The sequence below is a fragment of the Paraburkholderia silviterrae genome (genome assembly GCF_004353915.1).
Classification (GTDB): Bacteria; Pseudomonadota; Gammaproteobacteria; order Burkholderiales; family Burkholderiaceae; genus Paraburkholderia; species Paraburkholderia silviterrae.
In genome coordinates this window covers 208,168-264,308 of the sequence record NZ_SMRP01000009.1, presented here as the reverse complement: position 1 = coordinate 264,308, position 56,141 = coordinate 208,168, and the positions used below count along the sequence as shown (strand labels likewise).

General features: G+C 64.6%; 53 protein-coding genes (1 of these 53 running past the window's edge). 32 read left to right on the top strand and 21 right to left on the bottom strand.

Annotated features, from left to right (window positions below):
- Positions 1-956 carry the 3' portion of an aminotransferase-like domain-containing protein gene (locus EYW47_RS19855; protein WP_133196535.1) on the top strand. The gene continues 238 nt to the left of window position 1, outside the view, so only the last 956 of its 1,194 coding nucleotides appear in the window; its start codon lies off the left edge, out of view; the stop codon is at positions 954-956.
- A gap of 79 nt (positions 957-1,035) precedes the next feature.
- Here EYW47_RS19855 and EYW47_RS19850 read toward each other — a convergent pair whose 3' ends face one another.
- Entirely contained in the window at positions 1,036-1,725 is a 690-nt protein-coding gene (locus EYW47_RS19850; protein ID WP_133196534.1) for an NBR1-Ig-like domain-containing protein, read from the bottom strand.
- Between the two features lie 375 nt (positions 1,726-2,100).
- On the opposite strand from EYW47_RS19850, the gene EYW47_RS19845 reads away from it, so the two are divergent.
- On the top strand, positions 2,101-2,730 hold the full coding sequence (locus tag EYW47_RS19845) for a LysE/ArgO family amino acid transporter (protein ID WP_133196533.1): 630 nt from the start codon (positions 2,101-2,103) through the stop codon (positions 2,728-2,730).
- 249 nt (positions 2,731-2,979) lie between these two features.
- On the opposite strand, the gene EYW47_RS19840 is transcribed toward EYW47_RS19845, so the two are convergent.
- Entirely contained in the window at positions 2,980-3,582 is a 603-nt protein-coding gene (locus tag EYW47_RS19840; RefSeq protein WP_205710111.1) for a TetR/AcrR family transcriptional regulator, read from the bottom strand.
- A gap of 137 nt (positions 3,583-3,719) precedes the next feature.
- Between EYW47_RS19840 and EYW47_RS19835 the strand changes: the two genes are divergently transcribed.
- Positions 3,720-5,183, top strand: a complete 1,464-nt coding sequence (locus EYW47_RS19835; protein ID WP_133196532.1) for a phytoene desaturase family protein — start codon at positions 3,720-3,722, stop codon at positions 5,181-5,183.
- 125 nt (positions 5,184-5,308) lie between these two features.
- Here EYW47_RS19835 and EYW47_RS19830 read toward each other — a convergent pair whose 3' ends face one another.
- The 4 genes from EYW47_RS19830 to EYW47_RS19815 are packed head-to-tail and all read right to left on the bottom strand — an operon-like array spanning position 5,309 to position 8,052.
- On the bottom strand, positions 5,309-5,773 hold the full coding sequence (locus EYW47_RS19830) for a nucleoside deaminase (RefSeq protein ID WP_133196531.1): 465 nt from the start codon (positions 5,771-5,773) through the stop codon (positions 5,309-5,311).
- A 29-nt stretch (positions 5,774-5,802) separates the two neighbouring features.
- Positions 5,803-6,138 (bottom strand): hydroxyisourate hydrolase, encoded by a 336-nt coding sequence (gene uraH, locus EYW47_RS19825; RefSeq protein ID WP_133196530.1) that lies wholly within the window; start codon positions 6,136-6,138, stop codon positions 5,803-5,805.
- 48 nt (positions 6,139-6,186) lie between these two features.
- Entirely contained in the window at positions 6,187-6,708 is a 522-nt protein-coding gene (gene uraH / locus EYW47_RS19820; protein WP_133196529.1) for a hydroxyisourate hydrolase, read from the bottom strand.
- 3 nt (positions 6,709-6,711) lie between these two features.
- Positions 6,712-8,052, bottom strand: a complete 1,341-nt coding sequence (locus tag EYW47_RS19815) for an MFS transporter (protein ID WP_133196528.1) — start codon at positions 8,050-8,052, stop codon at positions 6,712-6,714.
- A 381-nt stretch (positions 8,053-8,433) separates the two neighbouring features.
- On the opposite strand from EYW47_RS19815, the gene EYW47_RS19810 reads away from it, so the two are divergent.
- Together EYW47_RS19810 and uraD are read left to right on the top strand one after the other, a co-directional pair.
- Positions 8,434-9,372: a LysR substrate-binding domain-containing protein gene (locus tag EYW47_RS19810; RefSeq protein WP_133196527.1), complete on the top strand. Its 939-nt coding sequence runs from the start codon at positions 8,434-8,436 to the stop codon at positions 9,370-9,372.
- A 137-nt stretch (positions 9,373-9,509) separates the two neighbouring features.
- Positions 9,510-10,037, top strand: a complete 528-nt coding sequence (gene uraD / locus EYW47_RS19805) for a 2-oxo-4-hydroxy-4-carboxy-5-ureidoimidazoline decarboxylase (protein WP_133196526.1) — start codon at positions 9,510-9,512, stop codon at positions 10,035-10,037.
- Between the two features lie 211 nt (positions 10,038-10,248).
- Here the strand turns inward: uraD and EYW47_RS19800 are convergent, their stop codons facing one another.
- Positions 10,249-10,611 carry a hypothetical protein gene (locus tag EYW47_RS19800; RefSeq protein WP_133196525.1) on the bottom strand — a complete coding sequence of 121 codons (363 nt, stop codon included), beginning with the start codon at positions 10,609-10,611 and terminating at the stop codon, positions 10,249-10,251.
- 171 nt (positions 10,612-10,782) lie between these two features.
- Here EYW47_RS19800 and EYW47_RS19795 point away from each other — a divergent pair, with 171 nt between their 5' ends.
- The 3 genes from EYW47_RS19795 to EYW47_RS19785 all read left to right on the top strand — a co-directional run bounded on the left by EYW47_RS19795 (position 10,783) and on the right by EYW47_RS19785 (position 12,442).
- On the top strand, positions 10,783-10,971 hold the full coding sequence (locus EYW47_RS19795; protein WP_133196524.1) for a ribbon-helix-helix protein, CopG family: 189 nt from the start codon (positions 10,783-10,785) through the stop codon (positions 10,969-10,971).
- Positions 10,972-11,104: 133 nt separating this feature from the next.
- Entirely contained in the window at positions 11,105-11,449 is a 345-nt protein-coding gene (locus tag EYW47_RS19790; protein ID WP_133196523.1) for a zinc ribbon domain-containing protein YjdM, read from the top strand.
- A 63-nt stretch (positions 11,450-11,512) separates the two neighbouring features.
- Complete coding sequence (locus EYW47_RS19785) at positions 11,513-12,442, top strand: MBL fold metallo-hydrolase (protein WP_133196522.1); 930 nt, start codon at positions 11,513-11,515, stop codon at positions 12,440-12,442.
- A 170-nt stretch (positions 12,443-12,612) separates the two neighbouring features.
- Here EYW47_RS19785 and EYW47_RS19780 read toward each other — a convergent pair whose 3' ends face one another.
- The gene (locus tag EYW47_RS19780; protein WP_240763812.1) at positions 12,613-13,257 is read right to left on the bottom strand and encodes a GntR family transcriptional regulator; all 645 of its coding nucleotides are present in this window, start codon (positions 13,255-13,257) and stop codon (positions 12,613-12,615) included.
- Positions 13,258-13,585: 328 nt separating this feature from the next.
- On the opposite strand from EYW47_RS19780, the gene hydA reads away from it, so the two are divergent.
- The 3 genes from hydA (at position 13,586) to EYW47_RS41370 (ending at position 17,045) form a co-directional block, all read left to right on the top strand.
- Positions 13,586-15,010 carry a dihydropyrimidinase gene (gene hydA / locus EYW47_RS19775; RefSeq protein WP_240763806.1) on the top strand — a complete coding sequence of 475 codons (1,425 nt, stop codon included), beginning with the start codon at positions 13,586-13,588 and terminating at the stop codon, positions 15,008-15,010.
- 116 nt (positions 15,011-15,126) lie between these two features.
- On the top strand, positions 15,127-16,602 hold the full coding sequence (locus tag EYW47_RS19770; RefSeq protein WP_205710110.1) for an NCS1 family nucleobase:cation symporter-1: 1,476 nt from the start codon (positions 15,127-15,129) through the stop codon (positions 16,600-16,602).
- Positions 16,603-16,613: 11 nt separating this feature from the next.
- The gene (locus tag EYW47_RS41370) at positions 16,614-17,045 is read left to right on the top strand and encodes a hypothetical protein (RefSeq protein ID WP_205710109.1); all 432 of its coding nucleotides are present in this window, start codon (positions 16,614-16,616) and stop codon (positions 17,043-17,045) included.
- 21 nt (positions 17,046-17,066) lie between these two features.
- Here EYW47_RS41370 and EYW47_RS19760 read toward each other — a convergent pair whose 3' ends face one another.
- Positions 17,067-17,807 (bottom strand): ArsR/SmtB family transcription factor, encoded by a 741-nt coding sequence (locus EYW47_RS19760; protein WP_133196519.1) that lies wholly within the window; start codon positions 17,805-17,807, stop codon positions 17,067-17,069.
- A 142-nt stretch (positions 17,808-17,949) separates the two neighbouring features.
- Between EYW47_RS19760 and EYW47_RS19755 the strand changes: the two genes are divergently transcribed.
- Positions 17,950-19,419, top strand: coding sequence for an MFS transporter (locus tag EYW47_RS19755; protein ID WP_240763805.1), 1,470 nt, complete (start codon positions 17,950-17,952; stop codon positions 19,417-19,419).
- Between the two features lie 12 nt (positions 19,420-19,431).
- On the opposite strand, the gene EYW47_RS19750 is transcribed toward EYW47_RS19755, so the two are convergent.
- Positions 19,432-20,115 (bottom strand): Crp/Fnr family transcriptional regulator, encoded by a 684-nt coding sequence (locus tag EYW47_RS19750; RefSeq protein WP_133196518.1) that lies wholly within the window; start codon positions 20,113-20,115, stop codon positions 19,432-19,434.
- A gap of 154 nt (positions 20,116-20,269) precedes the next feature.
- Between EYW47_RS19750 and EYW47_RS19745 the strand changes: the two genes are divergently transcribed.
- From EYW47_RS19745 to EYW47_RS19735, 3 genes are read left to right on the top strand one after another with little or no spacing between them, the layout of a single operon-like run.
- Positions 20,270-21,172 (top strand): sterol desaturase family protein, encoded by a 903-nt coding sequence (locus tag EYW47_RS19745; RefSeq protein WP_133196517.1) that lies wholly within the window; start codon positions 20,270-20,272, stop codon positions 21,170-21,172.
- 58 nt (positions 21,173-21,230) lie between these two features.
- Positions 21,231-21,926, top strand: a complete 696-nt coding sequence (locus tag EYW47_RS19740; RefSeq protein WP_133196516.1) for an SDR family NAD(P)-dependent oxidoreductase — start codon at positions 21,231-21,233, stop codon at positions 21,924-21,926.
- 39 nt (positions 21,927-21,965) lie between these two features.
- Positions 21,966-23,084, top strand: a complete 1,119-nt coding sequence (locus tag EYW47_RS19735; RefSeq protein WP_133196515.1) for a porin — start codon at positions 21,966-21,968, stop codon at positions 23,082-23,084.
- 69 nt (positions 23,085-23,153) lie between these two features.
- Here the strand turns inward: EYW47_RS19735 and EYW47_RS42460 are convergent, their stop codons facing one another.
- The 3 genes from EYW47_RS42460 to EYW47_RS40940 all read right to left on the bottom strand — a co-directional run bounded on the left by EYW47_RS42460 (position 23,154) and on the right by EYW47_RS40940 (position 24,961).
- Positions 23,154-23,288, bottom strand: a complete 135-nt coding sequence (locus EYW47_RS42460) for a hypothetical protein (RefSeq protein WP_276322954.1) — start codon at positions 23,286-23,288, stop codon at positions 23,154-23,156.
- A 144-nt stretch (positions 23,289-23,432) separates the two neighbouring features.
- Positions 23,433-23,699 (bottom strand): hypothetical protein, encoded by a 267-nt coding sequence (locus tag EYW47_RS19730; protein WP_133196514.1) that lies wholly within the window; start codon positions 23,697-23,699, stop codon positions 23,433-23,435.
- Between the two features lie 1,097 nt (positions 23,700-24,796).
- Complete coding sequence (locus EYW47_RS40940) at positions 24,797-24,961, bottom strand: hypothetical protein (protein ID WP_165976619.1); 165 nt, start codon at positions 24,959-24,961, stop codon at positions 24,797-24,799.
- Between the two features lie 28 nt (positions 24,962-24,989).
- Between EYW47_RS40940 and EYW47_RS19725 the strand changes: the two genes are divergently transcribed.
- Positions 24,990-25,361 (top strand): hypothetical protein, encoded by a 372-nt coding sequence (locus EYW47_RS19725; protein ID WP_133196513.1) that lies wholly within the window; start codon positions 24,990-24,992, stop codon positions 25,359-25,361.
- Between the two features lie 346 nt (positions 25,362-25,707).
- Positions 25,708-26,877, top strand: coding sequence for a GGDEF domain-containing protein (locus EYW47_RS19720; RefSeq protein WP_133196512.1), 1,170 nt, complete (start codon positions 25,708-25,710; stop codon positions 26,875-26,877).
- Between the two features lie 34 nt (positions 26,878-26,911).
- On the opposite strand, the gene EYW47_RS19715 is transcribed toward EYW47_RS19720, so the two are convergent.
- On the bottom strand, positions 26,912-27,676 hold the full coding sequence (locus tag EYW47_RS19715; protein WP_133196590.1) for an ROK family protein: 765 nt from the start codon (positions 27,674-27,676) through the stop codon (positions 26,912-26,914).
- A 171-nt stretch (positions 27,677-27,847) separates the two neighbouring features.
- The gene (gene zwf, locus EYW47_RS19710) at positions 27,848-29,449 is read right to left on the bottom strand and encodes a glucose-6-phosphate dehydrogenase (RefSeq protein ID WP_133196511.1); all 1,602 of its coding nucleotides are present in this window, start codon (positions 29,447-29,449) and stop codon (positions 27,848-27,850) included.
- A 153-nt stretch (positions 29,450-29,602) separates the two neighbouring features.
- On the opposite strand from zwf, the gene EYW47_RS19705 reads away from it, so the two are divergent.
- From EYW47_RS19705 to EYW47_RS19695, 3 genes are all read left to right on the top strand, one after another.
- Positions 29,603-30,325, top strand: coding sequence for a haloacid dehalogenase type II (locus EYW47_RS19705; RefSeq protein ID WP_133196510.1), 723 nt, complete (start codon positions 29,603-29,605; stop codon positions 30,323-30,325).
- Positions 30,326-30,467: 142 nt separating this feature from the next.
- A complete protein-coding gene (locus EYW47_RS19700; RefSeq protein ID WP_133196509.1) occupies positions 30,468-31,256 on the top strand; it encodes a COG4705 family protein in 789 nt (262 codons plus the stop codon).
- A 50-nt stretch (positions 31,257-31,306) separates the two neighbouring features.
- Positions 31,307-31,963: a dienelactone hydrolase family protein gene (locus tag EYW47_RS19695; RefSeq protein ID WP_133196508.1), complete on the top strand. Its 657-nt coding sequence runs from the start codon at positions 31,307-31,309 to the stop codon at positions 31,961-31,963.
- Positions 31,964-32,042: 79 nt separating this feature from the next.
- Here EYW47_RS19695 and EYW47_RS19690 read toward each other — a convergent pair whose 3' ends face one another.
- Positions 32,043-32,984, bottom strand: a complete 942-nt coding sequence (locus tag EYW47_RS19690; protein WP_133196507.1) for a LysR family transcriptional regulator — start codon at positions 32,982-32,984, stop codon at positions 32,043-32,045.
- Positions 32,985-33,335: 351 nt separating this feature from the next.
- Here EYW47_RS19690 and tauA point away from each other — a divergent pair, with 351 nt between their 5' ends.
- Genes tauA through EYW47_RS19675 form a run of 3 tightly spaced genes read left to right on the top strand, consistent with a single transcriptional unit; the run spans position 33,336 to position 36,173 of the window.
- Entirely contained in the window at positions 33,336-34,394 is a 1,059-nt protein-coding gene (gene tauA, locus EYW47_RS19685) for a taurine ABC transporter substrate-binding protein (protein WP_133196506.1), read from the top strand.
- Positions 34,395-34,444: 50 nt separating this feature from the next.
- Entirely contained in the window at positions 34,445-35,260 is an 816-nt protein-coding gene (locus EYW47_RS19680) for a taurine ABC transporter ATP-binding protein (RefSeq protein ID WP_028222630.1), read from the top strand.
- The gene (locus EYW47_RS19675) at positions 35,253-36,173 is read left to right on the top strand and encodes an ABC transporter permease subunit (RefSeq protein ID WP_133196505.1); all 921 of its coding nucleotides are present in this window, start codon (positions 35,253-35,255) and stop codon (positions 36,171-36,173) included. The genes EYW47_RS19680 and EYW47_RS19675 overlap by 8 nt, the downstream gene beginning before the upstream one ends.
- Before the next feature lie 98 nt (positions 36,174-36,271).
- Here EYW47_RS19675 and EYW47_RS19670 read toward each other — a convergent pair whose 3' ends face one another.
- On the bottom strand, positions 36,272-37,036 hold the full coding sequence (locus EYW47_RS19670) for an IclR family transcriptional regulator (RefSeq protein WP_028222822.1): 765 nt from the start codon (positions 37,034-37,036) through the stop codon (positions 36,272-36,274).
- Positions 37,037-37,276: 240 nt separating this feature from the next.
- Here EYW47_RS19670 and sauS point away from each other — a divergent pair, with 240 nt between their 5' ends.
- The 3 genes from sauS (at position 37,277) to EYW47_RS19655 (ending at position 41,881) form a co-directional block, all read left to right on the top strand.
- A complete protein-coding gene (gene sauS, locus EYW47_RS19665; RefSeq protein ID WP_133196503.1) occupies positions 37,277-38,755 on the top strand; it encodes an acylating sulfoacetaldehyde dehydrogenase in 1,479 nt (492 codons plus the stop codon).
- Positions 38,752-40,422, top strand: a complete 1,671-nt coding sequence (locus EYW47_RS19660) for an AMP-binding protein (protein ID WP_133196502.1) — start codon at positions 38,752-38,754, stop codon at positions 40,420-40,422. Before sauS ends, EYW47_RS19660 begins: the two co-directional genes overlap by 4 nt.
- Before the next feature lie 76 nt (positions 40,423-40,498).
- A complete protein-coding gene (locus EYW47_RS19655; RefSeq protein ID WP_133196501.1) occupies positions 40,499-41,881 on the top strand; it encodes an MFS transporter in 1,383 nt (460 codons plus the stop codon).
- Between the two features lie 28 nt (positions 41,882-41,909).
- Here the strand turns inward: EYW47_RS19655 and EYW47_RS19650 are convergent, their stop codons facing one another.
- Complete coding sequence (locus tag EYW47_RS19650; protein WP_133196500.1) at positions 41,910-42,827, bottom strand: NAD(P)-dependent oxidoreductase; 918 nt, start codon at positions 42,825-42,827, stop codon at positions 41,910-41,912.
- A gap of 252 nt (positions 42,828-43,079) precedes the next feature.
- On the opposite strand from EYW47_RS19650, the gene EYW47_RS19645 reads away from it, so the two are divergent.
- The 4 genes from EYW47_RS19645 (at position 43,080) to EYW47_RS19630 (ending at position 47,563) form a co-directional block, all read left to right on the top strand.
- Complete coding sequence (locus EYW47_RS19645) at positions 43,080-43,280, top strand: DUF3311 domain-containing protein (protein ID WP_133196499.1); 201 nt, start codon at positions 43,080-43,082, stop codon at positions 43,278-43,280.
- A 122-nt stretch (positions 43,281-43,402) separates the two neighbouring features.
- Positions 43,403-44,812, top strand: a complete 1,410-nt coding sequence (locus EYW47_RS19640; protein WP_133196498.1) for a sodium:solute symporter family protein — start codon at positions 43,403-43,405, stop codon at positions 44,810-44,812.
- Between the two features lie 16 nt (positions 44,813-44,828).
- Entirely contained in the window at positions 44,829-46,541 is a 1,713-nt protein-coding gene (locus EYW47_RS19635; RefSeq protein ID WP_133196497.1) for an amidohydrolase, read from the top strand.
- Positions 46,538-47,563, top strand: a complete 1,026-nt coding sequence (locus EYW47_RS19630; protein WP_133196496.1) for a CobW family GTP-binding protein — start codon at positions 46,538-46,540, stop codon at positions 47,561-47,563. Before EYW47_RS19635 ends, EYW47_RS19630 begins: the two co-directional genes overlap by 4 nt.
- A gap of 81 nt (positions 47,564-47,644) precedes the next feature.
- Here the strand turns inward: EYW47_RS19630 and EYW47_RS19625 are convergent, their stop codons facing one another.
- From EYW47_RS19625 to EYW47_RS19615, 3 genes are all read right to left on the bottom strand, one after another.
- Positions 47,645-48,964, bottom strand: a complete 1,320-nt coding sequence (locus EYW47_RS19625) for an MFS transporter (protein WP_205710108.1) — start codon at positions 48,962-48,964, stop codon at positions 47,645-47,647.
- Between the two features lie 81 nt (positions 48,965-49,045).
- A complete protein-coding gene (locus EYW47_RS19620) occupies positions 49,046-50,683 on the bottom strand; it encodes a GMC family oxidoreductase (RefSeq protein WP_133196495.1) in 1,638 nt (545 codons plus the stop codon).
- 280 nt (positions 50,684-50,963) lie between these two features.
- Positions 50,964-51,779, bottom strand: a complete 816-nt coding sequence (locus EYW47_RS19615) for an IclR family transcriptional regulator (RefSeq protein WP_133196494.1) — start codon at positions 51,777-51,779, stop codon at positions 50,964-50,966.
- A 577-nt stretch (positions 51,780-52,356) separates the two neighbouring features.
- Here EYW47_RS19615 and EYW47_RS19610 point away from each other — a divergent pair.
- Positions 52,357-53,772: an NAD(P)/FAD-dependent oxidoreductase gene (locus EYW47_RS19610; protein WP_133196493.1), complete on the top strand. Its 1,416-nt coding sequence runs from the start codon at positions 52,357-52,359 to the stop codon at positions 53,770-53,772.
- A 279-nt stretch (positions 53,773-54,051) separates the two neighbouring features.
- Complete coding sequence (locus EYW47_RS19605) at positions 54,052-55,527, top strand: amino acid permease (RefSeq protein WP_240763803.1); 1,476 nt, start codon at positions 54,052-54,054, stop codon at positions 55,525-55,527.
- Positions 55,528-56,141 lie beyond the last annotated feature (614 nt).

Here is a 56,141-nt window from a genome sequence, read left to right as displayed (position 1 = left end):
TGGAGCGGCGCGGCGCATCGTGCGAAGCCGACGAGGTCGTGGCAACCACGGGCTCGCAGCAGGGGCTCGATTTGCTGCTGCGCGTGCTCGTCGAGCCCGGCGACGTCGTGCTCACCGAGGAACCGGCCTACCCGGCGACGTTGCAGGCGTTCAGATTGCAGCGCGCGCGCATCGTGGCCGTTCCCACCGACGCGCATGGGATTCGGGTGGACGAGCTGGCCGCGTTGCTGGAATCGGGTGCGTGCGGCAGGCCGAAATTGTTATACACGGTGCCGACCTTTGCCAATCCCACCGGCGCGACGTTGGCCGCCGAACGTCGTCGCGCGCTGCTCGCGCTGGCGGTCAAGTACCGTTTCGTGGTGATCGAAGACGACCCCTATGGTGACTTGCGTTTTGCCGGCGCGCCGCTGCGTTCGCTGCTCGCAGAGGCGGAGCAGGTCGACGGCGCGCGCAACTGGGTCGTGCATTTCGCGAGCCTTTCGAAGATCGTGGCGCCCGGACTGCGCGTGGGCTGGATGGTCGGCCCGCGCGAAATCATGAGACGCTGCGTGATCGCCAAGCAGACGGTCGATCTTTGCAGCTCGCCGTGGACCCAGGCGGTAGCGGCCGAATACCTCGCGGCCGGCGCGCTCGAGCAGCATCTGCCGAAAATCACGGCGGCTTATGGCGTGAAATGCCGCGAGCTGTGCTCGGCGTTGCGTGAGCAGTTGGGGGCAGCTATCGAATTTCAGCAGCCCGAGGGTGGCATGTTCGTGTGGGCCCGGCTACCGGGAATCGACGCATCGGACTTGCTGGCGCGGGCGATCGAGCAGAAGGTCATTTTCGTGCCTGGCAAGGCGTTTTACGCCGATGCGGCGGATGGTGCCGCGTTGCGGCTCTCGTTCGCCGCCCCTGACGTGGAAGCGATCAGGGAAGGCGCGCGTCGAATGAAGCAGGCCTATGACGCGGTGCGCTAAGCGCAGTAACGCAAGTGTCGATCTGGCCGACCCTCACGGCGGCAAGTGGGTATCCATGCAACGCGGGAGGCGATATCAACTATCGCGCCATGACGGTGACTACTACATGCAGGATGAATGAAGGTCCATAACACGGACGTCCCTCGCTATCTTCAATCCGCCAGATCGAAGCGACCGTGCAGCTTTCCCTGGGTGCCGCGAAATCGACACAGAGGCGGACGGGCTGTCCCGGTTGCGTATCCGGAATCGCGATTTCCCGATGCAAGCTCGACAGATATGCGTCGAGCACGATCTCGAGTTCGGCTTTGTGCGGGACGCGCCGCGCCATAACATACTCGCCGTCAACGCGTACCAAACGCCGACCGGACCAGAGGCGCACGCCTAAATTCTGAATTTCCCACACCTTCTGAAACACTTCGCCGGGCAAGACAACTGCATGGTCGGGTGTTGTGACATCGGCATTGAATACTGCGACATCTTCCGGGTCGCGCACGCCCGTTGCCCGATTCGTAGGTGCCACTGGCGCGCCTGTCGCTGGCGCTCCGCCGAGATCAGCGTAGTACCGGAACAGCAACAGCGGCGACACTTCAATGGCCTTGGCTAGTTTCACCAGCGTCCGTACTGACGGATCTTGAGCCGCTCCGCCTGCAAGACCATACAGATAAGTTCTTGACAAGCCGGCTTCCCTGGCGATGGCCGTCATCGACTTGCCCAGTTCGCGGCCCCGCCGTGCAATCAAGGCACGCAGTGTTTCTTTCTTCAGTCGCACTTGGTTCCCTTGCGCAATGACATGCGGCTACATCGATTGTTCGCCAAAAAAGACACTCTGATTGCCACGATAAACCAGGACGTTCCCAGAATACAACCCGAGGGGCGACCCATCCGGCCAAGGGGTGTTGATTGAGAGCATGTTCGAAGCATTTCGCGGAATGCGAGCGCTTTTGCTACTGGCATGCGCATGTGTCCAATCGTCAATCACGCGCATTCAGTAAGGATAGCTATCTGAATGGCGCTATGGCGTAAGAACATGAGATCGGCAGTCTCGCTCAGAGCATTATTGATTGTGTTTGTGAACGATCACCACACCGGCTTCGGCAACAAGCCCATAGCCCCCCAACCGGAGAAAGCTTGACGTGAGGGCGCAATGAACGGTTCGCTGCCGTCGCTGTTTCTTGAAGGTTTCCTGTTGGGCATCGCTCTGTTCTCTGCGCCCGGCCCCAAGGACATTCTGGTTATCCGCCAGGGTGTCAGTGGTGGTGCAGTATGGGGTGTCGTCGCGATTTGCGTCGTTGCCGACGCCAGTCTTATCATCATTGGGACTGCCGGTGTCGCCAGGCTATTGCGCGACCACCCCCGGATTGTGTCCATGATTTCGTTTGCTGGAGCAGCTTATCTCGTCTGGTTTGGTGGGCAGCGCCTTTGGGCATGCATCAGGAATGAGTCCATGCCCGACATGAGCCGCAGAGCCAATACCCGACATAGCCCCCTACGTAAGGCCGCCGTTCTAAGCTTTGCCAATCCCTATGCGTGGATGGATACGGTAGTCCTCATCGGTTCGATAGCGGCAACCAAGCCGAACGGACAGAGATCGTCATTTTTGATTGGCTCGATTGTCGCCTCATGTCTCTGGTTCATGCTTCTTGCCGCCGGTAGTCGCAAACTATCTGGCCTGTTCAAATACCCTGGTGCGTGGCGTTGGCTTGACGCTGCAATCGCACTACTGATGGCGTACCTGACTGTTGGGTTGATAGAGGACGCTGCCCGGCTGTTTTAGCACGCATTGCCGGTGCGATTTATTCGTGTGTCAAGCGAAAAAGGTGTTGGCATGCGGTTGCCCACGAATCGACGAACTCGTTCGCGCGCGACCTGAAGGTCATCGGGGCTGGCCTCGAGCAATTCCGGCCGGTACTTCGCCGTGCGCAACAGGCTCCCAGGGAAGGCGTTGTCGTCGCGGACGCGAGTTCGCGGGTACGTTCCAGCTATCTCAGCATGATTGACACCGTCGCGGCCTTAAGCGCGCCGGTTAGTGCTTCGGCACAGTGGCGCCTGCCATGAAGAATTTCAGCGTCCGCGCAAGCTCGGCACGCAAACTTGCCGAGTCATCATCGAGCCAGCGGAGCACTGCACCGAGATAGAGGAAATGCAGGTGGCTAGCCAGCAGGAGCGCGGCGATATCGTTGCGGACTTCGCCTTCTTCCTGCGCCTGTGCGATCCATTGCGCGTAGAGCGGCAACATGTCGGAGTCGCTCTGCCCAGGCTGTCCTTTCCCGATGGCCTGGAAGCGGTAGCGAATGTATGGCGCGGCAAAGTCGCGGTGCGACTCCCACCATTGCGCCGAGGCACCCAGGATCGCGGCAAGCCGCGTCTGCAGGGTGCGACGCGCCATCGCCTTGTGCAGCAACGGCCCGAGATCGCTGGCCAGTTTGCCGTGCAAAGCGTGCACGAGTGCCGCCTCTTTCACCGGGAAATGGTTGTACAAGGTGCCACGTGCGACACCCGCTTTAGCTGCAATCTGCTCCATGGTGACGGCCTCGTAGCCAAACTGGCAGAACAGCGCCAGCGCCACCGCGCTGAGGTGTTCGCGGGTGCGAGCGCGCTTGCCATGGGTGTGGGTGGGTGTGGACATGCCGGACTCGATATTGGACAATGACCATAATTGGACATTGTCCAATTATGGCGGGACAAGGATACCACGGCGCGGCGATTGTCGCCCGCCGGCGGTGCGTGTGCTCCCGCATTCGCAATGCTTGCACGAGGTTACCCATGTCCCGCAACGCTGCTCCCGTCATTGTGATTGGCGCCGGCCTGTCTGGCCTTTCTTCAGCCCTGGCGCTGGCCCGTGCTGGCCGCGAAGTGATGGTGCTGGAGGCGGCGGACCAACCCGGCGGCTGCTGTTCCACCGCGCAAGTGGACGGCTATACGTTTAACAACGGCGCCGTCTACGTGGCCGTGCCATCACTGCTTCGCCGGACGTTCGAGCAGCTCGGGCTGGACTTCGACGCGGAGGTGCCGCTGGTGCCTATCGATCATCCGCACGAGACGCATCTCGACGATGACACGGTGGTGCATCTGGGCGCACTCGAAACGGCGCGGGTGGAGGGGTTTCAGGCCTCATCCCGCACCGCGCTGTTGCGTGACGGTCTGCGCAAGCTGCAGGCGGACTGGCAACCTGTCTATCGTCGCCTGCTTGATGACGTGTTGCCGTTCGAGCCGTCATTGCCGCGAACGCTGGCGCGACTCTGGCGTTATCTGCCGAAGCTGGCCGGCCGGGCGGATAGCCTGATCGCCAGCTATTTTCGGGACCCCTCCTTGCAGGCGGCAGTGGCGTCTATCCTGCTCTACACCGGCACCGCGCCAGCGCGCCTGCCGTCCTCCCAGCTAATCGGTCTGCTGGCCCTGCTGGAGGAAGGCTTCTACTTGCCAAAAACCGGCATGGGCGCAATCACCGCCGCACCACTGCGCGCGCTTCAGGTACTCGGTGTGCCCGTGCGCTGCGGCTGCAAAGTCGAGCGGATCGAGGTGGGTGGCGATGGTGTGACAGGTGTGGCGCTGGCAGGTGGCGAATACTTGTCGGCGCGCGACGTCGTCGCCACCTGTTCCGGTTTCAGCGTGGTCAATCATTTGTTGCCGGCGACCGCCGTGCCGCGATCATTGCAGCGCACCGCGCGCAAGGCACCGCTGTCGCACCGGGCCGTTGCCGTGCAGCTGGGGGGCCGCTTCGACGAGGGGTCCCGATCCTTCATCGTCAATCACGTTCCTGCCATGAGCCGGCAAGGTGAGATGCATCAGGTCGGGGCCGCTACGCCTCGCTGGTTGTCCTGGACATCGCCGAGCCAGGTGTTGACGAGCTTGGCGCCAGCGGGCAGGGCGGTCATTGAGCTGTATGCGCCGGTGTCCGGAGTAGAACACGCCGAACAGTGGACGTCGGCCATGACAGAGCGTGCGCTCGAAGGGCATCTGGCCGCGTTACGCAAGCATCTGCCGGCCATGGGCGTCGAGACGATGAGAACCATTGATCCCCCCACCTTCGCGCGCGAGTGGCATCTATACGAAGGCGCGCTCTACGGCATCGCACCGGGCGCGAGTCCCAATGCTTACTTTCCGCATCGGACTGCACTCCCGGGCTTGCATCTCGCGGGCCAGACGACGTTTCCGGGTTTTGGCGTACCCACTGCGATGCTGTCGGGGCTACAGGCCGCAGCAAGCCTGTTGGCAGCGGACCACTAGTTCCCTGTTCGGGCTCTACGAGCTTGGTTGGCCTGCATCGCAGGCCTTCATTGAGTATCGCTGGCACGGTATGCCCGCACGCCTCGATCAAACTAAGCCGCGCGGATTGCCGACCGCCGCTTCGGTTATTCCTGTACCGCTTGCCACGCCTCGTACAGATCTTGCCCTTCGTCGCGTGCGCGGTGGTAGACGAGCGGCATCTCGCGTTGCTCTAGCGGGCGGGCGATCTCCACATAGCCGCGTTCCGCGGAGAGATCGTAGGGCTCGCCATCCTCGTTCGAGTAGGCGTAGTAGACCTTGCCGACGCCGGCCAGATACATGGCCGACAAACACATCGAGCACGGATAGCCGCTCGCGTAGACGACCGCGCCGCTCAGGTCGGTGCTGCCCTGGGCCTTGCTTGCGGCGCGCACCGCCTGCATTTCCGCGTGAGCGCTGGGGTCGCAAGTGGCGTCGACTTCATTGACCGAGCGGGCCAGCACCTTGCCGTCCTTGACGAGCACGGCGCCGAAAGGCCAGGTCTTGCGCTCGCGCACGTTCTCCATGGCGAGACGGATCGAGTCAACCAGATAGTTTTCGGTATTGGACATAGGGCGTCTCCATTCAGATGGGTTGGGGGTCAGCTGCCGCGGTACGTCGAGAAGCACCACGGCGAGCAGAGCAGCGGCACGTGATAGTGCTGCAAGGGATCGAATACGGTGAAGCGCACCGGCACGACATCTGCGAGCGCGGCCTCATCCTTGAAATGCGCGCCAATCGCGAAGCGCAGTTCGAACTGTCCTGCTTTCGCCGCGCTGGAGGGCAGCATCGGCGCATCGGTGCGGCCGTCAAGATTGCTGAGCGTGCGGTTCAGCAGCTTGGGCGGATTCACGCTCAGGTCGTAGAGCTCGATGGGCACGCCGGCGATGGGCTTGCCTGTCGTGAGGTCGAGAACATGGGTGCTGATGCCAGCCATTCGCTTGGCTCCGTTTTGAGTTGATGAGTTCGTGCCGGTGCTTGCCGGTCAGCTGCCGCGGTAGTACGTGTAATTCCACGGCCCGAACTGCACGGGCAGATGCAGCCGCTGCGCCGTGCTGGCGATACGGAAGCGAATGGGGACCTGGGTCAGGAACGGGGAAGACGGGAGCGGTGCTCCCTTCATGCGGTAATAGTCATCGACATGAAGGAGCAACTGGTAACTGCCCGTCTGGTAACTGTCGCCGATCAGCAGCGGCTCGTCGGCGCGACCGTTCTGGTTAATGACGACTTGCCTGACCCGCACAGGAACATCGTTCTCCAGCCGCGAAAAATCCACATGCAGGCCCGTGGCGGGCGTGCCGTGATACGTATCGAGGATGTGTATCGTCAGGCGCGGGCTGACGCCGTGCTGCGAAATGGGGTCGGCGGATTGCGCCGGCTGCTGCGCCGCGCTGTCCGGCGTTGCCGGTGCGCTGGCAAGCGCCTCGCGGGAGAGCAGCATGCCGCCGGCCATGGTCATCGAGGCGAGGACGAACTGCCGGCGCCCGGGTTTGCTGAGGTCGTTCATCAGTTAGCACTCCTTGGAGCGGCGAGCGTGTACGATAAAGACGATCACGAGTGCGGCGGCCACGAGCTCAATGGCGGCAACGAGGTAGAGGCCGGGCGAGAGGCTGCCCGTGGCGCTCTTGACGAGGCCCAGCACATAAGGCGCACCAAAGCCGGCCAGGTTCGACACCGAGTTGATCAAGGCCACGCCGATAGCCGCGGCGCTGCCGGCCAGGTACAGGTTCGGCAACTGCCAGAAGACCGGGATGGCGCTCATCGTGCCGGCCAGCGCGACCACCATGGCGGCGATCGTGAAGGCGGGCGCCATGCTGGAGAAGCCCAGCATGGCCGCCATGGCCGCCATCGCCAACGCGCCGCACGCCGCGGGCACGGCGAAGTGCCAGCGCACCTCCTTGTTGCGGTCGGAGCGCGCGCCATTGAGGATCATCCCGGCCGCGCCGAACACGTAGGCGAACGCTGCGATCCAGCCGATCACGAAGGTCGAGCCGAAGCCCGCATCGCGAATGATGGTCGGGATCCAGAACGTGAGGGCGGAATTCGCGCACAGCAGGCAGAAGAAGATGGCGATCAGCAGCCACACTTTCGGATTGCGGAACAGCGTGCGCCAGTCATGTCCGCGCTCGCCGAGCGCACGCTTGTCCTGCTCGAGAATGTTCTGGACGACCTGCTTTTCGGAGACCGTGAGCCAGCGGGCCTGATCGGGCCGGTCGGTCATGTAGAAGAAGGCGACGACGCCGGCCAGGATCGAAGGAATGCCCTCGATCACGAACAGCCATTGCCAGCCATGATGGCCGCCCATGCCGTCCATTGAGGTCATGATGCTGCCCGCGAGCGGGCCGCCGAGCACGCCCGCGATGGCGGACGCGGACATGAAGGTGCCGAAGGCCCGCGCGCGCCGGCTGCTCGGATACCAGTAGGTCCGGTACAGGATGATCCCGGGATAGAAGCCCGCTTCGAACGCACCGAGCAGAAAGCGCAGCAGATAGAATTGTGTCGGGGTGCGAATGAATGACTGGAGGATGCAGATGATGCCCCAGCCAATCGTGATGCGCATGATGGTTTTCTTCGCGCCAATCTTTTGCAGCAGGGCGTTCGACGGCACCTCGAAGAAAAAGTAGCCGAGGAAGAATATGCCGGCCCCGAGTCCGTAGACCGCCTCGCTGAATTTCAGGGTATCGAGCATCTGCAGCTTGGCAAAGCCGATATTGACCCGGTCGAGCCACGCGAGCACCCAGAGAATGCAAAGGAACGGCAGAAGGCGCCAGGAGACCTTGCGGTAGACGGCATCTTCTATCGAAGCATCGGCGCCGGAATAGACCGACGCATTCTGCTCAGTGACGGACATGAGTGTCTCCTGAAAGAGATCGACCTTTCAAAGCCGCAGATGCAACCGCCTCACTCACGTGGCGGTCAGCCTGAATCGACTTCTGCACCGGCGATTCGCGGGGCCGTGTATTTGTAGTGAGCTGTGACCATATCGCAGGGGTATGGGGGCGGGTAGCGCGGAGGTGTTATAGGCTCTATATCAAACTGAAAGGTGGCCGGCGCGACGCGGTTCGCGGGGCTATCCAGCGAGGATGGGCAACGCGGGCGGTGGTCATCCAACCTCGAATTCCGAAAGCGCCCAATGAATGCCGTCGTGCGCGATTCATTGCGCATCGGGAACCGTTGACGGCGGGCGGCGATCGTTGGCAAAGTGGAATCGGATAATCAACAGGAAGTCACCATGCGCAATGACGATCCGCTGGACACGTATCTGCTGCGTGTCTTGTGCACCCTCGTCGAGGAAAGAAGCGTGTCGCGCACCGCCATTCGAATGAACCAGTCGCAGCCTGCGCTCAGCACGGCGCTCAAGCGCTTGAGAAAGCTGTTCGGCGACCCGTTGCTCACACGGGAAAAGAACGAGATGGTGCCGACCGAGCGGGCGCTGCAACTGGTTCAGGACGCGCAGGTTGCGCTCAATGCATTGGAGAAGATGCTCAGCGCCGACGAGGCCTTCGATCCCGCGCGCTCCGAGCGCACCTTCACGATCGCGATGCCGGACTATCTGGCGCCGCCGTTTCTTGCCGATCTGGTGAGCCGGTTCCGGCGCCACGCGCCGTATTCGAGGCTCGTGACGCTGCCCATGGGGGCGGACTACGATTACGAAAAGGCGCTGGCGGAAGGCCAGGTCGACATCGTTATCGGCAACTGGCCGGTCTCTCCCGAGCACCTGCATATGAGCGTATTGCTCGAAGATGAAGTGGTTTGCCTGATGGCAAAGGATCATCCGCTCACGCGGCCCGGCAAGCTGACCGCCGAAAGCTATATCGACGCTTCGCATCTGGTGCCGCTGCCGTACTCGAACTCGCAACGCGGCGTTGTCGACAGCTCGCTCGCCACGCTGCGGCTCTCGCGCGGAAGGCAGGTCTCGTGCCCGTATTTCAGCCTTGCGCCCTATCTGGTGAGCGAATCGGATCTCATCCTGACCACGGCGCGGCACTTCGCGGCGTACTATGCGCGCCGCTTGCCGCTCATCATCAAGCCGGCGCCGTTCGACTTTCCGCTGATGCGCTTCTATGCGCTATGGCATCCGAACAGGCATCGCGCGAAAGCGCACATCTGGTTGCGCGGCCTGATTGGCGAGAGCGTCACGGTGTTGAGAGCCGTTGCGGGCGCAGCGTAGCGTGGCGCCTGGGAGCGAGGCCTATGGCGTGAATTCGCCGGTTGCTATACGGCCCATAGAGCTTGCCCGCTACTGCATGGGCCATGTCGGTTTCTATACTCGAAGCTTCATTTTCCGTTTCGAGGACTTTAACGACGATGGCCCAGAACAATCTCGACACCCCCAATCTCGCTGCGATCAACGCGATGGAAAAGGACCAGTTCGTGCAAACGCTGGGCGATATCTTCGAGCACTCGCCCGATGTGGCGGAGGCGGCTTGGGGCGCCCGTCCGTTCCAGTCCGTGGACGCCCTCCATGAAGCGATGATGAATAGCATCCGTGCGCGCGACGTTGCGGCGAGGAAGGCATTTTTCGACCGCCACCCGGAGTTGTCTGCCGAAGGCGTGCGGCGCGGCGCGATGACGTCGGCATCCGTCGACGAGCAGAGCAGCGCCGGCTTGCACGCGCTCTCCCAGCAGGAGGAGACGCAGTTGCAGCAGATGAACCGCCAGTACCGCGAGCGACACGGCTTCCCGTTCATCATCTGCGTTCGCCATTACACCAAGGCCGGCATTTTCTTCGAGCTGGAGAGCCGCGTCTCGCGCGAGACGGCGTTCGAGCTCGACTACGCGCTCAATCAGATCAAGGCCATTACGCGTGGCCGGCTGAATCAGCGGGTGGTGTAAGGGGCAACCCGCTGCGCATCGTGCGCTTCTTCAATTCGCCGCCCCCGCAACTGCAAAGCGATCGCTACTCTGATCGCTCCTTCCTTCCATCGCCTCCCTCCCGCTTCGCTGACCGATGATCGTGCGCGCGCCGCAAGGGCGCGTGCTAGTGCACGGCCCCTGCGTCATTTCCGTCGCGTTTACACAGAATTCTAAGATGATTAACATATAATTACACCTTGACCGGGCCGGTAGCTCGTCGTGCTGGGTGACGGGCAAAGCCGGGGAGGGGGGCATGATAGACGTGGATGTTCCATTGCTGACGCATGAAAGCAAGTGGATACGCTTGCGCGATGCGTGCGGCGAGCGCGGGCTCGTTGCCGTGGGCGTTGGGCCGGCAGGCGGGCGCGGGTTCCAGTTGCTTGACCGCTTTGCGACGCTGGGCGACCAGCTCGATGCCGCGGGCGTGAACCTTGTCTTTGTCTATCCAGCGCAATCCGCCCGCCACGTCCAGGATCCACTTTCTGCCCTCGCCGCGCGCTACAGGGGCAAGCCTTGCCTCCTGCTGGACATGGCCAGCCGGTTCTTCGACCATGCGCTGCCGCCTCAGGCGCTACGCGTCAAGCGTTTTGACCCGCACATGACATGCGTCGAGACGGTCACGATTCATGCGCGGGAAGCTGGCTGGGACGCGTTGTTAGGCGAGTTCCTCGCGGGCGCGCTTGTATAATTTGATTAACCTGTCCAGACCCGAATGACCTGCGTAATGGAAACCAAAAGCGCCCGACTGACGATTCTGATCGACCCCGCAAAGAAGGCGGCATTTGAAGAGCTGTGCGCGGCACAGGATCTGACGCCTTCACAGGTCGTCCGGCAATTGATCCGCGAATACCTCTCGCAGCATGGCGTGACCTACAAGACGAAGAGCACTGTCGGTACGCGCACGCGCCGGTAAGTCCTGTCAAGTCCGCGCCGCGGCCTTCTGAACCCGAACCGCCGGATGCCGCGGCCGCGATGCATACGCGGCATACGGACCATCCGTCGACCAACACCGTAACAACCGCCTTCAACGGGCGTGAGAATTGACTATGAACGCATTACCGCCGTGCCCGCAATGTCACTCCGAATTCGTGTATGAAGACGGTGCCGTCTATATTTGCCCGGAATGCGGCCACGAATGGGCCGTGGGCGCCGAGGCAGCGGCGGCCGAGCCTGCCGCAATGGTGTATCGCGATTCGGCGGGCAATATTTTGCAGGACGGCGATACCGTCACCGTCATCAAGGATCTCAAGCTGAAGGGTTCCGGCGGCGTGATCAAGATGGGCACCAAGGTGAAAAACATTCGCCTCGTGGATAGCGATCACGACATCGACTGCAAAGTCGATGGTTTTGGTGCGATGAGCCTGAAATCGGAGTTCGTCAAGAAGGCGTGACCGGCGTTCGGCTTTTTCCGGTCGCTGCTGTGGCAATCACCATTTGCACAGGGATGGATCGACATGAGTCACGTTGCCGGTAACTCCGCTTCTCACGTATCCATCGCGCGCGCCGACTTCGGGCGCGTTTCGGTCCTGTTCGGCGCGAAGAACGGCAAATATCCCGACGGCAACCAGGTGCTCATTCGTGGCTCGGACACGCGTGCGGCCTTCGATACGCCGCTGGTCTCGAACCACATCGGCGCCGAGTTCGATGCGACCGAGCTAGTGGTCATGGGGCACGTGCACGAAGATCATATGGCCGGCCTGCACCGCATTCCCCGCGCTGCCGTCCATGTGCATGAAGCCGATTTGCCGGCCATCCGTAGCTGGGAGGGCATGTTCGCGGCCTACGGCACGGGTGCGAAGGACCCTGGCGCGTTGCGGGCCATGCTCGAGCGCGACTTCTTCTATGCGCCGCGGCCGGACGCGCAAGGCTACGTGAACGGTGCGTGCTGGGAGCTCGGCCAGTCGCGCATTCGCGCATTCCACCTGCCGGGCCACACCGCCGGCCACTGTGTCCTGCTGGTCGAGCCAGAGGGCGTGGCCTTTACGGGCGATATCGATCTGACCGGCTTTGGGCCTTACTATGGCGACACCTGTTCGAGCTTGCGCGATTTCCGCCACAGCCTCGCGCGGTTGCCGGATATTCCGGCCAAGGTTTGGGTCACCTCGCACCACCGGGGCGTGTACACCGACCGTGAGCATTTCTTGCGCGACCTCGCCGCGTTTGCCGCCAGGATCGACGAACGCGAGCAGCGCCTGCTGGCATGGCTGAAGGAGTCGCCCAAGACGCTGGAGCAATTGGTCGAGCAACGGCTGCTGTATCCGCCCGGCTATGAAAACCCGTGGGTGGTCTCGGCGGAGACGCGGACCATTTCGCAGCATCTGGCCGAACTCGTGGCCGATGGTCGGGTCAAGGTGGGCGAGGAGGGTGTCTGCCGGCTCGCATGAGTGCGGGCAGGCAGACCCCTGATTAACGCCAGAAAAACGCCAAAGAAATCGCGCCGATCTCCATTCGGCGCCGCGCAAACGCATGCTTACTCCAGTAGTTCTCTGACGCCTTCGGCAGCGGCGCGGCGCAGCGCTTCTACGTCGGCGAGGCCGAGCGCAGCGCGCGCCCATCAAGTTCTGAAAATCTCTTCGAGATCGACCTGACCGGTTTCCGACTCGAGCTTCATGCTGCTTTGAATATGATCCAGGTGCTCGAGCATCAGACGCTCGGCGCGTCCCGCATCGCGTTTGGCGATGGCCTCGACGATCTGCGAGTGCTCATCCGCGCGGCAACAGGTTGCCGTAGGCGCGTCATAGAGAAAGATCATGAGACACGTCAGCACCGAAAGCTCCCGCATGGTGCGCGCCAGCGCCGAATTCCCCGCGAGGTCCGCCGCGAGCGAATGGAACTCGCCCGAGAGCCGGATCACGGCGCGCTTGTCTTCGCGCTGGCGGGCCTCGGCCTCGAGCGCTTCGTGCTCGCGCAGGCGTTCGAGCTTTTCGGCACTCAAGGTCTCCACGAGCCTGCGCATCACCGCAGGCTCGATCAAGCGGCGCGCTTCGAAGACGTCGAGCGCCTGCTCGATGGACGGCCGGGCCACGTAAGCGCCTTTCTGCGGAACCAGCTCGACGACTTGCTCATGCGCGAGTCTCGCCAGCACTTCGCGGATGCGCCCGCGGCTCGCATTGAAGATCTCGGCAAGACGCTCTTCCGCGAGCTTGGTGCCCGGGTGCAGCCGGTGTTCGAGGATCGCCGTGTAGATGCGCTCGTAGATCTCTTCCTGGCTCAGCTCCCGTGGCGCGCGCGATGGCGCAGCGGGCTTGCGCTTGCGCGCGGCGGGCTTGTCGGCAGGGGGCGTAGCGAGCTCGTCGATAGCGGGCACGGTGATGGCCTCTCGTTTGCGGTGAATCAGTCGGCGCGGGGGGAGTGCGCCCGGCGACGCTGCGCATCGCACCCGGTCAGGATACCGGCGGCCTCCCGCATTGTCGACATTCATGTAAACACTAGTGTTGTAAACAACATTGTTGACTATGATGTCGACATGCAAGCCCGCATGCTTGCCATTGATTCATAAGACTAATTTTCAAGCCGGGAGACTTCAGGTGGCAGCTTCGGCGCTCGAACTGGTGATCCGCAATGCACGCGTGGCCACGGCCAGCGACACCTTTGTTGCCGACATCGGCATAGCCGGGGGGCGCATCGTCCAACTGGGCATGAACTTGGCGGCAGGCTCGCGCGAGATCGATGCGGCCGGGCGCGTCGTGACGCCGGGCGGCGTGGATGCGCACTGCCATTTCGATCAGCCGATGGCGCCGCCGCTGCGCATGGCCGACGACTTCGACTCGGGCACGCGCGCAGCGGCCTGCGGCGGGACCACCACCGTGATTCCGTTCGCCGCGCAGGAAAAAGGGCAGTCGCTGCGCGCGGCCGTGGACGACTATCACGGCCGTGCCGAGGGCAAGGCCCATGTCGACTATGCATTCCATCTGATCGTGAGCGACCCCACGCCGAAGGTGCTCGAGGAGGAGTTGCCCGCGCTGATCGCCGAGGGCTACACGTCCTTCAAGATCTACATGACCTATGAGGACCTGAAGCTCGACGACGGCCAGATCCTCGATGTGCTCTCGGTCGCGCGCGAATACGGCGCGATGGCCATGGTGCATGCCGAGAACGCCGACTGTATCGAATGGCTGACCAAGCGCCTCGAAGCCGCGGGCCGCACGGCGCCGCGCTTTCATGCGCACGCGCGGCCGCTGCTGGTGGAGCGCGAGGCCACGCACCGGGCCATTACGCTGGCCGAGCTGGTCGACGTTCCGGTTCTGATCGTGCACGTCTCGGGACGCGAGGCCGTCGAGCAGATCCGCTGGGCGCGCTCACGCGGCCTCAAGGTGTATGCCGAAACCTGCCCGCAATACCTCTTTCTGACCGCCGCCGATCTCGGCCTCGACGACAACTACCAGGGCGCGAAGTGCGTCTGCAGCCCGCCGCCGCGCGACAAGGCCAACCAGCAAGTGATCTGGGACGGCCTGAACGACGGCCTCTTCACGCTCTTCAGCTCCGACCACGCGCCGTTCCGCTACGACGCACCCGAAGGCAAGAAGCCCGCCGGCGAGGAAGTCTCGTTTCGCCATATTCCGAACGGCATTCCCGGCGTGGAGACGCGCATGCCCTTGCTCTATTCCGAAGGCGTGCTGGCGGGGCGCATGACGCTGAACCGCTTCGTCGAGCTCACGGCCACCAATCCGGCCAAGGCCTATGGCTTGCACCCGCGCAAAGGCACCATCGCGATCGGCAGTGACGCCGATCTGGTCATCTGGGGCGAGCGCGAATTCGTGCTGCGCAATGCGGACCTGCATCATGCGGTCGATTACACCCCCTACGAAGGCCAGACGCTGCGGGCCTGGCCCGCCATCACGCTGATCGGCGGAACGGTGGTCTGGGACGGCGAGTTCCATCCGCGCCGTGGGCGAGGGCGTTTCCTGCGCTGTGGGAAGCCCTCGCTTGCGCCTCACGGTGCGCGCGGCTGAGCCAGTCGCGCTGATCGAAAGTTGTGTGGGTTCCATTCATGGAGTGCCGGCTGAATCGTGGAAGTTTCGCTTAACTAATTAATTTGAGCGGCCGGTTTATGCGAGGAGAGATGATCGTGGATAGACAGGACAGGCAACTGGCAAGGCTGGACCCGACAGGCCGGCTGTACAACGACGACCTGGCGCCCACCACCGAGCGAAAGTGGACGTCCTATAGCTTCTTCGCCGTCTGGATGTCGGCGATACACAACATCGGCACCTATACGTTCGTGGCGGGCCTGTTCGTGCTCGGGATGACGGGGTGGCAGGTGCTCGCGTCCATTCTGATCGGGACCGCGATTCTGTTCTTCGGCATGAACTGGGCCGGACGCATGGGGCAGCAGACCGGCGTCCCGTTTCCCGTCATGGCGAGAATCAGCTTCGGCATCTGGGGGGCCAACGTGCCGGCCTTGATCCGCGCGGTCATCGCCATCTGCTGGTACGGCATTCAGACCTACCTCGCGTCGACCGCGGTGGTCGTGCTGCTGCTGCGCATCAATCCCGCCTTGCAGCACTGGGAGGACCAGAGCCTGCTAGGCCTGTCGTACCTGGGCTGGGCCTGCTTCGTGTTTCTCTGGGTCATGCAACTGCTCGTGATCACGCGCGGCATGGAAGCGGTCCGCCGCTTCCAGGACTGGGCGGGACCGATCGTGTGGGTCGTGATGCTGCTGATGGCCGTGTGGCTCTTCGCGATGGCCGACTGGCACCTGCCGATGAACCTGTCCGTCAAGCCATTGTCGGGTAGCGGGGTGGTGCAGGGCATCCTGACCGGTGCGTTCTTGCTGGTCTCCACCTATGCGACCATGCTGCTCAACTATTGCGACTTCACCCGGTTCGCGAAATCGGAACGGTCGGTGATCGTCGGCAATTTCTGGGGAATCCCAATCAATTTCGCGGCCTTCGCGGCCATCAGCATCACGATGACGGTAGGCACCGTGGTGGTGTTCGGCAAGGCCATCACCGACCCCGCGCTGATTCTCGCGAAAGTGCCGAACACGTTCGTGCTGGTCGTGGGCGCGCTGATGTTCATCGTCGCGACCATCGGCGTGAACGTCGTCCTCAACTTCGTGTCGCCCGCCTACGATCTCGCCAACGTCTGGCCCAAGCGCATCACGTTCCGTCGCGGCGGCGTCATCAGCGCGGTGCTGGCGCTGGTCGTCATGCCCTGGAACCTGTACTCGAATCCTGTGGTCGTGAACTACTTCCTCGGCGGCCTTGGCGCGTTTCTCGGGCCGCTCTTCGGGATCATGGCCGCCGACTATTTCCTGATCCGGCGCGGCGTGGTCAACCTCAACGACCTGTATCGCTCGGACGAGGGCGGCGAATACTTCTATCGCAACGGCTTCAATCCGCGGGCATTGGCCGTGTTCGTGCCAACGGCGGGTGCAGCGGTCGTGATTGCGCTGGTTCCCGCGCTCTCTGCGATTGCCGCGTTTGCCTGGCCGATCGGTTTCGTCGCTGCGGGCGTGACGTATTACGTCGCGATGGGCGGCGCGGCGCGGCGCACCATGGCGCATTCGGGGAAGAATGGGGGACTGGGCGCGCTGGAGTAAGCGCACAGGAGATGCTCACAGCTGGTGCTGGCGCGATCGCGACGATCGCGCTGCGCCGGCCCGGCCCGGCAGCCGCGCTGCGCCAAAACACTTTGCTGCACCGCACCGTCGTCCGAACCTTGCACGCCTCTAAAGTTTGCGTCCCCGTTGCCGTCAATCAGGGCATGGCGTGCGAACATCCGAAACCTCCCGAGAACCAATCGATCTGGGCCGAAGCGCGGGCACTGGAGGCCAGCATTCGCGCGATCAGGCGGGCGCAGGGCAAGAAGAATCCCGAGGATTTCCCGCCGCACAGCCCCGAATGCCTTGCCGCCATGAGCGAATTCGTGCGCGACGTCTGCCGCGTGCTGGAAATCGATCCCGACACGCTCGGCGACGCTGACGACGATGCCGACGCTGACGACGATGCCGACGACATGCACGGCGCAGGCTCGGCCGGATAGCGCTCGACGCGGCCGGCGCGATTACGTGCGCGCCGGCGTGCCGCTTTCTCCTTGCGCGAGACGCTCGAGCGCTGCGGGCGTCAATCCCAACTCGCTCTTCAAAGCGGCCCAGCCGTCCGGCGTGACCTGAACGGCCCGTGAGGATTGCGTGCGCCGCAACCAGCCCCGGGCACACAATAGGGTCATGAACCGCACGCCGAGCGGGCCGGCGAGGTGATGCTGGCGCTCCGTCCAGTCGAGGCATTGCCGCGCGATGCCGTGGCGACCCGGCTTGAGGGTCGCCACATCGAGCCCGAGACTGCCGAACCAGGCCGCGCCGGCTGAGGTCACATCGAGCCTGCGTTCGTTGCCCGGCGCGAGATAGCCGCGCTCCATCAGGCATTGCGTCACGGCCACGCCAATTTGCCCGGCGAGGTGATCGTAGCAACAGCGCGCGAAGCGCAGCTTTTGCGCTTCGCCGCCCAATGGCTTGCGGCGGACGCTGCGGCCGGTGCTGATGGCCGCCAGCCCTTCGAGCACCTCCGCGACGCGCGGGTCAGCGAGCCGGTAATAGCGGTGACGCCCTTCCTTTTCGACCGCGAGCAGGCCGCCGTCCAGCAGCTTTGCGAGGTGGCTGCTGGCCGTCTGCGCGGTCACGCCCGCGGCAAACGCCAGCTCGCCGGCCGGCCGGGCGCGGCCGTCGGCCAGCGCCATCAGCATGGCGGCGCGCGCGGCGTCGGCAATCAGAAACGCGGTGGAAGACAGATTGGGTGAATTGCTCATCGTAGCCCCCGGGATTCGACGCCAGCATATCGCCAATCGGCGCGCGCATGCTTCGACAGGCATCGAAGCATCGGTCCACGGCGATCTTCGATACTGGTGACGGACAGCCAGGTCGACCGACCATCGCAAAGGGAGCCCGCGCGTGGACAAGCGCATGAAGAGCCGGATGAACAGCCGGATGAACAGCGGCATCGACAACCGCAGTGACCGTAGTGACAACCGCGTTGTCGAGACTGCGCAGCAACGCCGCGTGCTGCTGGCAACGAGCCTGAGCTACGTGATCGTCATTCTCGACACGTCGATCGTCAATCTCGCGCTCGGGCGCATCGGGCTGGATCTGGCAGGCAGTGTGTCCGGCTTGCAGTGGGTCTTGAACGCCTACACACTGACTTTCGCGAGCCTCCTGTTGACGGGCGGCACGCTTGGCGACCGGCTCGGCGCGCGCAATGTCTATATCGCCGGCCTTGCTTGCTTCACGGTGGCGTCGGCGCTGTGCGCATGTGCACCGGGCCTGCCGATGCTCATCGCGGCGCGCAGCTTGCAGGGTGGGGGCGCTGCGCTGCTGGTGCCCGCTTCCATGACGCTCATCAGCCATACGTGGGCGGATTCGCGCGAACGCGCAGCGGTATTCGGCTTGTGGGCGGGGCTGGGCGGCATTGCCATGGCGTCGGGACCGCTGCTCGGCGGCGTTCTTGTCGGTCTCGCCGGCTGGCGCAGCATTTTTCTGGTGAACGTGCCGATCTGCATGGCGGGCATGGTCCTGGCCTTGCGCGTGAGGCACGCTGCCCCCTTCAGATGGGCCGAGGCCGCTGCGCGCAAGTTCGATTTCGCGGGCCAGGCTGCGGGCATTGTGGCGCTCGGGCTGCTCAACATGCTGGTCATCGACGTACCCGCATACGGCTGGCAGCCGGCGCTTGCCGCCGGCGCGCTCGCGGCTGGCGTGATCTTCGTCACCATAGAAACGATGCGGGCGCAACCGATGCTGCCGATGAAGCTGTTTCGCCAGCCGCTCTTCGCGGGTGGCGTCTTCGTGTCGATGGTTTCCGCGTTCACGTTCTACGGACTGCTATTCGAACTCAGCCTGCTGTTGCAGCGGCAACAGGGCTATACGCCGATGCAGGCGGGCTTGGCGTTCCTGCCGCTGACGTTGCCGGTTCCGGTGGGGAGCTTGATCTCGAAGCGCGCTCTCGGCTGGCTCGGGGCGAAGCACCTCGTGACCGGTGCCTGCCTGCTGTCCGCCGCGGGATTTTTCGGTCTTGCGGGCGTTGGCGCAGCGGCCCCGTATGCGCTGCTCGCGCTGCCATTGCCGGCGATCGGCCTGGCCGCGAGCTTGATCACGCCGGCGACCACGGCCACGCTCATGACGGCGGTGGAGGATCGCCGTTCAGGCATTGCGGCTGGCGTGCTGAACGCGGCACGCCAGGTTGGCGCGGCGCTTGGGGTGGCATGGTGCGGAACGCTGGTTGGCGCGAGCCACGCGATTGCACGGGGCATGCACTTGAGCGCCATGGTGGCGGGCTCGCTATCGATCGCGGCCGCAGTGGTCTGGTGGCATGGGGCCGCCGGGCGGGCGGCAGCGCGTCAATCAATTGGCCGGCGTGTCAACGAATGACCTGCCACGCGCTCAGACGCCATTGGACGTTTCGACCAGCAAGCCCATGTCCTTCACTTCGATCTTGCCGTAGCGCAGTTCGATGACGCCCATTTTTGCCAACCCCTGCAGCTCCTTGTTGAGGGTTGTGCGGCTGACGCCCAGCATCATGGCGATGTTGTCCTGCGACGTGCCGATGACCGGATGCTCGCTCCTCGACTGAGTGAGGTCGCCACGGGCAAGCATGAGCAGACGGCGTGCCACCCGCGTGCGCGTGCTTCGCAGTGCGATGTCGGCGAGCAGCCCGAACACGCCCAACAGCCGTTTTGCCTCCATCACGGCGATAGCCTGTGCGAACGCAACGTTCTGCATCATCGCTTCAAAGTCCTCCGCGCTGACCACCGCCAGCTCGGTATCTTCCATCGCCACGGTTGTCGTGGTCCGGGGATGCCGCGCCAGCAGCATCACCTCACCGAACCAGTTGCCGGGTTCGATGATGGTCAGAATCGCCTCGTTGCCATCGGGGTGAATCACGAAGAACTTGATCGCCCCTTTGGCGACGCCAAAAAAACCGTCGCGCGACTCCTTGAACGGATCGCCTTGCCGGAACAGCACTTCACCCTGCGCGAGGCGCAGAGGCCGGGCACAGGCCAGCAGCGCGTCGGCCACCTCTCTGGGCAAACTTGCAAACCACGGATTGTCGAAAAAGACTTGCATGGTGAACAGGTATCGGTATTAGCCCTGAATCGACAAGATTTGAACAGTCTTATCGGATTGACTCCAGCATCATGCAGCGACCGGGCCACACACGCAAGCCGTTGCGCGCGCCCGCACTTCACCACCGATCCATTTCCAACCTGGCCCATATCGTATGCATCAGAAATTGACCTGGTTGCTGATTGCCATTGCCATAGCAGGATTCGCCATGGCGGAAATCATCAGCAAACGCTATCGCGACACCGTCCATGCCACCAGCAACGACACCAAGCTCGAGCTGCTGATGTCCCTCAGCTTGCTGGTGTTCACGCAGCCGCTCATCGTGCTGGTGACCGATGCGCTCTGCCAGCGCTTCGCGCCTCACCTTCGCAATGCCTGGTCCACGCTGCCCTGGTGGGCGATGACCGGCATCCTCCTGGTGGGCGACGACATGATGCAGTACTGGTGGCACCGGATCTCGCATTCCGCGTTGCTTTGGCCGCTTCATCGTGCCCACCATTCCGCGTCTTATATGAGCATCCGCGTCACGTACCGGAACAACTTTTTCTACTACCTGATGATGCCGGGCCTATGGGTTGGCGCGGTGACGCTGTACCTGGGCTTTGGAACTGTCTACGCGGCCTATGTCGTAGTCAAGCTGGTGGTCATTCTGGGCGCCCATTGCGCCTGGGCGTGGGATGCGCCGCTTTACCGGATCCGTGCGTTGCACCCCCTCATGTGGATCGTGGAGCGCACGCTCTCCACACCAGCCACGCATCGCGCGCATCACGCGATTACCAATGTGGATGGCATTGGCCACTACAAAGGCAACTTCGGCAATCTGCTGTTTTTCTGGGACGTACTGTTTGGCACTGCTCATATTACGCGGCAGTACCCCGAGGAAGTTGGCTTGCGCGACGATCAGTTGTTCGGGGCGGAGCGCTGGAACCACCAGATGTTCTATCCGCTGTGTCAGTCCAGCCGCGAATACAGCGCGCTGAAATTCGGCGGCCAGATCTATAGCGACGAATCAGCGGTCGAGATGTCGCTTGACGGGGCTGCGGATTCCGCCCGCTGAGTCGCGCGCAAGCATCGACGCAGGAATCACTACTTGGCTAAAGAGAGTTGGAGTTTGCATGAGCAAGGTACTGGAAGGAAAGCGCATCGTCGTGACGGGAGGTTTCGGTGCGCTCGGCATCGCAGTTGGGCATGTGCTGGAGGCGGCGGGTGCGGAGGTGGCGCTCGTCGATCAAGCGTCGGAGCCTTCCGGTTTGAAGGAGGGCGTAGCGAGCTGGGGCGGCGTCGATCTGACCAATGCCGCGGCGGCGAGAGCGTGTTTGACAGCCGTGGCCGAGCGGCTGAACGGACTCGACGGCCTCGTCAACATTGCGGGTGGCTTCGTCTGGGAAACGGTCGAAAGTGGCGATGTCGAAACCTGGGACCGCATGTATGCGCTCAACGTGCGCAGCGCACTGTCCGCCTCGCAGGCTGCGCTGCCATACCTGCTGCAATGCGGCGCCGGGCGCATCGTCAACGTGGGTGCGCTCGCGGCCAACCAGGCGCGCACCGGGATGGGCGCCTATGCGGCGTCGAAAGCGGGCGTCGCACGGCTGACCGAAGCAATGGCCGAGGAGTTCAAGGATCGTGGCATCACCGTCAACGCCGTGCTTCCCAGCATCATCGACACACCCGCCAACCGCGCCGCCATGCCGGACGAAGATGCTGCTCGCTGGGTAGACGCCGCGGCACTCGCGCGCGTGATCGTCTTTCTGCAGTCGGAGGCCGCATCGCCCATTACGGGCGCACTCATTCCCGTCAGGGGTCGCGTCTGAGCGTCCGCTAAAAGCGGCATAGAGACATAGGAGACATGCATGCGTTTGTTCGTTACGGGCGTTCTCGGGAGCTCACTCGTTCTTGCCGCCGGCAATGCCGCCGCGGCGGATTCGAGCGTCATGTTGTACGGCGTGGCCGATACGTTCATGCAATACCTCGATAACGGGGGCGCGCACGCCTTTTCGCAGCGAAGCGGCGGGTCGAGCGGCTCATTGTTCGGCATGAAGGGAACGGAAGATCTCGGCGGCGGACTCGCGGCCCAATTCGATCTCGAAGGAGGCTACAACATCAACACTGGCACGCTGTTCGCCGATACGACGTCGCTCTTCTATCGTCAGGCGTGGGTTGGGCTGACCAGCGAGAAAATCGGCTCGCTCACGTTTGGCCGCCAATATGTGCCCAGCTTCAGAGTCCTGTACCCGACCGATCCGTTTCGCCTGAACGAAGTGCTGTCGCCGATGTCGGCCAACGTTCTGGCGGTCGACCGCAATACCTTGTCGACGCAGTCGGGAAATGGGCGCGCAAGCAATTCCATCCTGTATCAATCGCCCAATTTGAATGGCCTGCAACTGTACGGCATGTACGCGTTTGCGGCCACGGTAACGCAACCCACGCCGTCGACGGGAGGCAACATGTTGAACGTGGGGGCGAGCTATACGGGCTACGGACTGTACGCAGGCGTGTCGTACGTCAATCAACATTCTGGAGAGCAAACCATTGCGGGATTGCCCGGCCCGCTGAGTCTGCTGGGAACGGAGCATTTCATCGGGGCCATCGCCTACCGGATAGGTATCGTGAACCTGCAGTTCAACTATGCCTACCAGCGCGCGGACAATCCACCCGCCAGATCGCTGGCTGCGCTGCTCGGGACCTTTCATTCCAGCAGCACAGCCGAACTGGGCGCCACGATCCAGGCCAGCTCGGCCGATGTGATCGAAATCGCCTTCACCGAGCGTGACGTGCGCGGCGTGCACGACAACGCACCGGGCGTCGAGGTTGGCGTCGATCACTCGCTGTCGAAGCGAACCAGCCTCTATGCGCGCGCCGGCTATATCAAGAACAACGGTAGCTCGACGGTTAGCTGGCCGGGCATAACCGTTAGCGCGCCGGGCACCAAACAGATTCTGGCGGGGATAGGCATGACCCACCGGTTCTGAGTGGCGACGTGGGGCACTCCCACGTCGAGCACGGCAATGCTCGAGCAGAGCGAAGTCGAATAGCGCTCGTCATTGCGGCTGCCACAGCGCCGCAATGACGGCTGTGGCCGTCACGGGCGTGTGGCTTTCACCGCTGCCGTTGACGAAGCGGTATTGGCTCGGCGAAACGTCGAACGTCGCTGGCGCGGCAAGAATGTCCGCCATGTTTGCCCAGACTCCCAACGGGCCACAGTTCATGGTCCGGTGGACGAATGGCGGCTAAACGGCCGCCGCTCGAAAACCGCCTGTTTCCAGAGGGTTTTCGCTCGAGCAACTACAGCGGACTACCCGGCTGCACCGCACACAGGCTTAGTGCCCATGCGCCTCGCGAAATCCGGCGTCCTTCTCGAGACGCTGAGCGGGGGTGTCGACGTGGAATCCTGCTGAGACCAAATACAGGACGCCAGCGAAAGGCCAGGCGAAGGTGGCCAGCGAGAAGCAAAGCCAGCATGCATCCTGTGGCGAGTACGCCTGGAGTGCCCAGACAAGGCACGCAGCTGGCAACAACAGCAGACACAGCGCCGACCGATTCAGAAAAGCGGCGGCCCTTGCATTCTTGAGCGTCTCAGCTTGCATGCCTGGCTCCATAGGGAATGGCACTGAGACATAGAGTCGCACGGCGACCGTTGCACGAACACTCGGTAGATTCCCTTACAAACGCCCATCCGAATTTCGTCCATGCTCGAACATTCGAATCGTGAGCAGACCTGCAGACTTCCGGCGGAGCGGCATGGGTGAACGGACGGCAGCGGGCTGCATGCTGAACGCATCCCGGGATCGGTACAGGCCCTGATTTTTTCTCCAGATCCGATCGCCGATCAAATCGATGTTCGTCGCGAGCCCGTATTTTCGGCAAATTTCAATTATTGCGGCGCACAATCCCATCGTCTGAGCCTTCGCAGCGCGTGCGATGATTCATCAAATCGCGCGCCTTGCCGTGAGTCATTGTCATCTTGCCGGCCGCTGATTTTCATCCATGGTAAATAAGCAGGAATCCGAACGTTGTGTGAGCAACGTAATGATTCAGGCCGATGAAGCCCGCGATTTGCTGGCGTTTTGGGGCGGGACCGCGCTCACGAACAGTGCAGATTTGCCGCGAAACAGGGACGTTACAGATCCGTCACGCTGGTCGACCCGCCGATTGATCTTCGCGGCGAAGTAGTCCATATTCAAGATGAATATTTCGACCACTACTCAACGATTCACGGTGTCCGACACCGATTTTTACGACGTCGTCATCCGCTGCAACGCGCCTTGAGGCAGCGGCAGCCCATCAGATCCATCGAAGCCGTAGCATCTCCCATGCTCAATGAACCAGCACAAGGCAGTTCTGGCCCGCGGCAGTGTTCCAGTTGTGGGGCCAGGCTCGAAGGACCACTGAACTTCTGCCCCCATTGCGGCGCGAGCCTGCTGGGCGCATCGTCTCGCGAGGCGATGAGAGCCGCTCGTCCCTACGATGACCACGCGGCGCGTCACGGACGTCTGTATCTCTATGCGTTCGGCTGTGTGGCCGCGTGCGTGTTTGTCGTCGCCGCTTATGTGCACTCGCATCACAATGCGCAGGAAATGGCCGCGGAAACCCAGGTCGCCCAAGGGGCCGTGATCGGAACACAAAAAGGGTCTGCGATGTTAGCGGTGAATGGGCCCGCAAACGCAGTGGCAAACGCAGCCGCTCACGACTCCGCGCCGCCCGGGCCCATTCCGACTCCCGTGGCCGTGCCCATGCCGCCGCCCGAGACTGCGAGCGCGCCGCCTTCTATGACCGAGGCCGTGGCGCCGCCCTCGCGCACCACGGCGCCGCACACGGAAGCCGCCCAGCGCAACGCAGCATCGTTCAAGAGTCTTCGTGACGAACGCGCCGCCGTCATGAAGCGCGAGGTGAGCGCGCACACCGACGTCGCGCGCAATCTAGCCATTGCGCGAGTCAGTCTCGACAAGAACGATCTCGGTCCAGCCCACAGGTCCATCATGACCGCGCTGGCCGAACAACCCGGCAACGGGGAGGCGCGGCAACTCCACGCCGAGCTGGTCTCCCGCGAGCAGGAGCGCGACGCGTTGCTTGGCTACGCACGCCTGTGCGCGCGCCAGGCGGATTGGGTTTGCGCGTGGCACAACGCGGGCCATGCGCTGACCATCGACGCGTCGAACAGCGAAGCGCGAAACTTGCTCTCGCACGCCATCGCCGAGCAGAACGCCAGAGGTGAAAGGGCGTTCGATCCGAGCCTGGACCCCCAGTAGTTTCTTTCCTCACAAGCCCGATCGATTCAAGCCGCCTTCAATGGTCAGGTGCGTGGCGCACGCCTTCATGCACCCGAAGTGATTAGTCATCCTTGATAAATGTGGCCGCGCCCTGTTGGGCGAGTGGATTCTGTCAAGCAGCGGATGGGGTTCCGCGTCTTGATCGGGCACCGCCACAGTGTCATGGTATTTTCCCGACGCGGACCTGCGATACGATACGTCTTCGCCGCTACAGCGCGATTGATGCCTTAATTTAAGGCTTCAATATGTTTTCAATTTACTTTCGTTTTCAGGGCGTCGTTTCGAACATCCTGATTCATCGTCTTTTTCCACCAGGCCCGATCTCATGCTCAGCCCCCTCGCGTTGTTCGGGATCTTGATCGTGTCCTGCACGATGAGCGTGGCCATCCTGGGTTCGCTGCGCCGCACGGCGGTGCCGGGCGTAGTGCGCTGGTGCGTGGCCTATGCGCTCCTGGCCGTGGCTTCAACGGCGGTGTTGTTCGCCGGCGACCGGCCGCGTCCGTTTGCGATCGTCGCCATTTCGTTCATCACGATGGTGGCGGTGGCGCTGCTGCTGCAGGGCACGCGCCAGTTCTTCGGCATCCCGCCCACGCGGCGCGCGGAGTTAGCCGCCTTCGCCGCTGCCTTCGCCGCGATGGTGTACTTCACGTGCGTTTCGCCGAGCATCGAGGCGAGGGTCGTTTGCCTGTCCGTCGTGCTGGCCTACGGACGGATCGCCGCGGCTACGCTGGCGCTGCGTCACGCTCGGCATGCGGGTGCGCGCTATGCCGCGCGATTCGTCGCGGTGTCGGCCTGGCTCGGCGCATTGAGCCACCTTGCGCGTGCCGGTGCGGTGGTCTTCGGCCTCGTGCCGCCGGTCGCGTTCGTGCAGCCGTCGCCGTGGAACGTCGTGCTGCTCGGCCTCGCGATCGTCTCGTCGCCATGCATGTCGATCGGCATGGTCATGCTGGCGCACGATCAATTGATCCGAAGAATGGAACGGCTCGCGACGATCGACGAACTCACGGGCGCGCTCATGCGCCGCGCGTTCATGGAGAAAGCGGGGGTGCTGCTTGGCGAGGCGCGGGAGGCCGGCAAGGCGCTCTCCATCGCCATTCTCGACATCGACAATTTCAAGTCGATCAACGACAGCTTTGGCCACGCCGTCGGCGACCGGACGCTGACGCATATCGGCTCGGTGGTGCTGGGCCAGTTGCGCGGATGCGATCTGTTCGGGCGTCTGGGCGGCGAGGAGTTCGCCATTCTTTTCGTGGACACACGAAAGAGCGATGCAGCGGCGTTGACGAACGCGCTGCGGCTTGCGCTGGAGCGCGTGCCCGACGACGGCGTGCGTTGCACGTTCAGCGCCGGCGTCGAGCGGATCGCGCTGGCGGACACGCTCGAAGGCGCGATGGCGCGCGCCGACGCGGCGCTGTACCTGGCGAAGGCGATGGGGCGCAACCGCGTCGTCACGGCTTCGGAAGTCGATGTGCACGGTATCGCGGCGCCGCGCTAAAACCGTGCCAATCCAGCGATGACCGCCGGGGCGGTCATTTGAAAACGCCCGTGCGCTGCGTTGCTTCCGGATGCTGCCGCGTTTCGCGCAGCGAAAGCGGATGCCACAGACGCGCTCCGCCTTCGATACCCCGCTCGTTTGGCACGGTCGCCACGTCAGGCGGCAGATTGAAAGTGAGCCGCGCCGCGTTGCCGCCGCCAATCCACAACTTGTCGTAATGCACGAGCGATTCGAGAATGCCGATGACTTTCTCGACCCGCCGGTTCCAGCGTTTGTTGCCGACCTTGCGGCGCGCGGCATCGCCGATATATTCGTCGTACGCGTGCTTCTTGCTGACCGGATGGTGGGCGAGTTCGAGGTGCGGCATCAACTCGCCGTCGCGGAACATCGCCGTGCCCGCGCCCGTGCCGAGCGTCAGGACGAATTCGAGGCCCTTTCCCTCGATGGCGGCGAAGCCCTGCATTTCCGCATCGTTGATCAGGCGTACCGAAGGGTTGCCGAGGCGCTCGCCGAGCATCTGCGCGAGCGGCACGTTGCTCCAGCCTTCCACGCCGAGATGCGGCGCCGTGAGCACGTGGTTCTCGCGCACGAAACCGGGAAAGCCGATCGACACATGGGTGGGCGGATACTGCTCGACCAGCGGCTTGACGAGCGCATCGAGCGTGTCGACGAGCAAGGCAGGCGAGCACGGATGCGGCGTCGGAACGCGCACGCGGTCGGTGCGCATTTTGCCGTTCGCGTCGATGATCGCCGCCTTCAGCCCGGTGCCGCCTATGTCGATGGCGAGAATGTTTTCGATGCGCCGCGCTGCGGGCGCGCGATTCCGGGTGCTATTGCTATTCTTCGTGCCGGCTCGCGTCCTCGCCGTTGTGTTTGCCTGGGTGTTTTTTGCCGCGCTTGTTGTCCTGGCCACTCGATCCTCCGTTGGTCGTGCATGCAGTGCGATGTTGTTCGCGCTGGTTCGGTGAGTTCAGCTCTTTGGGGGCTCGCCAGGCGTGAGCGCGCGCCACGCGCGGCCGTCCTGCGCGAGCAGCGCCTGGGCTTCGGCCGGGCCTTCGCTGCCCGCTGCGTAATCCTGCACGCGCACCGCCGCGCGGTCTTGCGGATGCAGCACGCCGTCCACCGCGGCCCATGCCGCTTCGATGCTGTCGGCGCGCTGAAAGAGCGTCTGGTCGCCGAGCATGCAGTCATAGAGCAGCGTTTCGTAGCCGATGTTCGCGTGCTCCGTGAAGAAGTCATCGTAGTCGAACGACGAATGCACCGCGCCGATCTGCATGACCGGCCCCGGCGTCTTCACGTTGAAATCGAAGCTCGTGCCGTGCGTGGGGTCGATGCGCAGCGTCAGCACGTTGGGCGTCAGCGCGTCGACGGGCGTGTCGCGAAACAGACGAAACGGCACGCGCCTGAGCTGCACCGAGATCTCCGTGTGCCGCGCGGCCAGCCGCTTGCCGGTGCGCAAATAGAACGGCACGCCCGCCCAGCGCCAGTTGTCAATCTGCACGCGGGCGGCGGCATACGTTGGCGTCTGGCTGTCCTTCGCGACATCGGGCTCGTCGCGGTAGGCCACGCCCGCCGGCCCCGTGCTGTATTGCCCGAACACCACGTCCGCGGGTGTGAGCGGCTTGATCGCATCGAAGACCTCGGCCTTCTTGTTGCGCACCGCTTCGGCGTCGAACGAGTTGGGCGGCTCCATCGCCACCATGCAGAGCAACTGGAACAGATGGTTCGGCACCATGTCGCGGAACGCGCCGGTCTGCTCATAGAAGCGCCCGCGGCCTTCCACGCCGATCACTTCCGAAGCCGTGATCTGAATGCTGTCGATATACTCGCGGCGCCAGATGGGCTCGAACATCGCGTTGGCGAAACGTATGGCGAGAATGCTTTGCACCGTGTCCTTGCCGAGAAAATGGTCGATGCGATAAATCTGCGATTCGTTGGCGAAGCTCAGGATGTGCTGGTTCAGATCGCGCGCCGAGGCGAGATCGGCGCCAAATGGTTTTTCGATTACGACACGGCGGAACGGGCCGCCGCCACTGGCGTCCTGCCTCAGCAGGCCGGCCTTGCCCAGACGCTCGACGATCGGCTTGAAGAAGCGCGCGCCCACCGCGAGATAGAACACCACGTTGCCTTGCGCGTTGCCGCCGAGTTGCTGGGCGAGGCGCTGGTAGGCGTCGTCGTCCTCGAATTCGCCCGCCATATAGTGCAGCCGCTGCGCGATCCAGTTCCACGCGTTATCGTCGAGCGTGCCGGCGTGGAAGGTGCTGGCCTTGTCGGCCGCAAACTTCTGCAGCGCGTCGTGCAAATCCTCGCGCCATTGCCCGGTCTCGCGCTCGCCGTGATTGACGCCGATGATCTTCATGCCATTGTCGAGCAGGCCATCGACGGCAAGGTTGTACAGTGCCGGCATCAGCAGGCGTTTGGTGAGGTCGCCGCCCGCGCCGAAGATCACGAGCGTGCAGGGCGGCGCCGGATGATTGCCGGCCGCCGAGGCGGGCGCGCCGTGCGGATGCGAGGCCAGCCTGGCGTTGGCCGGCGTGCTGGGGGATTGGCTGGTGGGCTGAGTCGTCGACATGATTTCGCTTTGGTGGAACGGAATCACTCCGGGTAGCAAGAGCGATACCTTGAATGACTCAATTTGCGAGCTCGCAGTTCAATCCGGCGAAGCAGGGCCGTTGCCACGCGCTGGCGCGCATTCAATGAAGGCGTTTTGTAATATCTCTCACACATGGCGAACCCAACCGGAATCAAGGCCCTCGTGTTCGACGTCTTCGGGACGATCGTCGACTGGCGAAGCGGCGTCGCACGAGAGGTCGAACCGTTTCTGAGCCGGCACGCGCCGGGCCTCGACCCCTTCGAATTCGCGGATGCGTGGCGGCGCGAATACTCGCCCGCCATGGAAGAAGTGCGTAGCGGCCGCAGGCCGTACGTGCGGCTCGACGTGCTGCACCGCGAGAATCTCGTCAAAGTCCTGAACCGGCTTGGGGTCACCGGGATTCCCGATGCGCAGGTCGATGCGCTCAATCTGGCCTGGCATCGCCTGGACCCCTGGCCGGATGCCGTGGAGGCGCTTTATCGCCTGAAGCAGCGCTTTATCATCGCGCCGCTGTCGAACGGCAATATTCGACTGATGGTGGATATCGCCAAACGCGCCGACTTGCCATGGGACGCGATCCTTGGCGCCGAGGTGGTACGCGCTTATAAGCCGTCGCCGCAGGTCTACAGCGAGACGGTGGACATTCTCGGGCTCGCGCCGGCCGAACTGTGCCTTGTTGCGGCCCATAACGGCGATCTTGCCGCCGCGCGCCGGCTCGGCTTGTCGACGGCATTCGTCGCGCGCACCACCGAACACGGCGCGCGCCAGACGACGGATCTCAAAGCCGAGCAGGCATGGGATTTCGTTGTGGACGATCTGCTGCAACTCGCCGGGCAACTTGGTTGTGCTCGCTAGCGGCCGCATTCGTTCAAGGCGGATGCGGCCCCGCTTTCAGGGCTGATGGCATTCATCTGATGAGCGTTAAGCCAGGGTTAAGCCTGGGCTGAATAGAATCGTAAGGTTTTCATTCAGAGTGCGTTCACTCAGGAGATTGCCAATGAATTCCAATGCCAGGAATGCAGTAGACCACGCGCTTAGCAAGGTTCCCGAGCTGACACTCGGGTTCTGGATCGTAAAAATTGCCGCAACCACGCTCGGCGAGACCGGGGGCGACTGGGTCACGATGTCGTTGAACCTCGGTTATCTCGTCGGCACGCTGATCTTCCTCGCCGCTTTCGTCGTGCTGGTCGCGGCCCAGGTTCGCGCGCGGCAATTCCATGCATACCTGTACTGGGCCACGATCGTTGCCACGACCACCTTGGGCACGACGCTGGCCGACTTCTGCGACCGCTCGCTCGGGCTCGGCTATCCGGGCGGTGTTGCCATCATCGTCGTTCTGCTCGCCGCCAGCCTCGCCATCTGGTACCGCGTGGAAGGGACGGTTTCGATCGAGAGCGTCGCGACCGTACGCGTAGAGTGGTTTTACTGGACGACGATTCTGTTCTCGCAGACGCTGGGAACCGCGCTCGGCGACTGGGTTGCCGGCGAAGATCGGGGCGGCCTTGGGCTCGGCTACGAAATGGGCGCAGCGATCTTCGGGGCGGGGCTCGTGGTGGTGGGCTTGCTCTGGCTGTCGCGCCGCGCGTCGCGCACGGCGCTGTTCTGGGCCGCATTCGTGCTGACGCGCCCGCTTGGCGCAACGCTTGGCGACCTGCTCGACAAGCCGCTCGCACAGGGCGGTCTGGAGTTCAGCCGCTTCTACGCCTCGGGCATCTTGTTCGCGTTCATGCTCGCTTGCATCATGCTGATTCCGCAACGCGCGGCGCGGCGTACGTCGGCAGTGTGACGCGCCCCTTCGCAGGAAGGGCTGCGCGGCATCGGCCTGTGGAGGGAGATATGCAAACGTTGCAGGTGGAGATTCGAGTCGACGACGTGACGCTTGGCGGAACGCTCGAGATCCCCGACCCGGCCCGGGCCGTGGTCGTGTTCGCCCACGGCAGCGGCAGCAGCCGGTTCAGTCCGCGCAACCGGCAAGTGGCGTCGGGCCTGCATCGCGCCGGCTTCGCAACGCTGCTGTTCGATCTGCTGACGCCTGATGAGCAGCGGCACGACAGCATTGGCGCCGCGTATCGTTTCGACATCGCGCTGCTAGCGCGCCGCCTGGGCGGCACGCTGGCGTGGCTCGCGGCACGGCCGGACCTCGCGGCGCTGCCGGCAGGACTCTTCGGTGCGAGCACGGGCGCCGCGGCCGCGCTCGTTGCTGGGGCGCAGGCGCGTGGCGTGGGCGCCATCGTGTCGAGAGGCGGGCGGCCGGATCTTGCGGGACCCTCGCTCGCTTGCGTCGCGGCGCCAACGTTGCTGATCGTCGGCGGGCTGGACGAGACGGTTATCGGCTTGAACCGCAAGGCCGCCGGACACATGACCTGCGAGCATTGCATCGAGATCGTGCCTGGCGCGACCCATCTCTTCGAGGAGCCGGGGACGCTCGAACAAGTGACGCTCCTCGCGGTGGACTGGTTCGGGCGCTGGCTGATTGCCGCTGCCGCGCCTTGAGCGTCACTGTTTGGCAAGCCGGTGAATTATCAAGGCATGCGAAGCGTTATCGCGCGCACAGGCGCAGAGACGGCCACGCTCATTCGAGCTGGAAGCCGCCCTCGAACGACTCGCGCAGGAATTCGATGAAGCGCGCGACCGCGCGCGGAACGTGCACCCCATACGGGCGCACCACGTACAGCTGCGAGGCGAAGGTGCCCACTGGCCGCCAGTCGGTCATCAGCACGACGAGCTTGCGCGCCTGCAACGCCGAATGGGCGGTGAAGTCCGGCAACAGCGCGATGCCGAGATGCTCGAGCGCGGCGTCGCGCAACGCCTCACTGTTGTTGGCCGCGAGCGGGCCGTTCACGGTCACGCTCACGCGCGGCTGCCCAGTGCGGCGGCCGGCTTTCTCGAACGACCACACGCCAGAGCCCGTCGTGCGCGGGTAGTAGAGGCAGTCGTGCGCCGCGAGATCGGCCGGTGTTTTCGGCATGCCGCGCTTCTTCAGATACGTGGGTGTGGCGGCAATCACTGAGTGGATGTCGCAAAGCTTCCACGCCACATGCGTTTCCGGCACTTGCGCGCTGTGGCGGATCGCGAGGTCGAAGCCTTCGCTCGCGATCGAGGTGAGCCGGTCCGATAGTTCCAGCTGCACGCGCACCTCGGGGTTCGCGCGCGCGAATTGCGCGAGACGCGGCACGAGCTGCTGGCGTGCGAAGGCGACGGGCGCCGTGACGCGCACGGTGCCGCGCGGGACCTCGGCCAGCTCGCGCACGCTCGCGAAACTTGCCGCGATGCGCTCGAATTCCTCGCGCGTTTCTTCCACCAGCCGTTGCCCGGCTTCGGTGAAGCGCACGCTGCGCGTGGTGCGCTGCACGAGCGCGACGCCGGCCACGCGCTCCAGCTCGGCAATGCGCTGGCTCATGGCAGCCTTGCTCACGCCAAGGCGCGCCGCGGCCGCCGTGTAGCTGCCCTGGGCCGCGAGCACGTTCAGCCAGTGCAGATGCATCCAGAGCGCCTCGACTTTCTGCGTATCCATGTGAGCGTTTCCTGCCGTCCAAACCGCGAAAATGATGCCGATGATAGCACCGCGCGCCCCTGATTTTTTATCACTGGCGACGGGGATTGTTCGCCCGCAGAAACAATCGGCAGATGCACAGTCGGCTCGGGCCCGCCCAGGCGCGACGGCCGCCGAATGTGCACACGAAAAGCGCCTGCGAGCGGGGCAGGCGTGGACTCAACGATCGTCTCCGTCTGGTACTAACGCGCCCGATTTTTGTATGTCGATACTCGTTTCACGCCGTGCCTGGCGATTCGAAAGAATCCATCTGACGATGCACGATCGGCGTGCACAGACACGAACACGGCGCCACGGATCTGGAGACCGCTCATGAACCGCGATAGATTGCAGAAATGGCCGTACCGGTTAGCCCGCGCGCTGCGCTGCGCCACGGCGCTCGCGCTTGCCGCGCTAGGCTGTGCCGTGGTTCAGCCTGCCCAGGCGCAGGACAAGGAAGTGACCATCGCCTACCAGCAGATCGTGGACCCGTGGGTCGTCGCCATCGCCGACGGCTCCATCGAAAAGGCCACGGGCTACAAGATCCACTGGCGGCAATTCGAATCGGGCGCGAAAGTGGCCACTGCAATGGCGTCGGGCGACGTGAAGATCGGCGTGATCGGCTCGAGCCCGCTGGCCGCCGCGGTGAGCCAGGGCGTCGACCTGCAGCTGTTCTGGATTCTCGACAACATCAACAACGCCGAGGCCATGGTCGTGCGCGACGGCTCGGGCATCGCGAAGCCGGCCGACCTCAAGGGCAAGACGATCGGCGTGCCGTTCGTCTCCACCACCCACTACCACACGATGTTCGCACTGCAGCATTGGGGCATCGACCCGTCGAACGTGAAGATCCTCAACATGCAGCCCAACCAGATCGTTGCGGCCTGGGACCGCGGCGATATCGACGCCGCTTACGTGTGGGATCCGGCGCTGGCGGAACTGAAGAAGAGCGGCAAGGTGCTCATCACCTCGGGCGATCTTTCGAAGCTCGGCAAGCCCACGTTCGACGGCATTGCGGTGGATCGCAAGTGGGGCGAGGAGCACAAGGATTTCATGGCGAAGTTCGTGCGGGCGATTGCCGACGCGGATGCCCAGTATCGCGCACACACGGCGCAATGGACGGCAAGCTCGCCGCAGGCGGCGGCGATCGCGAAGATGATTGGCGGCACGCCCGCCGACGTGCCGGCCTCGCTCTCGCTCTACGCGTTCCCGACGATCGAGGAGCAGGCCTCGGCGCAATGGCTTGGCGGCGGCGCGACGAGCCGCGCGGCGTTCGCGCTCAAGGATACTTCTGCATTCCTGAAGAACCAGAAGCAGATTGGCGACACGCTGACCGACTATGCGAAGTTCGTGACGCCGGCCTATGCCGAAGCGGCCATGAAGCTCCGATAAACCCGGCGCCGGCCGCCGCGCATGCGGCGGCGCTTCAATGAGGAAAGATCATGGAAACCATGACCGTCAAGGATGTGAGCGTGATGTTCCCGGGCCGCGCCCGCGGGCAGACCGTGCATGCGCTCGACCGTATCAATCTGACCATTCATTCCGGTGACTTCGTCGTGGCGCTGGGCGCCTCGGGCTGCGGCAAGACCACGCTGCTCTCGCTGATGGCGGGCTTCATCGCCCCGAGCGAAGGCCAGCTGCTGCTCGGCGGCGCACCCATTGCGGGGCCCGGATCGGACCGCGGCGTCGTGTTCCAGAAGCACGCGCTGCTGCCGTGGCTAAACGTGATTGACAACGTGGAGTTCGGCTTGAAGCTGCAGGGCGTGGGCAAGGCGAAGCGCCACGAAATCGCGGTGCGCAATCTCGCGCTCGTGGGCTTGCAGGACTTCCAGAAACATATGATCTATCAGCTCTCGGGCGGCATGCAGCAGCGCGTGGGCATTGCCCGCGCGCTCACCTGCGATCCGGCCATGCTGCTGATGGACGAGCCCATGGCCGCGCTCGACGCGCTCACGCGCGAGACCATTCAGGAGCTGCTGCTCGACGTCTGGCGCGATACCAACAAGATGTTCTTCTTCATCACCCATAGCGTGGAGGAGGCGCTGTTCCTCGCGAGCCGGCTGATCGTCATGTCGCCGCGCCCGGGCCGCATCACGCATACCTACGAACTGGATTTCAACCGGCGCTTTCTCGCCACGCGCGACGCGCGCGCGATCAAGTCCAGTCCCGATTTCATCGAGATGCGCGAGCGCGTGCTCAGCATCATTTACGGCGACGAGAGAATGCACGACGCCGAAGCTGAGGTCTCTCATGGCTAGTCTGAAATCGCTTCATATCATGCACGCGCGGCCGGCCCAGCCGGCACATTCGGGCGACACGTATCAGCCGCCGCGCAAGCCTGGGCGCGGGCCCCGCCTGCTCGCCAAGCGCCCTGTGCGGCCAGGCGACACGTTCGGCGTGCCCGGCCAGGGCAGCAGCGCGTTGACGAGCCTCGTGACGATCGCCGCGCTGCTCGGCCTCTGGTTCGCGGCCACCTACTGGCACTGGGTCAAGCCGCTCTTCTTGCCTTCGCCGCAGGCGGTCTACAACAAGTTCATCTTTGTCGCGACCCAGGGCTTCGCGAATTCGACGCTGGCGGAGCATACGGCCATCAGCTTGCTGCGCGTGTTCGGCGCTTTCGCGCTCGCCTGCGTAACCGCGATTCCGGTGGGCGTGATGATGGGCGTCTCGCGTTTCGCGCGCGGCGTGTTCGATCCACCCATCGAGTTCTATCGCCCGCTGCCGCCGCTCGCGTATCTGCCGCTCATCATCATCTGGTTCGGCATTGGCGAGTTCTCGAAGATCCTGCTGATCTACCTGGCGATCTTCGCGCCGCTCGCCATTGCCGCGCGCGCCGGCGTGCGCTCGGTCTCGATCGAGCAGATTCATGCGGCGTATTCGATGGGCGCCACGCGCACCCAGGTGGTCTGGCATGTGATCCTGAAGTCCGCGCTGCCGGAAATCTTCACCGGTATGCGCATTGGCATCGGCGTGGGCTGGACGACGCTGGTGGCCGCGGAGATGGTGGCATCCACGAGCGGCCTCGGCTTCATGGTGCTCAACGCCGCCGAGTTCCTGTCGAGTGATGTCGTGATCATGGGCATCGTTGTGATCGGGTTCTTCGCGCTGTGCTTCGACATGCTGATGCGCTATATCGAGCGTGTCGCGGTGCCGTGGAAGGGGAGGGTTTAATCGGCGAATGAAATAATGAAGTGATCAGGAGGATGTCTGCGGCGGCGCGTGAAAAGCGCCGCCGCAGTGCCATTTCTTTTCCTTTCTTGCGCGAGCCTTCACGCGCAGAACGTTTTCGCGGTTTCCTCGGCGGCGTGCCGCAGGTCGGGCACGAACGCGAGCAGATCGTCGAGCGTGACGCGCCCGACGGGCGCCTGAACGGCAATGGCCGCGCAGGCGCGGTTGCGCTCGAGCATCACCGGTACGGCAATCGCGATCAAGCCCTGCAGGTGCTCTTGATTGTTGATCGCGAGCTGGCGGCGGCGCGTGGCCGCGAGTTCCTTGCGCAGCGCGTCGCGGTCGGTGATCGTTCGTTCCGAATGGGCGCGCAGCGGCAGCGTCTCGATCATGCGCTCGCGGCGCTCCTTGGGCAAAAAACTCAAGAGCAGCTTGCCGCTCGCGGAGCAGTGCAGGGGCACGTGCGAGCCCGGCTGCAGATGCATGCGCAGCGGCCATTCGGTCTCCACGCGGTCCACATAGACCACGTCGTTGCCCGCGAGCATCGTGAGGTTGCAGGTCTCGCCGATCTTCTCGACGAGTTCTTCGAGCAGCACGTGGCGCGCCGCCGCCGGTCCGGCGTGCATCAGCACGTTCACGGCCATCATGCGCACGCGCGCGGAGCACTCGTAGAGCTTGTCGTTCGCGCCGCGCGTGACGAGCCAGGCGTCGGTGAGTTGCGCGAGGATCCGGTGCACGGTCTGCTTGGGCAGATCGAGGGCATGCACGAGATCCATCATCGATAAAGGCTGGCCCGCCTGGGCGAGCGTTTCCAGCACGCGGAACGCGCGCACCGCTGCGGCATTCGATTGATTCGAGGTCGACACGCGAACTCCCATCCCATGCAAATCGGCAGGCGCAGATCTGCGCCGAATGCTTTGCAGTACTGCGTGCCGCTATTGTGCATCGCGCGGCGCAGATTTCGGGACTATGGAAAGTCCCGAAATGTGCATTTTCCGCTGCGCCGCTGGCGCGAGTGGGCGTTTGCACGGGAAACGGGACTCGCAGCCGCGCGCCGATGAATAGATTGGCACTACAGCCAACTTTTCGTTTCGGGAGTGCAGCCGATGAATGTCAGGGACACCATTGCCGCCGCCGGTGCGCGCGAATCCGCAGCGCCCGGGGCGCAGGCCGAGGCCGAGGCCGCAGCCGAATCGGCAGCCCGGATAGCGCGCCAGATCGCGCGTGCGCGCGTCGCGCAGCAGGCCTTCGAGTTCGCCGGGCAGGAGACGCTCGACACCGCGGCGGCGGCGGCCGCGTGGGCGATCATGGAGCCCTCACGCAACCGCCGGCTTGCCGAGCAGGCGGTGCGCGACACGGGCCTCGGCAACGCCGACGACAAATTCCGCAAGAACTACCGCAAGACGCTGGGGCTCTTGCGCGACCTGCATGGCCAGAAGACCTGCGGCGTGATTGCGCGCGACGAGGCCACGGGCATCGTGGAGATCGCGCGCGCGGTCGGCGTGGTGGCGGCCATCACGCCCTCCACGAATCCGGCCGCCACGCCGGCCAACAAGATCGTCAACGCGCTCAAATGCGGCAATGCAGTGATCGTCGCGCCCTCGCCGAAGGGCTATGACTCGTGCGCGCTCCTGATTGGATTCATTCACGCGCAGTTCGCGAAGGCGGGGCTCGACCCGGCGCTCGTGCAGATGCTCAGCGCGCCGGTGAGCAAGGCCGCGACGGCCGCGCTCATGCGCGAGGCCGATCTGGTGGTGGCGACGGGTTCGCAGGCGAACGTGCGCATGGCCTATGCGAGCGGCACGCCGGCTTTTGGGGTGGGGGCGGGCAACGTGGCGTCGATCGTCACGCACACCGCGGATCTTCGCGATGCGGCGCACAAGATCGCCGCCTCGAAGACCTTCGACAACGCGACGAGCTGCTCGTCGGAGAACAGCGTCGTGATCGACGAAGCCGTCTACGACGCCATGCTGCGCGAACTGGCCGCCTGCGGCGGCGTGCTGCTCGACGCACGACAGAAGGCGCAATTGCAGGCGGCGATGTGGAGCGAGGGCAAGCTCGCCGCGCGCTGCACCGCGAAATCCGCGACTGAGATCGCGCGCACCGCGGGGCTTCACGACCTGGCCGCGCGCGAGCCCGCGTTCCTGATGGTGGAGGAGACCGGCTTCGGCGCGAGCCATCCGTTCTCGGGCGAGAAGCTTGCGCCCGTGCTCACGGTCTATCGCGCACGCGATTTCGACGCTGCCGCGGCCATCGTGCGCAGCCTCTACACCTACATGGGCGCGGGCCACTCGGTCGGGCTGCATACGGGCGAGCCGGACGCGGCCGTGACGCTGGGCTCGACGCTGCCGGTGGCGCGCGTGATCGTCAACCAGGCGCACTGCTTCGCGACGGGCGGCAACTTCGACAACGGACTGCCGTTCTCGCTCTCGATGGGCTGCGGGACGTGGGGCCGCAACAACTTTTCGAGCAATCTCGGCTTTCGCCAGTATTTGAATATCACGCGCGTGGCGTATCCGATTGAGGAGCGCGTGCCCGAGCTCGATGCGCTGCTCGGCGACTATTTCCGGAGCTTCGGCCAATGAGCGCGCCCGCGACGATCCGCGCGCTGATCGAGATGCGCGCCGCGCAGTACCCGGACAAGCCCTTCCTGCTGGCGGCGCCCGATGAAAGCACCGATGGTGCCGATGGTGCCGATGAAAACCACGTTGGCGCGATGCTCACTTTCGGCGAGCTGCACGAGCGTTGCCGCGCGCTCGAAGCGCGCTTTCGCGAGTCCGGCCTCAAGCCCGGCGACGTCGTTTCGGTGATGATGGGCAACGGCATCCAGACGGCCACGCTGCTGCTCGGCGCGATGTATAGCGGCCTGGTTGCACACCCGCTGAACCTGCTGTGCCAGCCGTCCCAGCTCGCCTATATCGTGGGCCATTCGGATTCGCGCATGATCTTCGCGTGCGCGCAAACCAGCGGCGCGCTCGCGGCGGCCCTCGCCGCGCTGCGCGAGCCGGGCCAGCAGGGCATGCGGCGCGACGTTGCGCTCGTGCGCACAGAGCCGGACGCCGTCGAGTTTCCAGCGCTGCCGACGTTGCCTGCGCTGGAAACGGCGGCGGCAGATTGCGCGCCCGCGTGGTCCGGCGCAGGCCATGAGTTCGAGGACGCACACACCCACGCACACGCGCACGCCGACGCCAAAGCCGCCGACATCGCGCTGCTGATGTACACCTCGGGCACGACCGGCGCACCCAAGGGCGTGCTGCTGAGCCACGAGAACCTGCACGCGAATGCGCGCAACATCAGTGCCGAGCATCGTCTTGGCGCCGCAGACCGCGTGCTCGCTTCGCTGCCGCTCTACCACATCAACGGCCTCGTCGTGACCTTGCTCGCGCCGCTCTTTCACGCGGGCTCGGCCGTGCTGACGCCGCGCTTCTCGGCCCGCACGTTCTGGCGCGACGCAGCACGGTACGGCTGCACATGGATCAACGTCGTGCCGACGATCGTCGCCTATCTGCTGAACGCCGACGATCCGCGCGGGCTCGATCTCTCGGCGCTGAAGTTCTGCCGCAGCGCTTCGGCGGCGTTGCCCGCCGACCATCACCGCGCATTCGAGGCGCGCTTCGGGATTGGCGTGATCGAGACCATGGGGATGACCGAGACCGCCGCGCCGGTATTCAGCAATCCGTATGAAGTATCGCGGCGCAGGGTCGGCAGCATCGGCTTGCCTTCGGGCAGCGAGGCGCGCGTAATCGACGGGCAAGGTCGCGAGTGCGCGCCAAACCAGTGCGGCGAGATCGTGCTGCGCGGCGAGCAGGTCATGCGCGGCTACTACAAGCGCCGCGACGACACCGCGAAGGCGTTCACCGCCGACGGCTGGCTGCGCACGGGCGACCTCGGCTATCGCGACGACGAGGGCTACTTCTACATCAACGGCCGCTCGAAGGAGCTGATCATCAAGGGCGGCGAGAACATCGCGCCGCGCGAGATCGACGAGGCGCTGCTGCGCCATCCGGGCGTGCTGGACGCGGCCGCCGTTGGCGTGCCCGACCCCGCCTACGGCCAGGAGATCGTCGCGTTCGTGGTGCCGCGCGAGACGCACTGGCAGGGCGCGCCGGACCCCGCCGAGCTGCGCGCGCATTGCCTGCGCGAGCTGGGCCGCTACAAGACACCGAAAGAGTTCCGCTTCGTGAGCGAGCTGCCGCGCGGCCCCTCGGGCAAGGTCCAGCGGCTCAAGCTCGTGGCGCCCGCCAGCGGTTGATGTGCATCTGCACACACCGCTGCTTGCCCTGGTGACGCAGCCGGGGTTCCGGACACACAATAAGGCAGGAGACACCATGAAACAGCATGCGCAGCGTATCAAGACGCGCCATATCATTCTGGCGGTCATGTGTCTGATGTATTTCATCTCATACATCGATCGCGTGAACATCGCAGTCGCCGGGCCGCTGATTCGCCACGAAATGGGCCTCACCACGGTGCAGCTCGGCCTCGTGTTTTCGGCGTTCGCGTACCCGTACGCCGCGATGCAGATCATCGGCGGCTGGCTCTCGGACAAATACGGTCCCAAGCTCGTGCTCACGGTGCTCTCGCTGATCTGGGGCGCCGCGACGCTCGCAACGGGCTTTGCCGGCGGCGTCGCGATGCTGGTGCTGCTGCGCTTCGCGCTAGGCGTGGGCGAGGGCGGGGCGTTTCCCACCGCCACGCGCGCCTTCACCTATTGGATGCCCGTGGGCGAGCGCGGTTTCGCGCAGGGCATCACGCACAGCTTCGCGCGCCTTGGCGGCGCGATCACGCCGCCGCTCGTGCTCGCGGTGGTGGTCGCGGGCGGCTGGCGCGACGCCTTCATCCTGCTCGGCGTCGCGAGCCTCGCGTGGACCGTGCTCTATCTGTGCATATTCACGAATTCGCCCGAGCAGAACCGGCGCGTCACGCCGGAGGAGACGGCCGAGATCGGCTACCGGCGCGGCGACTGCGAGCGCGCGAAGCGCATGCCCACGCCGTGGCGCAAGCTCATGCGGCGCATGTGGCTCGTGACGTTCGTCGACTTCTGCTACGGCTGGCTGCTGTGGGTCTATCTGACGTGGCTGCCTTCCTATCTGAAGGAGTCGCGCGGCTTCGACCTCAAGCAGCTCGCGCTCTTCACGGCGCTGCCGCTGCTCGCGGGCGTGGTGGGCGACACGCTGGGCGGCGTGGTCTCGGACCGGCTCTTCAAATGGACGGGCCGCCTGCGCTTTGCGCGGTGCGCGGTGCTCGTCACAGGCATGGGCGGCTCGCTCGCGTTCCTGCTGCCGATGGTGTCCGCCACCAACCCGATGGTCGCGGTGATCTTTCTCTCCGCGTCGTTCTTCTTCCTCGAGATCACGAACCCGGTGCTGTGGACGCTGCCGCTCGACATCGCTGGCAAATACGCGGGCACGGCGGGCGGCATGATGAACACGGGCTTCGGCATCGCCGGCATGGTCTCGCCGGTCGTGTTCGGCTACCTGATCGAGCGCACCGGCAGCTATAACGTGCCGTTCACCATCTCGGCGGGGCTGCTCGCGCTCGGCATCGTCGCGGCGCTCTTCATCGATCCGGGCCGCACGGTCGAAGCCGACGAGGAGCGCGAGCGGCGCATGGGCACCGCGGATGCCGGCGCCTTCGCGTTCCTCGACTCGATGCCCGCGGTGCGGCTCGAGCGGCACACCTTGCGGCGGCCGCTGCGGTGGTGGCGCTAAGGGGTTAAGGGGATAAGGCGCCAGGGCGCTACGCGCCGCCGTCGAGCTTGCGCAGGCGCCAGATCAGGCTCGACGTGTCGAAGCGGCTGCCGCCGAGGCGCTGCACGTCGCCGTAGAACTGGTCGATGAGCGCGGTGACCGGCAGCGCCGCGCCGTTGCGCTTCGCTTCGTCCAGACAAAAGCCGAGGTCCTTGCGCATCCAGTCCACGGCGAAGCCGTAGTCGAACTCGCCCGCCATCATCGTCTGGCCGCGGTTTTCCATCTGCCAGCTCGCCGCGGCCCCCTTGCCGATCACGTCGAGCACCAGCGCCATGTCGAGGCCCGCGCGCTCGCCGAAGTTGATCGCTTCTGCGAGGCCCTGAACGACGCCAGCGACGGCGATCTGATTGACCATCTTCGCAAGCTGCCCCGCGCCCGCCGCGCCGATCAGCGTGACGGCCGCCGCGTAGTGGGCGAGCGTCGGCTCGGCGCGTGCGAAGCTCGCGGCGTCGCCGCCGCACATGATCGTGAGCTTGCCGTTCTGGGCGCCCGACTGGCCGCCCGAAACCGGCGCGTCGATGAAATGCAGGCCGAGCGGCGCGGCACGCTCTGAGAGCTCGCGAGCCACGTTGGCCGAGGCGGTCGTGTGGTCGACGAACACGGTGTCGCGCGCCATGCCGGCGAAGGCGCCGTCCGGGCCGAGCGCGATGCTGCGCAGGTCGTCGTCATTGCCGACGCACGCGAGCACCAGTTCGGCGCCCTGGGCCGCTTCGCGCGGCGTCGCGGCCGAGCGCCCGCCGTATTCGGCCACCCATTGCGCGGCCCTGGCGCCGGTGCGGTTGTAGACGGCCACGTCGAGCCCGGCCTTCGCGAGATGACCGGCCATCGGATAGCCCATCACGCCGAGCCCAAGGAACGCGACGCGGCGTACCGGGTTGGGTGTGGACGAGGTTGCGGATTGGCTCACAGCGGCTCCTTGGGGGTAGTGTGAAGAAAGGGGCGGGCCTCATTATGTCAGCTATCGCCTGGTGGCTTCGATGGGGCCTTTGGTGTTGTCTTTGGTGGCGCTGTTGGCGCTCCCGCCTGCCGGCTCTTCGTCTCGACGTACGTTGGACTCAACGATTGCCCGCATCTGGTACTAACGGCCGGTGTTTTTGTCCGCCCATACTCGATTCATAAACAGTATGACGATCTCGGGTCGACACACATGGAGACACCAATGCTCAGGTATCTGATCGGAATCGGCATCCCTTTTCTGGGCGTCGTCGGCATGCTGCCCTGGGTGGCGGCGCAGGACCGCTATGTCTTCGGCGTGCCCTTCATTTACGCGTGGATCTTCGCCTGGTTCCTGCTGACCTCCGCGTGCCTCTTCATTTGCTGGCGCTGCTTCGACCGGCATCGCTACGCGAACGAGGCTTGACGCGCTCGCCAGCGCAAGCCGGCCCTGACCGGCGCAAGAAACGTGGTAACCCGTTAGCCCGTCAGCCCGCTCGCCACGTTCCCCGCCGCCCATCCTGATGTCGCCATTGCGGAGTGCCGTGCATGTCCACTCTCGTCTTTTCCCTTCTGATCGCGTTTTCGTTGTACCTCGCCATCCGCTCCCGTCGCGGCCACGGCAAGCAAAGCGTGCACGACTTCTTCGTCGCCTCGCGCCAGTTCGGCGTCGCGCTCGTGTTCTTCCTCACGGCGGGCGAGATCTACAGCATCGGCACGATGGTGGGCTTTCCGGGCGGCATCTATGCGAAGGGGCCGACCTATGGCGTCTGGTTCCTCGGCTATATCCTGCTTGCTTACCCCATCGGCTATTTCATCGGCCCGCGCATCTGGGAGGCCGGCAAGCTCCATAACGCGATCACGCAGGCGGACCTCTTCAAAGGCCACTACCGCAGCCGCGCGCTCGAGCTGATCGTTGCGGGCTCATCGATTCTGTTCCTGATTCCCTGGGGCGAGCTGCAGTTCACGGGACTTGCCGCCGCGCTCAAGGGCTTGGGCTGGCACATCGAGCCGGTCTGGATGATCGTCGTGTGCGCCGCGCTGGCCTTCACCTATATCGCCATTTCCGGCGTGCGCGCCTCGGCCTGGATCGCCGTGCTCAAGGACATCCTGATGCTGCTCGCAATCGTCGTCACGGGCGTGGCCGCCGCATGGATGGCGGGCGGCACCCACGAGGTGTTCCAGGCCGCGAGCCACCAGGTGAGCAACGCCATGACCGCGCCGCAGCTGCGCTTCTCCATGAGCACGATGCTGTTCCAGTCGCTCGGCTTCTACATGATGCCGTTCGCCGCGCAGGGTTTCTTCACCGCGCGCGGGCCCAATACGATCCGCCGCACGCAGATTGCGATGCCGCTCTACATGCTGATGTACCCGTTCCTCGTGGTGGCCTCGTACTATGCGATCAGCGCGAACCTGAAGCTCGCCTCGCCCAACGATGCGTTCTTCGCGGCCGCCGTCCACCTGCTGCCCGACTGGTTGCTCGGCCTCGTCGCCGCCGGCGCCGCGCTTTCGGGGCTGCTCGTGCTGGCGGGCATCTGCCTCGCGATCGGGCCGATCGTCACGCGCAACCTCATGCCGAACCTGCCCGAGGCGCGCCAGAAGCGCACCGCCAAATTCGTGATCGTGGCGTACCTGATGGTGTCGATCGCGACCACGCTGCTCACGCCCAATCTCATGCTCTCGCTCATCAACACGACGTACTATGGCGTAACGCAGTTCCTGCCCGGCATGCTGATCCTGCTCGCGGGGCGCCGTGTGCGGCCCGGCGCGGTGGCCGCTGGCATCGTCTGCGGCCAGGGCCTTGCGATCGTGTGCTATGCGCTGCACATCGGCTTCGGCGGCGTCAATCTGGGACTCGTTTGCCTTGGTGTGAATGTGCTCGTGCTCTGCGTGGGGCACATCCTGATGCGGCCGTCCGGGCGGCGCTACGCCATGCCCGATCCCGTTCACCATTCATAGAGAGTCGAGCCTGTCAATGAATCCGCACGCATCGTCTTCGTCGTCGGTACAGAGCGAACGGTCCCGCCAGTCAGCCGACACGGCTGGCCCGGTCACGGTATTCGCGGCGCGCCGCATCCTCACGCTTAACCCGAGCCAACCGCACGCGACGCATGTGGCTGTGCGCGACGGCCGCATTCTCGCGGTGGGCACAAGCGAAGACGCCGCGCAGTGGAAGGCGCAATTCGGTGCGTATGCACTGGACGAGACGCTGGGCGACAAGGTGCTGATGCCCGGGCTCGTGGAAGGGCACTGCCACCTGATGGAAGGCGCGGTATGGGACGCGGCCTACGTTGGCTACTACGACCGGCGCGGCCCGGACGGCACGCTGTGGCCCGGCCTGCGCTCGCTCGACGCGGTGCTCGCGCGTCTGGCCGAGGCCGAGCGCGCCATGACCGACGACGGCCCACTGCTCGCCTGGGGCTTCGATCCGATCTACTTCGGCGCGTCGCGCCTCACGACGCGCGAGCTCGACAAGGTCTCGGCGAGCCGCCCGATTGCGATCCTGCATGCGAGCGTGCACTTGATGAACGTGAATAGCGCGATGCTCGCGCTGGCGGGCATCGACGAGGACACGGACATCGACGGCATTGCGCGCGACGCAGACGGCCAGCCCACGGGCGAGCTGCAGGAATTCGCCGCGATGTTCCCGATTTATCAGGTGATAGGCGGCAAGCTCGCGATCGCGGCCAGCGAAAAGCCGCACGCGGTCTGGAATTTCGGGCGCGTGGCGCAGCTCGCGGGCGTGACGACGGCCACCGATCTCGTCAACGACCTTTCGCCCGAGGGCAACCGGACCTTGCACAGCGTGACCGCCGATCCCGACTACCCGGTGCGGATCGTGCCCGCGTTCGCGCCGCAGCGCAATCCCGCACAGCGCGCGGCCGGCGTGCTGGAGGCCATGGCTGGCAACACGGACAAGCTGCGCTTCGGGCCGGTGAAGTTCATCGTCGACGGATCGATCCAGGGCTTCACCGCGCGCGTGCGCTGGCCCGGCTACGCGGGCGGGCAGCCCAACGGGCTTTGGCTGATTCCGCCCGAGCAGCTGGTCGAGGTGTTCGAGCCGTACCATTGCGCGGGGCTGCAGCTGCATATCCACACCAATGGCGACGAGGCAACCGAGGTCGTGCTCGATGCGCTCGCAACCTTGCTCGCACGGCACCCGCGCCCCGACCACCGGCACACGCTGCAGCACTGCCAGATGGCGGACGCGGCACAGTTGCGGCGCATCCGTGCGCTCGGCCTGTGCGTGAACTTCTTCGCGAATCACATTTACTACTGGGGCGATGCGCACTATAGCCAGACCATGGGCCCGGATCGCGCGAACCGCATGGACCCTGCGGGTTCGGCGCAGCGCATCGGCATTCCCTACGCGCTGCATTCCGATGCGCCCATCACGGCGCTGAGCCCGCTCTTTACGGCATGGTGCGCGGTGCGGCGCGAGACGGCGTCGGGGCGCGTGCTCGGCGAGGCAGAGCGCCTGAGTGTGCAAGAGGCGCTGCACGCGATCACGCTGGGCGCCGCTTATACGCTGCGCCTCGATCATCTGATCGGCAGCATCGAGGTGGGCAAGTTCGCCGATTTCGCGGTGCTCGACGAAGACCCGAGCACCTGTGCGCCCGAGCGCCTGAAGGACGTGCCCGTGTGGGGCACGGTGCTCGGCGGACGTGTGCTGCGCGCGCCGCGATGAAAGCCGCTGCCGCGCCATCTCCCGTGCTTGCGGTGAACCGTGCGCCGGAGCGGGCGCCAATCGACCTGGCCGTGGTCGGGGGCTATCTCGGGGCGGGCAAGACCACGGTGGTCAACCGGCTGCTGGAGGCGCCGCACGGCAAGCGCATCGCGGTGCTCGTGAATGACTTCGGCGCCGTGAACATCGACGCTCGACTCGTGCGTGCGCGCAGCGACGATGTGATCGAGCTCGACAACGGCTGCATCTGCTGCACCATCGGCGGCGCGCTCGTCGATGCGCTCGGACGCCTGGCCGCGCGCGAAGAGCGGCCGGACCTGCTGCTGATCGAGGCGAGCGGCGTATCGGATCCGGCGAAGATCGCGCAGGTGGGCTTGCTCAACGGCGCGTTCCGCCTCACCGCGGTGCTCGTGATCGCCGACGCGCTCGAGCTCGTGCACACGCTCGCCGATCCGCTCGTGGGCGCGATGGCGCAACAGCAGATCGACAGCGCGAGCGCGGTGATCGTCACCAAGCTCGACCTGATCGAGGCAGGGGCGCGCGAGCGGGCCGTCGCCGACGTGCGCGCGCTCGCGCCCACCGATATCGTCGTGGCTGCCGATCATGGGCGCGTGCCGCTTGCGTTGCTGTTCGACGCCAGCGTGCCCGAGCGGCGCGCGCTCGCCGACGCGGGGCGCTGGCAGCGCCGTGCCGTGGCGCCGCCCATGCCGGCATTCACGAGCGTGGCGATTGCCGTGCCCGAGGTGCTGGACAAGGCGCGCCTGCGCGCGTGGCTCAAGGCGCTGCCGCGCACGGTGCTGCGCGCGAAGGGCTTTGTGCGCGTTGCCGATGCGCAGGGCGATATCACGACGCGCGTGTGCCAGGTGGCGGCGCGGCGGCTGCGCATGACGGCGGCGACGCAAAGCGAGCAGGGGAGTGAGAGCGCGGAGAGCACAATCGTGTTCATCGGCTTCATCGATTTGGAGACCGAAGCGATGTTGCGCGATGGGCTCCATGAGTGCCTCCTGCAGGTCGCACATACGTAAGCGCCGCGCGGCACCGGGCAGGCAGGCCCGGTGCGCGAGGCCCACTTCCGGTTCATACGCGAATGCACGCGCTCGACGTGTTTACCGCACCCCACCCATCGCTACGCGCCGCGAATGTTGCCTGCGCCCCATCCACGCGGCCGAAAGCGCGCTCACCAGACCCGCGCACAGTGTATAGACACAGATGAGCCACGGGTCGCCGCCATTACGCTGCAACAGCCATGTCGCCATGATCGGGCTGACGCCGCTCGCAAAGATCCCGGAGAACTGATACACGAACGAGATGCCGGAATAACGCACATTGGCGTCGAAAAGCTCCGCGAAGAGCGCCGCCTCCGGACCGTACACCGACGCATACACGACGCCGAGCGGGACGATCACGGCAATCCACACGAGCAAGGGCTCACCGCCGCTGTGCTTCATGAGCCAGAAGCCGAAGAACGAGGAAAATCCCGTGAGCAGCGAGCCCCAGAAATAGATGCGCGTGCGGCCGACCCGATCCGAGAGCCGGCCGAACAACGGAATCGTGAAGATCATCACGAAGGCGGCGGCCATGACGGCGAGCAGGGCGTCGGTGCGCGAGAGCTTGAGCGTTTGCGTGAGGTAGGCGATCGTGAACACGGCGAAGACGTTGAAGAACACGCCGTCGATGAAGCGGGCGCCCATGCCCGCGAGCACGTTGCCGGGGTAGCGGGTGAGCACCTCGGCAATCGGCACGCGAATCTCGGCGCCGGACTGCTTCACGCGTTCGAACTCGGGCGTTTCCATCACGCGCAGGCGGATGTACATGCCGATCGCCACGAGCGCGAAGGAGAGAAAGAACGCGACGCGCCAGCCCCAGGCGAGGAACTGCGCATTGCTGAGCGTGGAAGACAGCACGGCGACCACGCCCGAGGCGAGGCACAGCCCGATTGCAAGACCGACCTGTGGAATGCTCGCGAAGAAGCCGCGCTTGCCCTCGGGCGCATATTCGAACGCCATGAGCACGGCGCCGCCCCATTCGCCGCCGAGACCCAGGCCCTGTGCGACACGCAGGACGAGCAGCAGCGAGGGCGCCCAGAGGCCGATCTGCGCGTAGGTCGGCACGGTGCCGATCAGCACCGTCGCCACGCCCATGATGGAAAGCGTCATCACCAGCATGCTCTTGCGCCCTAGCCGGTCGCCAAAGTGGCCGAAGATCATCCCGCCCAGCGGGCGGCTCAGGAAGCCGACGGCGAAGGTGCCATAGGCGAGCATGGTCGAGATGAGAGGATCGCCGCTCGGGAAATAGAGCTTGTTGAAAACAATGCCGGCGACCACGCCGTAGAGGAAGAAGTCATACCACTCGATGGTCGCGCCAATCAGGCTCGCGACGACCACACGTCTCATCTGCCGGGCGTCGGCCCGAGGCAATGCGTTCATGGCTGTCTCCAGATTATATGATCAGGTATCCTTTCTTTCTTCTGCGTCCTGCGTCCTGCGTGCTCCGCGTGATTGCGCGCGTCAGACGTGCGCTTCGGCGTGCTCCTTTCGCTGCGCGGCGAGTGCCGGGCGGTCCTCGAGAATCATGTCGGCGGCTTTCTCGGCGATCATGATGACGGGGGCATTGGTGTTGCCGGAGACGAGTTCCGGCATGATCGACGCATCCACCACGCGCAGGCCGCCGAGGCCGTGCACGCGCAATCGGTCGTCGACGACTGCGAGCGCATCGTGGCCCATCTTGCAGGTGCCCGCCGGGTGGTAGATGGACTGGCTGTAGCGGCGCGCCGCCTCCAGCAACTCGGCGTCGCTCTGGTACTGCGCGCCCGGCACGAACTCGGAGACGATGTGCGGCGCAAGCGAAGGCGCGGCCGCAATGCGGCGCGCCACCCTCACGCCGCCGATCACAACGGGGTGGTCGCGTTCATCGGACAGATAGTTCGCGTGGATGGCCGGATAGGCGAGCGGGTCGGCCGAGCTGATCTCGACACTGCCGCGGCTGTACGGCCTCAACTGGCAGACCGACGCCGTGAAGGCCGAGAACGGATGCGCGCCCTTGCCAGGCTTGTCGGCGCTCAGCGGCTGCATGTGGAACTGGATGTCCGGGCGCTCGACATCTGGGTTCGAGCGCGTGAAGATCGCCACCTGGCTTGCGGCGAGCGTGAGCGGCCCGGTGCGCCAGAGCGCATATTGCAGCCCGATCCACGCCTTGCGCAGCGGGTGATTGACTTCGTCGTTGAGGGTGCGCTCGCGCGTGCGGAACACGAGCCGCACCTGGAGATGGTCCTGCAGGTTCTGTCCGACGCCAGCCAGTTCGTGCAGCACAGGCACGCCGGCATTGCGCAGTACCTCCGCCGGGCCCACACCGGAATGCTGAAGAATCTGTGGCGAGCCGATCGCGCCGGAAGCGAGAATGACCTCGACGCGCGCGCGCGCCCGCTTGCGCTCGCCGTCTTGCAGGTATTCCACGCCCACCGCGCGGCGCCCCTCGAATAAAACCCGGCATGCTTGCGCGCGCGTCGCCACGACCAGGTTGTCGCGATGGCGCGCGGGCTTGAGAAAGCCCTTCGCGGTGCTCCAGCGAAAACCCTTGTACGCGGTCTGCTGGAAGTAGCCGACGCCTTCCTGCGTCGCGCCGTTGTAGTCCTGGTTGAGCGGGATGCCGATGTCCTGCGCGGCGGCGATGAAGTGATCGGCAATGGGGCGGCGCAGCCGCAGGTCGGAGACCTTGAGCGGGCCGCCGGTGCCGTGCCATTCGTTCGCGCCGCGCTCCTGGTCCTCGGACTTCCTGAAGTAGGGCAGCACGTCGGCGTAACGCCAGCCGCGGTTGCCGAGTGCGGCCCATCGGTCGTAATCCTCACGTTGTCCGCGCACGTAGAGCAGGCCGTTGAGCGAGCTCGATCCGCCGAGCACCTTGCCGCGCGGCCAGTCGATCTGGCGGCCGGCCACGCCTTCGTCGGGCTCGGTGCGATAGCACCAGTCGAGCGTGGGGTCGTGCATGGTCTTGAAGTAGCCAACCGGGACGTGGATCCACGGGTTGGAGTCTTCGCCGCCCGCTTCGAGCAGCAGCACCGTGTTGCGAGGATCGGCGCTCAGCCGGTTGGCGAGCACGCAGCCCGCCGATCCGGCGCCGACGATCAGGTAGTCGACTTCGTATTCCATGAATCCCGTCTCCTCGAATTCCTGGCGCGGCGGAGCATGCTTGTTGTAGCGCCCTGTGCCGCGTTTTTCGAATCAATGTCGGGGATAGGGAGACCGGCCGCAAGCGCGAATGGTGCGCGGCCGCCGAAAGTGAAACGGAAAGTGCTGAAACGGAATCAGAAGTCTGCGTTGCAGCGCGAGTGTTGCGCTGCCGAATGAGCGCTGAATGAGCGCTGAATGAGCGCTTGAAGGGCACAAACGCGCGTGAATGAAACGAAAGTGGCGCCGGCTCAGCGCCCCTTCATGCCAGCGACAGCCCCTGCAGCAGCGGCGCGAGGCGGCTCGCCGTTTCCCGCATACGGCCAACGGCTTCCAGCAACTCGTTGAGCGTGGTGCGCGCAGTGGGCGCATGCACGGCGAGCGCGGCGAGCACGCGCTTGCTGGCGGGGTCCTGCACCGGCACCGCGACGGCCACCATGCCGCGCACGAACTCCTCGTTGTCGATGCCGATGCCACGCACCGCGAGCCGGTCGAGCTCCGCTGCGAGCGCCTGCGGGTCGGTGAGGGTGCGATTCGTCATCTTCGTGAGCACGAGGCGCTCGAGCAGCGTGTTGCGCTCGAGCGCCGTCATCTGCGAGAGAAAGAGCTTGCCGCTCGCGGTGCAGTGCAGCGGCACATGCATGCCTGGGCGCATTTCCATGCGCAGCGGCTCCGTGGTCTCGACGCGCTCGATATAGAGCACACGGTCGCCGTCGAGCGCCGTGAGGTTGCAGGTCTCGCCGAGCGCTTCCACGAGCGCGCGCAGCAGCACGCGGCACGAGCGCGTGAACGTGTTGTTGGCGAGCGTGGCCAGCGCGAGCTGTGCCGCGCGCGGGCCGAGCGCGATGCTGCGGTCGTGGCCGCGCGAATCGGGCATGTGGACCACGTAGCCGCGCGTCTCCAGCGAGTCGATGAGCCGGAGCAGCGTTGCCTTGGGAATATGCAGACGCGCGGACAACTGGGACAGCGTGTACGGCTGGCCCGCCGCAGCCAGTTGCTCCAGCACGACGAGCGCGCGCAGCACGCGTGCATCGTCCGTCGACGCTTCGTCGCGCGCCGCCGGGGCGGTGTCTCGCATGGGTCTCCTCCGGGGTTTGACTCAGGTCTGCTTGCCCTGCCGCCTGATGCGTGCGCAGAGCGAATGGTGGGCGCAATAATGGAACAAATTGTTCGAGTTTTCCAGCACATTCTGGAACGAGCGGAAAGTTCGCCGGGATATCTACCGGATTACCCTGATACCCCCCATGCACAAGGGCATTGAAGCGTCGTGCTGTACCAGGCGATACCAGGCCACTGGTCCTACCTGCGCAGATTTGACCTGCCTACAATTTTTTCAACGCAACGCCAACGTGACACGAGGCGTGCGGGACTGGATCGAAGAAGAAAGCAGGTTTGCATCGGATCAGAGACAAGCATCGGATGGGAGACAGGCATGACGAAAAAGCAGTCGGCAGCAACCGCGCCTGAAGCGGTGGCGATCACCGCAAGCGACGGTGCCCGCGGCCAGCGTGACTGGCACGAATCGCACATGACGAAGCCGTTAGGGCGGATCGCCCGCTTGCATCGCCACGCGCCTGGCGCGGCGCAATTGTCTGCGCAGTGGTGTGCGCAGTTGTGTGCGCAGTTGTGTGCATAAGGCCGACGGAGCATTGATCATGGGATACAGCACCATTGAGCCGACCGCCACGGGCTTTGTCGGCGGCAGCACGGGCTCCACCAAGTACGACCCCACCTACGATCCGCTCGTGTCCCCCGGTCCCGGGATCGGTAAGGACTACGCGCCGACTTACTGGGTTGGGACCGCGGGCACCCCGCCGGCCGACGATGGCCCCGTCACGAAGGACATCGACGTCGATGTCGCGATCATCGGCGGCGGCTACACGGGTCTCGCGACGGCGCTGTGCCTCGCACGCGAGCACGGCATCAAGGCGGTCGTGCTCGAGGCGAACCGCACGAGCTGGGGCTGCAGCAGCCGCAACGGCGGGCAGGGGCAGAACGCCTCGGGCCGCCTGTCACGCTCGCAGTGGATCGAGCGCTGGGGCAAGGACGTCGCGCTCAAGATGCACGACGAAATCCAGCAGGGCTTCAATCACTTCAAGGAGTTCGTCGCCGAGATCGATTGCGATCCGCAGCCGGGCGGCCACTTCCTGATTGCGCACCGGCCGCGCATCATGGCCAAGCTCGCCGCCGAGGCGAAGGTCTGGAAGGACGTATTCGGCTATCCGTCCGAGCTGATCGACGCGCGGACCTTCCGCCGCGAATTCATCGACGACCACGAGGCGTGCGGCGCGCTGCACGAGCCCGAGGGCATCGGCATCCATGCACTGAAGCTTGCGTTCGGCTATCTGCGCCTCGCGCGCGCGGCCGGTGCGAAGGTGCACACGAGCAGCCCCGTGATGGGCTGGGAAACCATCAACGGCGTGCATCACCTGCGCACGCCGGGCGGGATCGTGCGGGCGCGCGCAGTCGGCATCGCGACCGGCGCGTACACCGCGCAGACACTGCATCCTTCGCTGCGCAGCAAGGTCATGCCGATCCTCTCGAACTCGATGGTGACGCGTGTGCTGACCGACGCCGAGATCGCCGCGTGCAACTTCCGCACGACCCAGGTGCTCACGGACACGCGCACGCTGCGCTTTTACTATCGCTTCCTGCCCGACCGGCGCCTGCAGATCGGCAGCCGCAGCGCGATCACGGGCCAGGACGCGCCGAATCCGCGCCACCTCGAGCTGCTCAAGGAAGGCATGGCGCGCAAGTTTCCGGCGCTGCGCGGCGTGCAAATCGACTACTCATGGTGGGGCTGGGTGGACGTGAGCCACGACATGATGCCGCGCGTGTGCCAGCCCGATCCGCGCCAGTCCGTGTATTACGCGCTCGGTTATGGCGGCAATGGCGTATCGTATTCACAGCAGGCCGGGCGGCGTCTCGCGGAGCGCATCGCCGGCAAGGGCGCGCAACAGACGCTGCCAATCTTCACCTCGCCGCTGCCCGGCCATCTGTTCGCGCCGTTCAGGCGCATCGGGCAGCGCATGCTCTATCTGCAGTACTTCAGGCGCGACGAGAAGCCCTGAAGGCGGATTGGAACAATTGGTCCGGACCGTTTTGTCTGGGCCGTTTGGTCTGAGCCGCCCGGCCTTGGCTTAAGCGGTCATGGCTGGCGGCACGCACACGCGCTGCAACACGTTCGAACAACGAATCAAACAACAGCGAATAACAACCATCCGGGCAACGGGCATGCGCAGGTGCGCAGGTTCCCCCGTCACGGATGGCGCGCGTGCAGGCCGCGCCCTCGCGGAGTACCGCGAACGCGCCCGCACCCGAACAATCAGGATTTGGAATCTGGAGGTGACATGCAACCCTCGATGGACAATAGTCAGTTGAAATGCGGGCTCAAGCAGCGCCACATGACGATGATCGCGCTAGGCGGCGTGATTGGAGCGGGTCTGTTCGTTGGCAGTGGCGTCGTAATCCAGCAGACAGGGCCGGCCGCGGTGCTGTCGTTTCTCATCACCGGCGGGCTCGTAGTGCTGGTGATGCGCATGCTTGGCGAGATGGCGTGCGCCATGCCGGCAGTCGGTTCGTTCTACGAATATGCGCGGCTCGCGTTTGCGAACTGGCGTGGGCCTGGCAAGCTCGCGGGCTTCCTCACCGGCTGGATGTACTGGTACTTCTGGGTGATCGTGGTGGCCGTGGAGGCGGTGGCGGGCGCCAAGCTCGTGCAGTTCTGGCTACCGGACGCGCCGGCCTGGCTGATCAGTCTCGTGCTGCTCGTGCTTCTGAGCGCGACGAACCTGATCTCGGTGGGCAGCTACGGCGAATTCGAGTTCTGGTTCTCCTCGATCAAGGTAGCGGCCATCATCGTGTTTCTGTTCCTCGGTGGCCTGTATGTGCTTGGGCTGTGGCCTTCGTCGCTGCATACGACGGCCGTGTTGCCGACGCTGCTCGGCCATGGCGGGCTCATGCCGAAGGGGATAGGGCCGGTGCTCAGTGGCGCGGTAGCGGCAACGGGCTTTTACTTCGGCGCGGAGATCGTCACGATCGCGGCGGCCGAGGCGCACGAACCCGCGAAGGCTGTCGCGAAGGCGACGAATTCGGTGATTACGCGAGTGCTCGTGTTCTATGTGGGTTCGGTGCTGCTCGTGGTTGCGCTCGTGCCGTGGAATTCGCCGCAGATGTCGACGCCCTATGTGAGTGCGCTTGAAGTGATGGGCTTGCCTGCCGCTGCCAACATCATGAATGCGATTGTGTTGACCGCCGTGCTCTCGGCGCTGAATTCGGGACTCTATGCCGCCTCGCGCATGCTGTTTGCCCTCACTCGGCATGGTGACGCGCCCAAGGCGCTCGCGAAGGTGAGCCGGCGCGGCGTGCCGGTCCGTGCGATCTTGCTTGGCACGGTGTTTGGGTATGTGTCGGTTGTCATGTCGTACGTTTCGCCGGATACCGTGTTCGCGTTTCTCGTTAATTCGTATGGCACGGTTGCGATTTTTGTTTATCTGCTGATTGCTCTTTCGCAGCTGCGGTTGCGCAAGCGGCTTGATGCGTCGGCGGTTGGTGAGCTGCGCGTGAAGATGTGGTGTTTCCCGTATCTCACGTGGCTCTCGATTGGCGGCATGGTTAGTATTCTTGTTGCTATGGCGTTTATTCCGGAGCAGCGAAAGCCGCTTTGGCTTGGTGTTGTTAGCCTCGCGGTGCTGCTCGCGGCCTATGCGTGGGTCCATCGGCGCGGCCGTGGACGCGAGGAAGAGCAAAGCTTCCTGACCTGGCCGGCTAATTCGATGGATCAGTATGCTGCCGATACGGGGGCGGGTAGCTTTCATGGGGAGTGACGGCTGGTGATGCCGGGAGGGTCGGCATCGGGCGATGCTCGATGGTGCGAGGCGCGTTGCCCGGCAGTGTTACAACGTGGTTGGCCTTAACTTGTTTTCGCGGCGGGCCGCAGGCGTTACCCCTGTGCGGGGCGGCACCTACTTTTCTTTGCAGCGGCAAAGAAAAGTAGGCAAAAGAAAGCCGCTCAAACCGCCAGTGTGACGCAGTTCACCACTCGACTTTGATCGGAGCGGCTCCGGGGCGTCTGTCATCACGCGTCGTCACCGGGAGTGACTAAGGGCTCATTCATCCGGCGGCGCTGCGCGCGCCGTGGGGTATAACCAAAACCATCGGGATATACGCGTATTCGTAGGACTCGAACGTATTCAACTGGAAGCACTTTCGAGTATCCGTAGGAATCCAACATATTCGGCGGCAGTGCTCCCGCGCATTCGCCAGGCAGCACGCGCGGTTTTCCTTGCAGACCCTTCCGCCCGCGCGTAGCGCGTGGCGGGAAGGATGAGTCCTTTGTCACTCAGGCGGAGTGTGCGAGGTGACGGATGCCCCGGAGCCGCTCCGATGGACAGGGCAGTGGTGGACGGCGTCACACTGGCGGTTTGAGCCGCTTTCTTTC

What these genes read in the sequence shown, in the direction of transcription:
- uraH (WP_133196530.1), bottom strand. Translation starts at nt 6,138, where the DNA reads ATGGCTGGCATCAGCACCCATGTTCTCGACCTCACGACAGGCAAGCCC.
- EYW47_RS19830 (WP_133196531.1), bottom strand. Translation starts at nt 5,773, where the DNA reads ATGTCCAATACCGAAAACTATCTGGTTGACTCGATCCGTCTCGCCATG.
- EYW47_RS19795 (WP_133196524.1), top strand. Translation starts at nt 10,783, where the DNA reads ATGGAAACCAAAAGCGCCCGACTGACGATTCTGATCGACCCCGCAAAG.
- EYW47_RS19845 (WP_133196533.1), top strand. Translation starts at nt 2,101, where the DNA reads ATGAACGGTTCGCTGCCGTCGCTGTTTCTTGAAGGTTTCCTGTTGGGC.
- EYW47_RS19700 (WP_133196509.1), top strand. Translation starts at nt 30,468, where the DNA reads ATGAATTCCAATGCCAGGAATGCAGTAGACCACGCGCTTAGCAAGGTT.
- EYW47_RS19740 (WP_133196516.1), top strand. Translation starts at nt 21,231, where the DNA reads ATGAGCAAGGTACTGGAAGGAAAGCGCATCGTCGTGACGGGAGGTTTC.
- EYW47_RS19810 (WP_133196527.1), top strand. Translation starts at nt 8,434, where the DNA reads ATGCGCAATGACGATCCGCTGGACACGTATCTGCTGCGTGTCTTGTGC.
- EYW47_RS19645 (WP_133196499.1), top strand. Translation starts at nt 43,080, where the DNA reads ATGCTCAGGTATCTGATCGGAATCGGCATCCCTTTTCTGGGCGTCGTC.
- EYW47_RS19705 (WP_133196510.1), top strand. Translation starts at nt 29,603, where the DNA reads ATGGCGAACCCAACCGGAATCAAGGCCCTCGTGTTCGACGTCTTCGGG.
- EYW47_RS19640 (WP_133196498.1), top strand. Translation starts at nt 43,403, where the DNA reads ATGTCCACTCTCGTCTTTTCCCTTCTGATCGCGTTTTCGTTGTACCTC.
- EYW47_RS19785 (WP_133196522.1), top strand. Translation starts at nt 11,513, where the DNA reads ATGAGTCACGTTGCCGGTAACTCCGCTTCTCACGTATCCATCGCGCGC.
- EYW47_RS19690 (WP_133196507.1), bottom strand. Translation starts at nt 32,984, where the DNA reads ATGGATACGCAGAAAGTCGAGGCGCTCTGGATGCATCTGCACTGGCTG.
- EYW47_RS19745 (WP_133196517.1), top strand. Translation starts at nt 20,270, where the DNA reads ATGCATCAGAAATTGACCTGGTTGCTGATTGCCATTGCCATAGCAGGA.
- EYW47_RS19800 (WP_133196525.1), bottom strand. Translation starts at nt 10,611, where the DNA reads ATGGTCGAAGAACCGGCTGGCCATGTCCAGCAGGAGGCAAGGCTTGCC.
- EYW47_RS19660 (WP_133196502.1), top strand. Translation starts at nt 38,752, where the DNA reads ATGAGCGCGCCCGCGACGATCCGCGCGCTGATCGAGATGCGCGCCGCG.
- EYW47_RS19630 (WP_133196496.1), top strand. Translation starts at nt 46,538, where the DNA reads ATGAAAGCCGCTGCCGCGCCATCTCCCGTGCTTGCGGTGAACCGTGCG.
- EYW47_RS19680 (WP_028222630.1), top strand. Translation starts at nt 34,445, where the DNA reads ATGGAAACCATGACCGTCAAGGATGTGAGCGTGATGTTCCCGGGCCGC.
- EYW47_RS19750 (WP_133196518.1), bottom strand. Translation starts at nt 20,115, where the DNA reads ATGCAAGTCTTTTTCGACAATCCGTGGTTTGCAAGTTTGCCCAGAGAG.
- EYW47_RS42460 (WP_276322954.1), bottom strand. Translation starts at nt 23,288, where the DNA reads ATGGCGGACATTCTTGCCGCGCCAGCGACGTTCGACGTTTCGCCGAGC.
- EYW47_RS19625 (WP_205710108.1), bottom strand. Translation starts at nt 48,964, where the DNA reads ATGAACGCATTGCCTCGGGCCGACGCCCGGCAGATGAGACGTGTGGTC.
- EYW47_RS19815 (WP_133196528.1), bottom strand. Translation starts at nt 8,052, where the DNA reads ATGTCCGTCACTGAGCAGAATGCGTCGGTCTATTCCGGCGCCGATGCT.
- EYW47_RS19655 (WP_133196501.1), top strand. Translation starts at nt 40,499, where the DNA reads ATGAAACAGCATGCGCAGCGTATCAAGACGCGCCATATCATTCTGGCG.
- EYW47_RS19760 (WP_133196519.1), bottom strand. Translation starts at nt 17,807, where the DNA reads ATGAGCAATTCACCCAATCTGTCTTCCACCGCGTTTCTGATTGCCGAC.
- EYW47_RS19620 (WP_133196495.1), bottom strand. Translation starts at nt 50,683, where the DNA reads ATGGAATACGAAGTCGACTACCTGATCGTCGGCGCCGGATCGGCGGGC.
- EYW47_RS19725 (WP_133196513.1), top strand. Translation starts at nt 24,990, where the DNA reads ATGAAGCGCGAGGTGAGCGCGCACACCGACGTCGCGCGCAATCTAGCC.
- EYW47_RS19735 (WP_133196515.1), top strand. Translation starts at nt 21,966, where the DNA reads ATGCGTTTGTTCGTTACGGGCGTTCTCGGGAGCTCACTCGTTCTTGCC.
- sauS (WP_133196503.1), top strand. Translation starts at nt 37,277, where the DNA reads ATGAATGTCAGGGACACCATTGCCGCCGCCGGTGCGCGCGAATCCGCA.
- zwf (WP_133196511.1), bottom strand. Translation starts at nt 29,449, where the DNA reads ATGTCGACGACTCAGCCCACCAGCCAATCCCCCAGCACGCCGGCCAAC.
- EYW47_RS19720 (WP_133196512.1), top strand. Translation starts at nt 25,708, where the DNA reads ATGCTCAGCCCCCTCGCGTTGTTCGGGATCTTGATCGTGTCCTGCACG.
- EYW47_RS19635 (WP_133196497.1), top strand. Translation starts at nt 44,829, where the DNA reads ATGAATCCGCACGCATCGTCTTCGTCGTCGGTACAGAGCGAACGGTCC.
- EYW47_RS19675 (WP_133196505.1), top strand. Translation starts at nt 35,253, where the DNA reads ATGGCTAGTCTGAAATCGCTTCATATCATGCACGCGCGGCCGGCCCAG.
- EYW47_RS41370 (WP_205710109.1), top strand. Translation starts at nt 16,614, where the DNA reads ATGCTCACAGCTGGTGCTGGCGCGATCGCGACGATCGCGCTGCGCCGG.
- EYW47_RS19730 (WP_133196514.1), bottom strand. Translation starts at nt 23,699, where the DNA reads ATGCAAGCTGAGACGCTCAAGAATGCAAGGGCCGCCGCTTTTCTGAAT.
- EYW47_RS19610 (WP_133196493.1), top strand. Translation starts at nt 52,357, where the DNA reads ATGGGATACAGCACCATTGAGCCGACCGCCACGGGCTTTGTCGGCGGC.
- uraH (WP_133196529.1), bottom strand. Translation starts at nt 6,708, where the DNA reads ATGAACGACCTCAGCAAACCCGGGCGCCGGCAGTTCGTCCTCGCCTCG.
- EYW47_RS19835 (WP_133196532.1), top strand. Translation starts at nt 3,720, where the DNA reads ATGTCCCGCAACGCTGCTCCCGTCATTGTGATTGGCGCCGGCCTGTCT.
- EYW47_RS19790 (WP_133196523.1), top strand. Translation starts at nt 11,105, where the DNA reads ATGAACGCATTACCGCCGTGCCCGCAATGTCACTCCGAATTCGTGTAT.
- EYW47_RS19840 (WP_205710111.1), bottom strand. Translation starts at nt 3,582, where the DNA reads ATGTCCACACCCACCCACACCCATGGCAAGCGCGCTCGCACCCGCGAA.
- EYW47_RS19695 (WP_133196508.1), top strand. Translation starts at nt 31,307, where the DNA reads ATGCAAACGTTGCAGGTGGAGATTCGAGTCGACGACGTGACGCTTGGC.
- uraD (WP_133196526.1), top strand. Translation starts at nt 9,510, where the DNA reads ATGGCCCAGAACAATCTCGACACCCCCAATCTCGCTGCGATCAACGCG.
- EYW47_RS19615 (WP_133196494.1), bottom strand. Translation starts at nt 51,779, where the DNA reads ATGCGAGACACCGCCCCGGCGGCGCGCGACGAAGCGTCGACGGACGAT.
- EYW47_RS19605 (WP_240763803.1), top strand. Translation starts at nt 54,052, where the DNA reads ATGCAACCCTCGATGGACAATAGTCAGTTGAAATGCGGGCTCAAGCAG.
- tauA (WP_133196506.1), top strand. Translation starts at nt 33,336, where the DNA reads ATGAACCGCGATAGATTGCAGAAATGGCCGTACCGGTTAGCCCGCGCG.